The sequence below is a fragment of the Streptomyces avidinii genome, from assembly GCF_014650695.1.
In the GTDB taxonomy this organism is placed as follows: Bacteria; Actinomycetota; Actinomycetes; order Streptomycetales; family Streptomycetaceae; genus Streptomyces; species Streptomyces avidinii.
The window spans coordinates 339937-397064 of the sequence record NZ_BMVL01000005.1; the positions used below are offsets into that span (position 1 = coordinate 339937).

General features: G+C 72.1%; 50 protein-coding genes, 3 pseudogenes and 1 riboswitch (2 of these 54 only partly in view). Of the genes and pseudogenes, 27 read left to right on the top strand and 26 right to left on the bottom strand.

Features of this window, described 5'->3' with window-relative positions; all coding sequences use genetic code 11:
• The 4 genes from IE257_RS15280 to IE257_RS15295 all read right to left on the bottom strand — a co-directional run.
• Positions 1 to 788: the 5' portion of a TauD/TfdA dioxygenase family protein gene (locus IE257_RS15280; RefSeq protein ID WP_189968838.1), read on the bottom strand. Its footprint begins 127 nt before the window's first position; only the first 788 of its 915 coding nucleotides appear in the window; it begins with the start codon at positions 786 to 788; its stop codon lies beyond the left edge, outside the window.
• Positions 789 to 836: 48 nt separating this feature from the next.
• Positions 837 to 1811, bottom strand: coding sequence for a quinone oxidoreductase family protein (locus IE257_RS15285; RefSeq protein WP_189968840.1), 975 nt, complete (start codon positions 1809 to 1811; stop codon positions 837 to 839).
• Positions 1812 to 1927: 116 nt separating this feature from the next.
• On the bottom strand, positions 1928 to 2980 hold the full coding sequence (locus IE257_RS15290) for a beta-keto acid cleavage family enzyme (protein WP_189968842.1): 1053 nt from the start codon (positions 2978 to 2980) through the stop codon (positions 1928 to 1930).
• Positions 2981 to 3322: 342 nt separating this feature from the next.
• Entirely contained in the window at positions 3323 to 4345 is a 1023-nt protein-coding gene (locus IE257_RS15295) for an AraC family transcriptional regulator (RefSeq protein ID WP_189969230.1), read from the bottom strand.
• A gap of 144 nt (positions 4346 to 4489) precedes the next feature.
• Here IE257_RS15295 and IE257_RS15300 point away from each other — a divergent pair, with 144 nt between their 5' ends.
• On the top strand, positions 4490 to 6088 hold the full coding sequence (locus IE257_RS15300; RefSeq protein WP_189968844.1) for a long-chain-fatty-acid--CoA ligase: 1599 nt from the start codon (positions 4490 to 4492) through the stop codon (positions 6086 to 6088).
• On the opposite strand, the gene IE257_RS15305 is transcribed toward IE257_RS15300, so the two are convergent.
• The 3 genes from IE257_RS15305 to IE257_RS15315 are packed head-to-tail and all read right to left on the bottom strand — an operon-like array spanning position 6011 to position 11044.
• Positions 6011 to 7033, bottom strand: coding sequence for a hypothetical protein (locus IE257_RS15305; protein WP_189968846.1), 1023 nt, complete (start codon positions 7031 to 7033; stop codon positions 6011 to 6013). The two genes, IE257_RS15300 and IE257_RS15305, sit on opposite strands and share 78 nt — an antisense overlap.
• Before the next feature lie 4 nt (positions 7034 to 7037).
• Positions 7038 to 7640 carry a hypothetical protein gene (locus tag IE257_RS15310; protein WP_209468339.1) on the bottom strand — a complete coding sequence of 201 codons (603 nt, stop codon included), beginning with the start codon at positions 7638 to 7640 and terminating at the stop codon, positions 7038 to 7040.
• A gap of 2 nt (positions 7641 to 7642) precedes the next feature.
• Positions 7643 to 11044: a CHAT domain-containing protein gene (locus IE257_RS15315; RefSeq protein WP_189968850.1), complete on the bottom strand. Its 3402-nt coding sequence runs from the start codon at positions 11042 to 11044 to the stop codon at positions 7643 to 7645.
• Between the two features lie 402 nt (positions 11045 to 11446).
• On the opposite strand from IE257_RS15315, the gene IE257_RS15320 reads away from it, so the two are divergent.
• On the top strand, positions 11447 to 12178 hold the full coding sequence (locus tag IE257_RS15320; RefSeq protein WP_189968852.1) for a hypothetical protein: 732 nt from the start codon (positions 11447 to 11449) through the stop codon (positions 12176 to 12178).
• 80 nt (positions 12179 to 12258) lie between these two features.
• Here IE257_RS15320 and IE257_RS15325 read toward each other — a convergent pair whose 3' ends face one another.
• Positions 12259 to 13671: an amidohydrolase family protein gene (locus IE257_RS15325; RefSeq protein WP_229920375.1), complete on the bottom strand. Its 1413-nt coding sequence runs from the start codon at positions 13669 to 13671 to the stop codon at positions 12259 to 12261.
• Positions 13672 to 14265: 594 nt separating this feature from the next.
• On the opposite strand from IE257_RS15325, the gene IE257_RS15330 reads away from it, so the two are divergent.
• Positions 14266 to 15036, top strand: a complete 771-nt coding sequence (locus IE257_RS15330; RefSeq protein ID WP_189968853.1) for a 2OG-Fe dioxygenase family protein — start codon at positions 14266 to 14268, stop codon at positions 15034 to 15036.
• A gap of 127 nt (positions 15037 to 15163) precedes the next feature.
• Here the strand turns inward: IE257_RS15330 and IE257_RS15335 are convergent, their stop codons facing one another.
• Entirely contained in the window at positions 15164 to 15502 is a 339-nt protein-coding gene (locus IE257_RS15335) for a hypothetical protein (protein WP_189968856.1), read from the bottom strand.
• A gap of 82 nt (positions 15503 to 15584) precedes the next feature.
• Positions 15585 to 16493 carry a helix-turn-helix domain-containing protein gene (locus IE257_RS15340; protein WP_189968857.1) on the bottom strand — a complete coding sequence of 303 codons (909 nt, stop codon included), beginning with the start codon at positions 16491 to 16493 and terminating at the stop codon, positions 15585 to 15587.
• Positions 16494 to 16633: 140 nt separating this feature from the next.
• Here IE257_RS15340 and IE257_RS15345 point away from each other — a divergent pair, with 140 nt between their 5' ends.
• Positions 16634 to 17173, top strand: a complete 540-nt coding sequence (locus IE257_RS15345; RefSeq protein ID WP_189968859.1) for an SRPBCC family protein — start codon at positions 16634 to 16636, stop codon at positions 17171 to 17173.
• A gap of 100 nt (positions 17174 to 17273) precedes the next feature.
• Here the strand turns inward: IE257_RS15345 and IE257_RS15350 are convergent, their stop codons facing one another.
• On the bottom strand, positions 17274 to 18677 hold the full coding sequence (locus IE257_RS15350; RefSeq protein ID WP_189968861.1) for an FG-GAP-like repeat-containing protein: 1404 nt from the start codon (positions 18675 to 18677) through the stop codon (positions 17274 to 17276).
• Positions 18678 to 19115: 438 nt separating this feature from the next.
• A complete protein-coding gene (locus IE257_RS15355) occupies positions 19116 to 19649 on the bottom strand; it encodes a YrhB domain-containing protein (protein ID WP_189968862.1) in 534 nt (177 codons plus the stop codon).
• Between the two features lie 236 nt (positions 19650 to 19885).
• Here IE257_RS15355 and IE257_RS15360 point away from each other — a divergent pair, with 236 nt between their 5' ends.
• A complete protein-coding gene (locus IE257_RS15360; RefSeq protein ID WP_189968864.1) occupies positions 19886 to 20266 on the top strand; it encodes a hypothetical protein in 381 nt (126 codons plus the stop codon).
• A 91-nt stretch (positions 20267 to 20357) separates the two neighbouring features.
• Here IE257_RS15360 and IE257_RS15365 read toward each other — a convergent pair whose 3' ends face one another.
• Positions 20358 to 21191 carry a TetR/AcrR family transcriptional regulator gene (locus tag IE257_RS15365; protein WP_229920376.1) on the bottom strand — a complete coding sequence of 278 codons (834 nt, stop codon included), beginning with the start codon at positions 21189 to 21191 and terminating at the stop codon, positions 20358 to 20360.
• On the opposite strand from IE257_RS15365, the pseudogene IE257_RS15370 reads away from it, so the two are divergent.
• Positions 21167 to 22284, top strand: a pseudogene (locus IE257_RS15370) (cytochrome P450); the annotation flags it as partial. The gene IE257_RS15365 and the pseudogene IE257_RS15370 overlap by 25 nt on opposite strands.
• Positions 22285 to 22309: 25 nt before the next feature.
• Here the strand turns inward: IE257_RS15370 and puuE are convergent.
• Entirely contained in the window at positions 22310 to 23218 is a 909-nt protein-coding gene (gene puuE / locus IE257_RS15375; RefSeq protein WP_189968865.1) for an allantoinase PuuE, read from the bottom strand.
• A gap of 173 nt (positions 23219 to 23391) precedes the next feature.
• On the opposite strand from puuE, the gene IE257_RS15380 reads away from it, so the two are divergent.
• Entirely contained in the window at positions 23392 to 25413 is a 2022-nt protein-coding gene (locus IE257_RS15380; RefSeq protein ID WP_189968867.1) for an ATP-binding SpoIIE family protein phosphatase, read from the top strand.
• A gap of 87 nt (positions 25414 to 25500) precedes the next feature.
• On the opposite strand, the gene IE257_RS15385 is transcribed toward IE257_RS15380, so the two are convergent.
• Positions 25501 to 26097 carry a YbhB/YbcL family Raf kinase inhibitor-like protein gene (locus IE257_RS15385; protein WP_189968869.1) on the bottom strand — a complete coding sequence of 199 codons (597 nt, stop codon included), beginning with the start codon at positions 26095 to 26097 and terminating at the stop codon, positions 25501 to 25503.
• A gap of 139 nt (positions 26098 to 26236) precedes the next feature.
• On the opposite strand from IE257_RS15385, the gene IE257_RS15390 reads away from it, so the two are divergent.
• A complete protein-coding gene (locus IE257_RS15390) occupies positions 26237 to 27208 on the top strand; it encodes a helix-turn-helix transcriptional regulator (protein ID WP_229920377.1) in 972 nt (323 codons plus the stop codon).
• On the opposite strand, the gene IE257_RS15395 is transcribed toward IE257_RS15390, so the two are convergent.
• The 3 genes from IE257_RS15395 to IE257_RS15405 form a co-directional block, all read right to left on the bottom strand.
• On the bottom strand, positions 27175 to 27438 hold the full coding sequence (locus IE257_RS15395) for a hypothetical protein (protein ID WP_189968870.1): 264 nt from the start codon (positions 27436 to 27438) through the stop codon (positions 27175 to 27177). The genes IE257_RS15390 and IE257_RS15395 overlap by 34 nt on opposite strands.
• Before the next feature lie 21 nt (positions 27439 to 27459).
• On the bottom strand, positions 27460 to 27708 hold the full coding sequence (locus IE257_RS15400) for a hypothetical protein (protein ID WP_189968872.1): 249 nt from the start codon (positions 27706 to 27708) through the stop codon (positions 27460 to 27462).
• Between the two features lie 245 nt (positions 27709 to 27953).
• On the bottom strand, positions 27954 to 29348 hold the full coding sequence (locus IE257_RS15405; protein WP_189968874.1) for a helix-turn-helix domain-containing protein: 1395 nt from the start codon (positions 29346 to 29348) through the stop codon (positions 27954 to 27956).
• Between the two features lie 213 nt (positions 29349 to 29561).
• Between IE257_RS15405 and IE257_RS15410 the strand changes: the two genes are divergently transcribed.
• Positions 29562 to 30335 (top strand): DUF4232 domain-containing protein, encoded by a 774-nt coding sequence (locus IE257_RS15410; protein WP_189968875.1) that lies wholly within the window; start codon positions 29562 to 29564, stop codon positions 30333 to 30335.
• A 68-nt stretch (positions 30336 to 30403) separates the two neighbouring features.
• On the opposite strand, the pseudogene IE257_RS38255 reads toward IE257_RS15410, so the two are convergent.
• Positions 30404 to 30514, bottom strand: a pseudogene (locus IE257_RS38255) (NAD(P)H-dependent oxidoreductase); the annotation flags it as partial.
• 34 nt (positions 30515 to 30548) lie between these two features.
• Here IE257_RS38255 and IE257_RS15415 point away from each other — a divergent pair.
• A pseudogene (locus tag IE257_RS15415) lies at positions 30549 to 31133 on the top strand (MmyB family transcriptional regulator); the annotation flags it as partial.
• Between the two features lie 185 nt (positions 31134 to 31318).
• Here IE257_RS15415 and IE257_RS15420 read toward each other — a convergent pair.
• Both IE257_RS15420 and IE257_RS15425 read right to left on the bottom strand, forming a co-directional pair.
• Entirely contained in the window at positions 31319 to 32404 is a 1086-nt protein-coding gene (locus IE257_RS15420; RefSeq protein ID WP_189968877.1) for a DUF1152 domain-containing protein, read from the bottom strand.
• The gene (locus tag IE257_RS15425; RefSeq protein WP_189968879.1) at positions 32401 to 33849 is read right to left on the bottom strand and encodes a coproporphyrinogen-III oxidase family protein; all 1449 of its coding nucleotides are present in this window, start codon (positions 33847 to 33849) and stop codon (positions 32401 to 32403) included. Before IE257_RS15425 ends, IE257_RS15420 begins: the two co-directional genes overlap by 4 nt.
• Before the next feature lie 219 nt (positions 33850 to 34068).
• On the opposite strand from IE257_RS15425, the gene IE257_RS15430 reads away from it, so the two are divergent.
• From IE257_RS15430 to IE257_RS15445, 4 genes are read left to right on the top strand one after another with little or no spacing between them, the layout of a single operon-like run.
• Positions 34069 to 35322 (top strand): ATP-grasp domain-containing protein, encoded by a 1254-nt coding sequence (locus tag IE257_RS15430; protein WP_189968882.1) that lies wholly within the window; start codon positions 34069 to 34071, stop codon positions 35320 to 35322.
• A gap of 5 nt (positions 35323 to 35327) precedes the next feature.
• Positions 35328 to 36614, top strand: a complete 1287-nt coding sequence (locus IE257_RS15435) for an ATP-grasp domain-containing protein (protein ID WP_189968884.1) — start codon at positions 35328 to 35330, stop codon at positions 36612 to 36614.
• Positions 36611 to 37882: an MFS transporter gene (locus IE257_RS15440; RefSeq protein WP_189968886.1), complete on the top strand. Its 1272-nt coding sequence runs from the start codon at positions 36611 to 36613 to the stop codon at positions 37880 to 37882. Before IE257_RS15435 ends, IE257_RS15440 begins: the two co-directional genes overlap by 4 nt.
• A complete protein-coding gene (locus tag IE257_RS15445) occupies positions 37879 to 38913 on the top strand; it encodes a peptidogalycan biosysnthesis protein (RefSeq protein ID WP_189968888.1) in 1035 nt (344 codons plus the stop codon). The genes IE257_RS15440 and IE257_RS15445 overlap by 4 nt, the downstream gene beginning before the upstream one ends.
• Positions 38914 to 38957: 44 nt before the next feature.
• On the opposite strand, the gene IE257_RS15450 is transcribed toward IE257_RS15445, so the two are convergent.
• Entirely contained in the window at positions 38958 to 41357 is a 2400-nt protein-coding gene (locus tag IE257_RS15450) for an ADP-ribosyltransferase domain-containing protein (RefSeq protein ID WP_229920378.1), read from the bottom strand.
• 279 nt (positions 41358 to 41636) lie between these two features.
• On the opposite strand from IE257_RS15450, the gene IE257_RS15460 reads away from it, so the two are divergent.
• The 3 genes from IE257_RS15460 to IE257_RS15470 all read left to right on the top strand — a co-directional run bounded on the left by IE257_RS15460 (position 41637) and on the right by IE257_RS15470 (position 44601).
• Entirely contained in the window at positions 41637 to 43136 is a 1500-nt protein-coding gene (locus tag IE257_RS15460) for an MFS transporter (protein WP_189968890.1), read from the top strand.
• 115 nt (positions 43137 to 43251) lie between these two features.
• Positions 43252 to 44055 (top strand): peptidoglycan recognition protein family protein, encoded by an 804-nt coding sequence (locus IE257_RS15465; protein WP_189968892.1) that lies wholly within the window; start codon positions 43252 to 43254, stop codon positions 44053 to 44055.
• A 153-nt stretch (positions 44056 to 44208) separates the two neighbouring features.
• Positions 44209 to 44601 carry an STAS domain-containing protein gene (locus IE257_RS15470; protein WP_189968893.1) on the top strand — a complete coding sequence of 131 codons (393 nt, stop codon included), beginning with the start codon at positions 44209 to 44211 and terminating at the stop codon, positions 44599 to 44601.
• A 16-nt stretch (positions 44602 to 44617) separates the two neighbouring features.
• On the opposite strand, the gene IE257_RS15475 is transcribed toward IE257_RS15470, so the two are convergent.
• From IE257_RS15475 to IE257_RS15485, 3 genes are all read right to left on the bottom strand, one after another.
• A complete protein-coding gene (locus IE257_RS15475; protein ID WP_189968895.1) occupies positions 44618 to 45583 on the bottom strand; it encodes a helix-turn-helix transcriptional regulator in 966 nt (321 codons plus the stop codon).
• Positions 45584 to 45698: 115 nt separating this feature from the next.
• Positions 45699 to 46187: a hypothetical protein gene (locus IE257_RS15480; RefSeq protein WP_189968897.1), complete on the bottom strand. Its 489-nt coding sequence runs from the start codon at positions 46185 to 46187 to the stop codon at positions 45699 to 45701.
• Positions 46174 to 46632 carry an Ohr family peroxiredoxin gene (locus IE257_RS15485; RefSeq protein ID WP_189968899.1) on the bottom strand — a complete coding sequence of 153 codons (459 nt, stop codon included), beginning with the start codon at positions 46630 to 46632 and terminating at the stop codon, positions 46174 to 46176. The genes IE257_RS15480 and IE257_RS15485 overlap by 14 nt, the downstream gene beginning before the upstream one ends.
• 75 nt (positions 46633 to 46707) lie before the next feature.
• Positions 46708 to 46770: riboswitch (guanidine-III (ykkC-III) riboswitch) on the bottom strand.
• A 162-nt stretch (positions 46771 to 46932) separates the two neighbouring features.
• Between IE257_RS15485 and IE257_RS15490 the strand changes: the two genes are divergently transcribed.
• The 6 genes from IE257_RS15490 to IE257_RS15515 all read left to right on the top strand — a co-directional run bounded on the left by IE257_RS15490 (position 46933) and on the right by IE257_RS15515 (position 51772).
• The gene (locus tag IE257_RS15490) at positions 46933 to 47148 is read left to right on the top strand and encodes a hypothetical protein (RefSeq protein WP_132754741.1); all 216 of its coding nucleotides are present in this window, start codon (positions 46933 to 46935) and stop codon (positions 47146 to 47148) included.
• 70 nt (positions 47149 to 47218) lie between these two features.
• Positions 47219 to 47677 (top strand): hypothetical protein, encoded by a 459-nt coding sequence (locus IE257_RS38260; RefSeq protein WP_229920379.1) that lies wholly within the window; start codon positions 47219 to 47221, stop codon positions 47675 to 47677.
• A gap of 127 nt (positions 47678 to 47804) precedes the next feature.
• Complete coding sequence (locus IE257_RS15500) at positions 47805 to 49019, top strand: hypothetical protein (protein WP_189968902.1); 1215 nt, start codon at positions 47805 to 47807, stop codon at positions 49017 to 49019.
• Positions 49020 to 49101: 82 nt separating this feature from the next.
• A complete protein-coding gene (locus IE257_RS15505) occupies positions 49102 to 50460 on the top strand; it encodes a 3'-5' exonuclease (RefSeq protein WP_229920380.1) in 1359 nt (452 codons plus the stop codon).
• 110 nt (positions 50461 to 50570) lie between these two features.
• The gene (locus IE257_RS15510; protein WP_189968904.1) at positions 50571 to 51305 is read left to right on the top strand and encodes an SDR family oxidoreductase; all 735 of its coding nucleotides are present in this window, start codon (positions 50571 to 50573) and stop codon (positions 51303 to 51305) included.
• Positions 51302 to 51772 (top strand): nuclear transport factor 2 family protein, encoded by a 471-nt coding sequence (locus IE257_RS15515; protein WP_268251407.1) that lies wholly within the window; start codon positions 51302 to 51304, stop codon positions 51770 to 51772. The genes IE257_RS15510 and IE257_RS15515 overlap by 4 nt, the downstream gene beginning before the upstream one ends.
• Positions 51773 to 51917: 145 nt before the next feature.
• On the opposite strand, the gene IE257_RS15520 is transcribed toward IE257_RS15515, so the two are convergent.
• The gene (locus tag IE257_RS15520; protein WP_189968906.1) at positions 51918 to 52778 is read right to left on the bottom strand and encodes a Crp/Fnr family transcriptional regulator; all 861 of its coding nucleotides are present in this window, start codon (positions 52776 to 52778) and stop codon (positions 51918 to 51920) included.
• A gap of 442 nt (positions 52779 to 53220) precedes the next feature.
• Here IE257_RS15520 and IE257_RS15525 point away from each other — a divergent pair, with 442 nt between their 5' ends.
• The 4 genes in view from IE257_RS15525 to IE257_RS15540 are tightly spaced (at most 48 nt apart) and all read left to right on the top strand, a layout consistent with a single transcriptional unit that may run on beyond the window.
• A complete protein-coding gene (locus IE257_RS15525) occupies positions 53221 to 54474 on the top strand; it encodes an Hsp70 family protein (protein ID WP_189968908.1) in 1254 nt (417 codons plus the stop codon).
• Between the two features lie 48 nt (positions 54475 to 54522).
• A complete protein-coding gene (locus IE257_RS15530; RefSeq protein ID WP_189968910.1) occupies positions 54523 to 55419 on the top strand; it encodes a TRAFAC clade GTPase domain-containing protein in 897 nt (298 codons plus the stop codon).
• Positions 55420 to 55467: 48 nt separating this feature from the next.
• Positions 55468 to 56526: a hypothetical protein gene (locus IE257_RS15535; RefSeq protein WP_189968912.1), complete on the top strand. Its 1059-nt coding sequence runs from the start codon at positions 55468 to 55470 to the stop codon at positions 56524 to 56526.
• A 5-nt stretch (positions 56527 to 56531) separates the two neighbouring features.
• Positions 56532 to 57128, top strand: the 5' end (the start) of a protein-coding gene (locus IE257_RS15540; RefSeq protein WP_189968914.1) for a hypothetical protein. The gene runs 942 nt beyond the window's last position; only the first 597 of its 1539 coding nucleotides appear in the window; it begins with the start codon at positions 56532 to 56534; the stop codon falls past the right edge of the window.

Here is a 57128-nt window from a genome sequence, read left to right on the forward strand (position 1 = left end):
CAGCGCACCTGGTACTCGGGGACGGCGGCCTGGCTGATCAGGTAGTTCAGCAGGAGGCTCGCGCCCGGGGCGTAGTCCGGCCCGAAGCGCACGTTCCCGGGCGTGTGGTAGTTGACGAAGTGCGTGGTGAAGGCGTTGACGAAGAGGATCTGTTCGCCCGTCTCGGGGTGGGTGCGCACCACCGGGTGCTCCGCGTCGGGGAACCGTGCCCCCAGCGCGTGACGCTTCTCCTGTGGCATGGCGGCACCGAAGGTGGCCTCGATGCTGTGCCGGGCCCGCAGCCCCTGGATCTGCGTCTTGATGTGCTCCGGCAGCCGGCGGTGGGCCTCGGCCATGTTGACCCAGATCGTGTCACCGCCCACCGGGGGCGACTCGACGCAGCGCAGCACGGCGCCCATGGGCGGGTTCTCGCGCCAGGTGGCGTCGGTGTGCAGCGCGTTCTCGTAGTGTTCCGGCGCGCTGTCCAGATCCTTGTAGATCCGTACCAGGCCGGGGTGGTCGGGGTCGCTGCCGGCCACCGGGTGGTCCTCCAGCGGGCCGAAGCGCTCGGCGAAGGCGACGTGCTCGGCCCGCGTGATGTCCTGCTCCCGCAGGAACAGCACCTTGTACTGCAGGAGCAGGGCCTTGATCTCGGCGAACAGCTCGTCGTCGAGCACCGCGTCGCCGAGGTTCACTCCGGAGAGTTCGGCGCCGATGGTGCAGGTCAGCGGCTCGACCTTGATCGAGCCGCGGGAGTGGGCGCGCACCGACGCGGGTGCGCCTTCCAATGGAGCGGCAGTCTTTTCCATGGTGCTTCCTCCTGGAGGGGGTGGAGACGCGCGTGATCCGGCAGGGGCTCAGACGACGAAGACGGACGATCCCGTGGTCCGCCCCGACTCCAGCTCGCGGTGCGCCCGTACGGCGTCGTCGAGCGCGTAGCGCTGGTTGATCTCGATGGCGATGCGTCCGGAGGCGACGTGGTCGAAGAGCTCGCCCGCCAGCGCTGCCCGTTCCGCCGGGTCTGCGATGTAGTCGGCGAGAGCCGGCCGGGTGACGAACAGCGAACCGCTGAGCGCAAGTTGCATGGCGTCGATGGGCGGGACGGGCCCGGAGGCCGTACCGAAGCAGACCAGCAGACCGCGGCGCCGGAGCGAGGCCAGCGAGGCGGCGTAGGTGGACCTGCCGATGCTGTCGAAGGCGACCGGGACGCCGGCGCCGTCCGTCAGTTCGCGCACCCGCTCGGCCACGTTCTCGCGCCGGTAGTGGATGACGTGGTCGCAGCCGTGGGCGCGGGCGAGTTCGGCCTTCTCCTCGGTGGAGACGGTACCGATGACGGTCAGCCCGAGCAGTTTGGCCCACTGGCAGACGATCAGGCCGACACCACCCGCGGCTGCGGTCAGCAGGATCGTGTCACCGGCCTTCAGCGGGTGGATCCTGCGCAACAGGTAGGCGGAGGTGAGCCCGCGCATGGTCATCGCGGCGGCGGTCTCGAAGGGGATGCCGTCCGGCAGCCGGATCAGGGAGCCGGCGGGCATGACCCGTTCCGTGCTGTAGGCACCGAGCGGGCTTCCGGTGTACGTGACCCGGTCGCCCTCGGCGACATGGGTGACGCCTGCGCCCACCGCCTGGACCACCCCGGCGGCCTCGACGCCCAGCCCGGCGGGCAGCGGTGCGGGATACAGGCCGCTGCGGAAGTAGGTGTCGGCGAAGTTGAGTCCGACGGCTTCGTGCCGGATCCGTACCTCGCCCGGGCCGGGGTCGCCGACGACGACCTCTTCCCGGCGCAGGACGTCGGGACCGCCGGTCTCCTTGAAGCGAATGGCGTGAGCCATGGGCGTGCTCCGTTGTTCGTGGGAGGTGGGGAAGAGAGGAACGGGCCGCCGGGCCGGGGGGCCCGGCAGCCCCGTGGGTTCGCGCGGCCGCGCGGCGCGGTCGTCCCGTGCCGCGATCAGACGACGCGCAGCATGGGGCCGCGCTGACCGGGACGGCGGTTCGGCACCATGCCGAGACGGGCCAGCGTCTCGTCGGCCCCGGAGTAGTACTCGCCGAGCTTGTAGATCTTCTTCGCCTCGGCGCCCGTCGCGATGTCGCGGCCGAGTGCCTCGGAAATCTGCACCATCTGCTCGACCTGCTCGACGGTGGTCATGCGCTCGCCCTTGCGCCGCCACAGGTTGTCCTCGTTGCCCACGCGCACGTGCACACCGAGGGCAATGCCGATCGCGTTCATCGGCGCCACCGCGCGCATGGAACTCTCGATGGTGAGGACGGCCCCGTCCGGGACGCGACGGACGAACTCGATCAGGTCCGCCGGGTGCCGGCCCGCGAAACCTCCGCCAATGGCCACGTAGTTGAGGATCAGCGGCCCGGTGTGGACGCCGGCTCGGATGAGCCGCTCCACGGTTTCGAGCTGAGCCAGCGTGGCGAGCTGGAAGTGCGGCTGGATGCCGTTCTCCCGCAGGCGCTCCAGGTGCTCCAGGTAGAAACCGGGGCCCGCCTCGACGACCATGTCGCGGTAGGCCTTGTAGTACTCGGGCTTCGCGATCGAGGTGCCTGCCAGGTCGTCGTCGGTCATGATCTCGACGATGTTCATCTGGCTGGTGTTGATCGCGATCGTCACCTGGTCCGGCGCGGGGTCGAGGTCGGCCAGCAGGTGGCGGGTGTCGTAGCTCAGCCACTTCGCCTCGCTGCCCTCGTCCTCCGGAGCGAACGAGATCGAGCCGCCGATCTGCAGGACCATGTCCGGCACGGCCTGGCGCAGCCGGCCCAGCAGCTCGTTGAACATGGACATCCGCTTGGAGCCCTTGCCGTCGAGCTCTCGTACGTGGATGTGGAGCACGGTGGCCCCGGCGTTGTAGCAGTCGACAGCCGCCTGCACGTGCTCGTCCATCGTCAGGGGGAGGTCGTCGGCGTCCCCGGGCAGCCACTCCGGCCCGTAGGGAGCGGCCTGGATCACCAGCTTCTCCTGGTTCTCCGGGAAGAGTGAGTCGTCGTGGAAATGCACGGTCCGTCTCCTTCGTGGGATCGGTGATCACTCGCCGGAAGCATCGCCGCGTGCGATGCGAGGGGCTGGGAGGTCCGGCGAGGATGGATGCGGGTCACCGGGGGACAGCGGGCGCATGGCGGCCCTCGGCCCTCGTACGATCGACCGGTCCGGAGGAAGCGCGCATAGGGGAACCCGCTCCCGTCCGGCGGCCGACCGCGTCTCTGCGGTGGTGCCAAGGTAGGGGCGGGCAACCGGGGCCGCTTGCCCCTTGGGGACAGATAATTTGCCATTTGGGGACACCGGCCGATCCGCGCCGGGTGGGACGGGCACGGGTGCGCCGAGCCCGTCCCGCCCGCGGGGTCAGTCCTGGTCGGGGAGTTGCTGTCGGCTCCTGGCGCTGCGCCATGCCCTGGGGCTGCACCCGTACTGCTCGTGGAACCAGCGCGAGAACCCGCTCAGCGACGAGAAGCCCAGCAGGTCGGAGATCTCCGTGAGCGAGCGCCGCGGATTCGCGACGAACTGCTCCGCGAGGTGGCGACGGGTGGCGCCCAGGAGCGAGGAGAAGGTCTCCCCCGAGGAGGCGAGGTGCCGGTGGACGGTCCGCCGGTCGACGCCCAGGCTGCGGGCGACCTGCTCGATCGAGCAGCGCCCCGTCGGCAGCAGGACCTCGATCAGCTCGCGCACCCGGTCCGCGGCGGTGGTGTCCCGGGGCACCGTGATCGCCTCGAAGTACTGGTGGGCGTACTCGCGCAGCAGCGGATCGGCCATCGCGTTGGGCGCGTCGAGATCGCCCGCGTAGAAGACGATGCCGTCGAACTCGCGGTCGAACTCCACGATGGGGCCGAACGCGCGCCGGTGTGTCGAGACGTCCGCCGGTGCAGGGTGCCTGAACCATACGGAGAGCGGCTGCCACCGGGTGTGCAGGAAATCGCGCAGGATCCGGTGGTAGGCGGCGACGGCCAGCTCCGTGGCCTGCCGGGTGTCCATCGTCTCGCCGAGGCGCAGGTCGACCTTCAACGTGGCCAGCCCGTCCCCCTCGGACAGCCGGGTGTCCAGGACCTCGTTGTACATGTGCTGGTGGCGGATCAACAGCCCCAGTGCGCTGCGCACATCGGGTTCCTCACGGACGACCAGACTGATGGGGCCGAGATTGGAGAAGCGCCGGAACTCCGCCATGAGCAATCCGAAGTCCTCGTGACCCGTGGCGGCTGCGGACAGTTCCAGCACCTGGACCGCGGCAGAGCCGGAGATCCACCGGTCCTGGACCGCGAGGGCGGCGGTGTCCAGGCCCACGCGCTTCATCAGCGGCTGAGGGTCGATGCCGAGCGATCGGCACAGCTCGACGTAGCCGCTGAGGGCTGCGGTGCGGACCAGGGGCCTCATGTGCACGCTCCAAGACTGTCCCGAAAAGAAAAGTCTCATGTCACGCCAGGGCAAGCACGGCGATGAGTGGGCAACCTAGCATGGCGCCGTTCACCGGCCCGGTCCGCTCGTGGCGACCGAGACGAACACAGGGAGATTGCCGACATGACCAACCTTGCCGCGTTCCTCGTGGACTCCGCCGCGGCCCAGGGCGATCGCATCGCGGTCCGCCACGACGGCAGTACGCTGACCTACGCCCAGTTGGACGACGTGAGCGCCAGGGTCGCCGCCCTGCTGCGCGACCGCGGCGTCCAGCCCGGCGACCGCATCGCGCTGACCATGCCCAACGTGCCGCTGTTCCCGGTCGTCTACTACGGCATCCTGCGGGCCGGCGGCGTGGTCGTGCCGATGAATCCGCTCCTCAAGGCCCGTGAGGTGGCCTTCACCCTGCGTGACTGCGGGGCGCGGATCGCGCTGGTGTCCCCCCTGTTCGCGGACGAGGTCGCGAAGGCCGCCGCCGACACCGGAACCGTATGCCTGGTGACCGAGCCCTCGGCCTTCGACGACATGCTGCGGGCCCACGAACCGATGCCCGGCATCGTCGACCGCGCCGATGGCGACCCGGCCCTCATCCTCTACACCTCGGGCACGACCGGGACGCCGAAGGGAGCCGAACTGTCCCACCGGAACCTGGCCACCAACACGGCCACCACGGCCGAGACGCTGCTCCAGGTCGGACCCGACGACGTGCTCTTCGGCGGCCTGCCCCTCTTCCACGCCTTCGGACAGACCTGCGCGCTCAATACGGCCGTCGCCGCCGGCGCCACACTGACCCTGCTGCCCCGGTTCGAGCCTCGGCGAGCCCTGGAGATCATGGCCCGCGACAGGGTCACCGTGTTCCTCGGCGTGCCGACGATGTACGCGGCGCTGCTCCATGCCGAGCTCCCCGAAGGCTTCGACGCCCACGCGCTCCGCCTGGCCGTCTCGGGCGGCGCCTCGCTTCCGGTCGAGGTGCTGCACGGCTTCGAGCGGCGCTTCGGCGCGACCGTCCTCGAGGGATACGGACTCTCCGAGACCTCACCGGTCGCCGCCTTCAACCACCCCGACCGTCCGCGCAAGGCGGGCTCGATCGGACAGCCCGTCCGTGGAGTCGAGATGAAGCTCATGACCGAGGACGGCGGCGCGGTGCCGCCGGGAGAGGTCGGTGAGATCGCGATCCGCGGCGAGAACCTGATGACGGGCTACTGGAACCGCCCCGAGGCCACGGCGGAGGCGGTCCGCGACGGGTGGTTCCACAGCGGTGATCTGGCGCGTGTCGACGAGGACGGCTTCTACTTCATCGTCGACCGAAAGAAGGACCTGATCATCCGCGGTGGCTACAACGTGTACCCGCGTGAAATCGAGGAGGTGCTGTACGAGCACCCGTCCGTCGCCGAAGCGGCCGTCGTCGGCGTGCCCCACTCGTTCCACGGCGAGGAGATCGCAGCGGTGATCGCGCTCCGGCCCGGTGCCGAGGCCACGGCCGCGGAGATCCGGGAGTACGTCAAGGACCGGGTGGCGGCGTACAAGTACCCCCGGATCGTCACCTTCACGGCCGAGCTCCCCAAGGGCCCCACGGGCAAGATCCTCAAGCGCGGGATCGTGGTCCCCGGTCGACAGGACCCGGCAGGATCCGGAAGAGACGGCCTAGTACAGGCCGAGGGAAACGGCGCCCGCGACTCCGAGGGCGGTGGCCAGTGTCCAGAAGTACCCGGAGACAGGTAAGGGAATGCGGAGGGTGTGGTCGGGAACGGGAGCGGGAAGGGGCGATCCGGAGGCGGCGGGCAGTCGTACGTGGTCCCGGGGGATCCCGCGGTGCCAGAACTGGCAGAGGCGGTACCAGTAGTCCCGCTCCTCCTCGGGCGAAGAGGGCGGCTCGTCACCCAACTGGCGGATGAGGTCGTACCGGTGGAGGTCGAAGGCCACGCGCACGTGTTGTGCGTACACGGACGCGCCGGCCAGCGCGGAGCGGTAGGCGAGGTACGCGGCGAAGCAGCCGCCCCACCACAGGACGAGGAACCAGGACCACGGGCCCTGTTCCCACAGCACTTCGACGGCTCCGACGACACCGAACAGCAGGCACAGCACGGACAGACCGAGTCCGGCGTCCAGGTCGGCCCTGGCCGCCGCCAGCGTGGCGGTCATCGGGTCGGGGAGGATCTGGTAGAGGCGGGGCCAGACCACCACGGCGTCCATGGAGTAACGCACCTGCGGATACTGTTCCGCGGACCTCAGTACGTTGCCCAGCCGTGTCGGCCGGAAGTCCTCCGGCCTGGTCGGCAGGGGATACCGGCTCAAGGCGCCGTCACGGGACACGGGGGCCCGGTGGAGGGCGTCGCAGCGCCGCCGGTGCCATGCCACCCCCTGCCGCAACGCCGCTTCCGCCGCGAATCCGGTCCAGTACCCCTCGAAGAGACGGCAGATCGCCGTGCGGCAACCCGAGAGGGCGGACGCGAGCAGACCGGCTGCCAGCAGCAGGGCGAGTCCGGCCAGTGCGCGGGCGCTCCCGGACATGCCCTCCCAGGTCCGGAGGGCCTGCCCGATGTTCAGGCCCGACCCGGCCAGCACCACGGAGACGGACAGGCAGAAGCCCAGGCTGGGCAGCAGGAGATGCAACAAGAAGCGCCGGTCGAAGAGGCCCGGGGTCTGACCCAGAAAGGCACCGAGCATGTCGTCATCCTCGCGTGATCGTCAACGTGTGCGGTGGCAGACCCGGATGGGCGCACACAGGCGGCCGCTGCGGGTCGAAGAAGCCGAGGTGGTTGACGTGGCCGCATCCGGGAGCCGCGCAGGCCACGAGGGCGAAGGGCAACGAGACTTCCCCCGCAAGGACGCTGTCCGTCGCGCTCATGTCGAACGCCCCGCGCGTTTCGGCGGGCAGCAGGGCCCCGTGGTCCAGAAAGTCGTCCACGATGCTGCCCGGCAGCACCGTCACGCCGCCGGACGGATCCACCACGACCGCCCCGTGCGGGCTGAGCGCGAGCAGGGTCACGGCGGCTCCGCCGACCAGTTCGCCCAGCGTCAGACCGGCGGGGACCAGGACCGCAGGACGGGCCGGAGCGTCGGACGGACAGAGCGTTGCCGCACGGCGGTCCCGCAGCGCGGTGAGGTCGGACCGGCTCAGCAACGCGACCGGCAGCCCGTCGTGCGCCGCATCCGTCACCAGGGCGAAGCCCAGGTCTCCCAGCAGGGTCAGGGCCTCCTCGGGACCGACCGATCCGTCCACGCGCAGCACCGGCTCGACGGCCAGGGATCCCACAGGGGTGTGGGCGTTCACGGTCAACGCCAGTCTCCGATCAGTTGAAAGGGCGCCCAGTAGTAGGGGTGGTCGAAGACGCGCCGGCCGAGGTCGGGCGCGTCCTGGGCGGCACGGGCTTTCCGGCGCCGGCACACCGTGACGTGGGCAAGGAACCGGAGATAGTCCGGGTCCTCGGGTCCGGTGCGGCCCAGCACGGTCTCCAGCACTTCGAGCGCCTCATCAAATGCCCCTGCCTGTATGAGGAGTTCCGCCATGCGCCGCTGTGTGGCGCGCCGCGCCGCCTCGTGCCCGTCGGGGGTCTGGCGCAGGGTCTCCGCGAGGAAGTGCAGCGCTTCGGCCGCCGTGGTCCGTCGCAGGGACTGCTGGGCCGAGCTCAAGGCCTTGGCGCGGGGCTCACCGCCGCCGAGCGCCGCATAGAAGTGGCGCATCAGGAGCGCGGTGGAGATGTCGTCCACCCGCCAGAGACTGACCAGCGCTGAACGGGCACCGCTCTGGAGTACGGCCCAGACCAGTCCCAGACGTTCGTTTTCGAGGGACGAGTCTCCCAGCCCGCTCTCACAGGCGCTGAGGGTGACCAGGCGTGCGTCGAGTCGTAGCCCACCCAGTTCCAGAGCCGTCAATCGAGCCCCGGCCTGCGGCGCGTGCGGGTCCGGGGCCAGCTGGATCCAGGAGTCGAGGGGGGTCGTGTCGTGGAACCGGCCGTGGCACGCGAAGTGCACGATGTCGACGTCGTGGTCCTCACGGGAGAGCACGTCGAGGACGGCTCGCTTCGTCGCCCGCGAACCCACCAGAGGCTCATCGGCGGTCCGAAGCGCCTCGGCCGCGGCCCGGACCTCCGTACGGGCATGTGCCAGAGGTCGCCGGGCATCACTGTCCGCGACCAGCAGCACCGACCCCTTTCCGTTGGCGCGACGCGGAACGAGCAACCGCGTCATCACCGCGGCACTCGGAGTCACGGTCACCGGATTGCGGTCGCCGAGGGGGACGCCCCGTACCCGTACGGCGTGCAGCGGGACATGGTGCAGGATGCCCGAGGGGACGAGCCAGAGCACTTCGCCCGCCCTGCTGTGCTCGACGAGCGGGGCGACCAGCGGACGGAACACCTCCTCCCAGGAGGAACCTTCGGACTCCGCGCCCGGTTCCTGACCTGCCTCCCGGCCTTCGCTCAACGCCGACAGAACCCGCCTGAGTTCGTCGTCGGGGGGCATCTCGACGGTCACCGCCACGGGTCGGTCGCGGTCGTGCCGGGCGAGCAGAATGGTGACCCGCGTATCGACCTGCCAGTACAGGGCAAGGAGCACCTGATGGCCGGCGCCCCGCAACTCCCGCAGGAAGTCCCGTGCCTGGGGGTAGTCCAGCCAGGGGGCCCGTCCCCGCCCCGCGGCGGCGAACGCGGATGCCCCGAGCGTCTCCAACGCCTGGTACGTCTCGGCGACCCGCTGCCATCCCGCGGCACGATCCTGCGGGCAGGCCGAGTCCCGCACCCGCGCCTCGTACGCGATTTCCGCCTCCTCCATGGTGGCGAGCATCTCGGCCGGCGTGGCGCTGCCGGAGCGGGGCGAAGCCGGCGGCCGGCCGGTGGCCCTGCCGAGGAGGTAGGCGAGTTGCTGGGTGCGGACACGCTCGATGAAGGCGAAGGCATGGCCCTCCGCGTCCCGTCCGCGCGTCACCCATGAGTGAACAGGGTCCTCCTCGCGCGGAATCGGTCCCGCCCGGCGTCTTGCGAACTGCGCGACGGTGGCCGGGATTCCGCTCTGGGACGACCGATCGCCGCCGAAAGCCTCCAGCAGTACGTCGAGACAGGCGCGCGCCTCGGTGAGCGCAGCGACCCGGTCGAACGGCGCCTGCACGGCATGCTCGGAGGGACGGAAGCGGTCGCCGTACAGACCGGCCCAGTTCATCCCCGGCAGGGCCGACGGGCTCTTTCCCCACCGGTATCCCTGCAGGGTCTGCAACGCCTGGTCGAACGGTCCGTCGACCTCCCGGTGCTCCTCCCTGCCGCCGCGGTTGAGCTGGTAGGCCAGCACGTCGAACGACGCCAGGTCCCACAGGGCCTGCCGCGCCCACAAGGGATAGAGCTGCCAGTGCTCCGCGGTCATCCGGCGGATCTCCGCCGGGTACGGGGGCGTGCAGTTGATCCGCTGGAGCAGCCGAACGGTGTCCTCCTGGCGCCCGAAGGTGTGCGCGACCACGGCGGCGATCGCCACGGCCGTTCTGACGGCCGCGTGCTGGAACTTCTCCTCCCGGCCGATCGTGTCCTCCAGCGCCCGGCGCAGCACGGCCGCCGCGCGGTTGGCGTCGCACCCCATGTCGTACCGTGCTGCAGCCAGCGCCCCGTACAGCAGGGCCCAGCTGTCGGCCTTCGCGTTCTTGAAGGCGCCGGCGGCGTTTAGCGTCCTCGCATGGTCCTGCCGCCCCGACAGCTGTTCGCCGTACGCCTCGCACGCCACCAACAGGGCGCAGGCGGCGGCGTAGTGGCGGCCGCCGTCCCCCGCCCGGCGGGCCAGGGCACGTCGCTCCTCGGCCTTCCCGGCTGCGACGAGCATCGCCCTGGCCGTATCCAGAAGGACTCCGGTGGCTTCCCGAGGCGGGTCGGAGGGGTGGCTGCCCATCATGGCGAAGGAGTTGCCCCTCGCCCGTAGCCACAGCCTCAAGGTGTTGGTGACGAGGGTGTAGTCGGCCGATCCCCTGCGGCTGAGCACTGCGTCGTGCAGCCATGTGCCGGCCTGCCAGGCGCCCAGCATCGGGTCGTTGCCGAGGCGCTGGGTGACCTGCTGGGGAAGCCAGAACCATGCGCCCCAAAGCCCCGCCGGAGACCGCATGGCTCGCCGATCCACCGCGGCGAAGCCCAGTTCGACGGCCAGCAGGGGGATGAGCGCGGCGAGGAGATCGAGCTCCGGATGGAGCACGCCCGCGAGAAGGAACAGCGGGACGGGACGGAACACGATCTGGTACGGGTAGTTGACCAGGTTGGCGACGACGAGAGCCCAGCCCCGAAGCCCGGTGAACGCCCACCGGCTCCCTCCGGAGACGAGGTGAGCGGATGCCCACCGGCCGCCGATGGCCAGGGCCACCAGGAGCAGTCCGCCGACCGGGCCCGCGCCGAACACGGAGCCGGACCAGATCGCGACGAGCCGGCTGCCCAACGCGCCGTCGGCCACGAGGAAGAAGAGGGCCTGGAAGAGCAGCTCCATGAACAGCAGGTACCGCCCCAGCCTCACCGGGGCGAGGCGGTTGCGAGCCAGCAGCCATCTGCCGTAGACCAGGGCGCCCGCCGTCCACACCCAGATCCTGAGTGAGGGAGCGTGCTGCCCGCCGGTGTACACGGCCCAGACCAGGGCCGTTGTCACGGCGAGGCGGTAGCCCAGCGTCAGCAGCGCGCTCCCGGCCGTTCGGGGAATCGGCAGGACAGGTAGGGACAAGGAACCGGCCTCCGTCTCCATGCCGATCGAACGCTGCGGTGGTCGCTCCTCGGTCGCTCGGAGTTCCCTCTCCGGTTCAACGAAGCGTCCGGTGGTGGGGTACGGCGGTTTCCTGCCATGCGGCGAGCAAGGCCGACCCGGTTGTCAGGGCGGACGGCTGGGGGAGCCGTGAGGGCAGGCCGGCGCCGCTCCCGGAGTCCGGTGCGGGATCCCGGCAGCTATCATCCGTCCCGTGCAGCCAGGTCGAGGCGCTCGTTCCGCTGAACGGATGCAGTCGTCGAGCATCAGGGCAGCCGCAGGGATCACAGCGGCCCCATCCCGCGTTGAACCGTCATAGGGTGCGCTCCGCGCAGGCGGACCGCACCGCACCGCACCGCTGGCCCACGGGATGAGGAGGATCCGATGCATGCCGCCGAGGAGAACCGGCAGGAGCTGGACTCGGTCAGCGTCCTGAACGCGAAGAGGACGCTGCTCCAGCTGCTCGGCCGGGCGGGGGTCTCCGCCGACGATGCGGAGGGCCTGATCGCCCTGGTCGAGGCGGGCGCCCTGGCCGGCGCGTGCGAGGAGGTCGGCGCGCTCGGGGGGTCCGTACCCGGGGACAAGGGCGAGCCGTACGAGTCGGGATGGCTGGACGGTGCCCGTGCCGTCACCGACGAGCTCGGCGGAATCGCCGAACGGGCACTGCGGGAGACCGTCGACCCCGACGGACCGAGCGCCGCCTCGGCCGCCCGGCCGCCGGTCGGGCGGATCGAGGTGGAGCAGGCGAAGGCGGCCGTCACCCCCCTCTACCTCACCTTCACCGCCGCCTCCGACCTCGACCCCGAGGTCACCGAGGAGGTACTCCGTGCCGTCCTCGGCACGATGACCGCCCGGCAGAGGGCCCGGTACGCCGGCCGGCTGGCGGAATTCGCCGCAGCACACCGGGCCCGCCTGGAACGGTTGTACGTGGAGTACGGGCCCGGCAGCGCCACCGCCATCCACAGCCGCTACTCCCTCCTGCACTCCGCCACCAGCGTCGCCGTCCTGGAGCGGCTCGCCACGCCGACGGCCGCTCTGCGGGAGGAATGGGACGCCGCCGAGCTGCCACCCGCCTGGCTGGAGGGTCCGATGACGGCCTGGGACGCGGTCGGCTGACCCCGCGGTGCCGGCCCCGGCGCTTGTGACGGGCAGGGGGTGAGCCGGCCGGCGGAGGAGCTGAGGCCTGAGACCACCCCCTATCCGGCCGCGCGGAGTCGGGTGGCGGCCGTCTCCGCCTCCCGTACGACGCGCTCCGTGTCGACGCCGACGAGCCGGCCGTCGAACTTCAGGGGCCGTCCGTCCACGAACACGGCCTCGACGTTCTCGGGCCGCCCGTTGAAGACGGTCTGGCCGACCCAGTCGAAGCGGGGCGCGAAGTTCAGGGCGGCCGGGTCGACGACCACGACATCAGCCCGCTTTCCGGGGGTCAGGGAGCCCGTTCGGTCGCTGATCCCGAGGGCCTCGGCGCCGCCCAGCGTGGCCATCCGCAGGATGTCGTGCACCTGCGGGAAGATGGCGGCCTCCGTCGCGCGGGCGCGCTGCAGGCCGATGGCCGTCTTCATCAGCGCGTGAAAGTCCGAGCTGTCGTTGGTGCCGCCGTCCAGGCCGAGGCCGACCTTGACGCCCCGCCGCCCGAACTCGGACAGCCGCATGATGCCGGAGGCCAGCCGCATGTTGCTGAGCGGACAGTGAGCCGCACGTACGTCGTGCGCGGCGACGGCGGCGATCTCGTCGTCGGTCAGGTGGATCGCGTGGTTGATCAGGAGCCGCGGACCGAGGGCGCCGATGTCGGCGAGGACCCCGATGGGGTCGTCGGCGCGTTGCTCGGGGCGTTCCAGGACGTGGGAGTTGAGCATGACTCCGAGGTCCTGGGCGGCTTCCCAGTGCGCCTGGTTGAGGTGTTGGATTGCTCGCGCCGCGTGCGTGGCGACCTGGAAGCCACCGAGCGGAACGGGGTCGACGAGTTCCTTCTTCACCTTCGTGACCAGCGCCGGGTCGGCTTCGGAAGGGAACATCGCGTAGGCGAACCGCACTCCGGATCCGGCCAGGGCCCGTACGTAGCTCTCGATGAGGTCGTACGAGAAGATGTCCACCCAGTCCACGAGGGTGGTCACGCCCGACTGGACGGCGTCGAGGGCGGCGAGGCGTACGAAGCTGTGCAGGGCCTCGGGGGTGAGCCGGCCCCGCTGGGGGTCGGTACATCGTGTGAACCAGCCGAACAGGTCCCCGTCGGTACAGCCCCCGCGGATCACCGCCTGCCAGAGGTGGGTGTGGGTATCGACGAACCCCGGCATGACCAGCTTGCCCGAAGCGTCCACGATCCAGGTGCCGGGCGGGGGGCGCAGGCCCGTGCCGACGGAGGCGATGGTGCCGTTCCGCATCAGGACGTCGGCGTTGTCGAGGGCGCCGAGGGAGCTGCTGCCGAGGGCCGGGTCCATGGTGAGGACGAGGGAGGCACCGCGCAGCAGGACCGTCGGGCCGACCGGGACCGGTGGGCGTTCGGGGCGGGTGGTGATGCCGAGGACGAGCGGGGCGGCAGCGGCCAGGCCGAGGCCGGTGAGGATTTCGCGGCGGCCGGGGGCCTGCATCGGAGTGGGGGACGACTGCATGGCGTAGTACCTCCCGAGGGCTCAGAACGGAAGGCCGCCCGCGCAACGCCGTGGGGCAGCGTCGGGCAGGGCGGGAGATCACACGCAGCATTCCCATGGAACGGCCATTCGATAGACGTCTGCGGAAAACTTTTTCCGTTCCGGACATCTGCCGGCCATCCGCCCCCCGCGCCCCGGACCGCCGCCGGGCGTACTCATGACGACGCCGACGTACTCGCCAAGCCGGGCGGGGGAGTGCGGGCTGAGCGCGTCGGCCGACGCCCAACCCTCCCTGAACAAACCTTCCCCCACGCCGCCCCAGGACCTGCCGACCCTGCCGACCCCGTAGAAGCGCTGAGTTTGCTTCCTCCGGCGACCCGTAGGAGGCTCGCAGCCGGACTGCCGGTAGCCTCGAGCGTTCGACGAGCATGCCGCACGGGCTGTGGCTTGCATCGCAGAGCCGCGTCCTCCCCGGCGTGTGACGGGGGAGGCGTGTGCAAGGCCGGCACGGGCCGCCGGTGCCATGGCCCTGGTCGTGACCTGTTGGAGGAACATGTGGAAGAGGCTGAACCCCGGCGGCGATCGCACTCTGATGCGGGGGATCCGGGTGAGGGCATGGAGGGTCTGCGCGAGCGCGGGTTCGCCCGCTACGGCGCCGAGCAGCTCGGCATCGTCCCGGCCGGCTCCGCTGCGAAGGACCTGGCCAGGATCCGGGAGGTCTTCGCGGCTCTGCCGCCCGACCCGTACGCTCCGGGGGCGAATCGCTTCCGCCGGTACTCCCATGCCGTGTACCTGCCGTGGAAGGACGAACTGTCCTGGATTCCCGGAACCCCCGACCCCGTGCACGGTACGGTCACCGACTTCTCCCAGGGCGAGGACGACCCCCGGTACCCGCGGAAGCGACGCGTGCTCCCCGACATCCCCGAGGCGCTGCGCGGCAACGCTCTGCTGTTGCGACTGCTGCGCTGGGACATCGAGCAGGTCCTGTCGATGAAGAATCTGGGGAGCCGGCCCCTGTGGGCCGGCGTCCACCTGATCAGGCTCGGCGTCGACCGTCCCGGCCAGGACGCCGTTTCCTCCCCGAACTGCTTGCACCAGGACGGAGGCTCGGCGAGCACGTTCACTTTCGCCCACCTGATCAGCCGTACCAACGTCACCGGCGGGCAGAACGTCATCGCCACACCGGGCAGCGCGGGCCTCCAGCCCGAGGACCCGTGGGCGGACGTCCACGCCGAATTCACCCTCACCGACCCACTGGACGGCTACGCCGTCCACGACCACAGAGTCAGCCACTACGTCGGCCCGGTCCGCGCGGGCTCTGAGCCGGGGCCGGGCGAACGGTCCATCCTCATCGTCGGCCTCGCGCCGTACGTCCCCCAACTGTGACACCGGCACCACCCGCGCCCGGCGAACACGCCAGTACGTGCTGCCGTCCTCGACCAGCCACGCGGGCGGCCGGGACCTTCTCGGCCCGGTCGAGCGCGCGCACATCCGGCCGCCCTTCTCCGTGCTCTCACAGATCCGGCAGCACGTCCCCGTCACCCGGATATCGGCCGTGCTCCAGTCGGAAGACGTACGCGCGCAGGTCGTCAGCCAGTTCACCGGCCAGGTAAGCCTCGTAGTCCCGCAAGCCGCCGGCCGCCTCGCGCTCGTCCTCCTGCTCGCTCCCCTCCCACTCCACGAGCACGGTCGCGATGTACTCCTCGACCACTCCTCTGGCGTGCCACCACTGCCGCACGGCATCGGGCGTCCAGTGCAGGTCGCCGTCACAGGCGTACGCGGCCGGCAGGTCCTCGGCCGCAGCCAGCGCGAGAGCACGTACCTCATCGGGGGTCTTCGGCTGCCGATACACGAACTCGCCGTATCCCTCCAACCGGTCCAGGTGGTGCATCCCCCGGTCGGCCGCGACAGCAGCTCCTTCCTCCGCCGCCGGGTCAGTCGGCGCAGGCCCGGATTCCCGGTCGCGCCGGGTTGCGCTGCGGGGTGAGCTGGGCGAGGAGGGCCAGCGTGGTCCGCGCGGGTGAGTCGGCCTCGGTGGTGGCGACCACGATGTTCTGCCCCTGGTCACGGCCCGGGGCCCGGCCCTGACTCAGGGTCTGCTGGGTGACGGTCAGCGGACCGACCAGCGGATGCCGCATCTGGTACGTCGCGACGGCGCACGCCGTGACGCGGTGGTCGGCCCACATCGAGGCGAAGTCCGAGCTCTTCGCGCGCAGTTCACCCACCAGCGCATGGAGCGCGGGGTCGTCCGGGTGCCGGCCCGCCACCAGGCGGAGATTCCCCACCACGGCCCTGGCCTTGGCCGGCCAGTCCGCGTACAGGTCACGGGTGTGCGCGTCGAGGAACACCAGCCGGGCCATGTTGGGCCGCTCCGCCGGCCGGTCCGGGGCATCCGGGTCCAGGTGTCCGGCGAACAGCGCATGGCCCAGCCGGTTCCATGCCAGGACGTCACTGCGGCGGCCGCTCACGATCGCCGGGACGTGGGCCAGCGCCTCCAGCAGCTGGCCGGTCGCTTCCGTCACCCGCTCCGGGGCGGGCCGGCGGCTTCGTCCCGAGCCCGTGGCCGACGACCGGGCCAGGTCGTGCAGGTGCAGGCGCTCGGCCTCCTCCAGCCGCAGGGCCCGGGCGATCGCGTCCAGCACCTGCGGTGAGGCATTCAGGGACTGCCCCTGTTCCAGCCGGGTGTAGTAGGAGACGCTGACACCCGCCAGCGCGGCCAGCTCCTCGCGCCGCAGACCCGGCACCCGTCGCCGCTCCCCGTAGCCGGGTATCCCGAGATCCTCCGGTTGCAACTGGGAGCGCCGCGTCTGCAGGAACTCCCCGAGCCGCACTTTTCCGTTCATGGATCCGAGTATGGGCCGGGCCCGACCGCACAGCCTGACCCTGGTGTGGATAGGCACCAGCGGGTCTGGCTCCGCGGCGGGACCGGTGGTGATGTGGGCGTCGCCGACACGGCGCCACCCCAACCGTCCAGGAGGACGCCTTGAGCACCACCACCAGCGCACACGACCTCTTCGAGGTCCTGCACGCATCGGATTTCTCCTTCGCCCGGCGCGCCTGGGTCGATGCCGCGCCCGCCCGGGTCTACGACCTGATCAGTGACGTGTCCGCCATCGGGCGCTGGAGCCCCAACGCGAGCGACGTCACGTTCGACCAGGGCGCCGGGCCCCGGGTCGGGTCCTGGTTCAGCGGCCGCAACCACAAGGACGGCAGGGAGTGGACCACCCGCTCCCAGGTCGTACGGGCCGACCCCGGCGCCGCCTTCGCCTTCGTGGTCGGCGGCGCCGAGGACGGCATCGTGCAATGGAGCTGGACCTGCCGCCCCAGGGGACGTGGAACCGTCGTCGAGCAGTCCTGGCAACTCCTGCGTCTCGACCGTGTGCTGGGCGCGACCCGCGGCGACCTCGACGCCCTGCGCGACTACATGACGGACAGCGTCGAAACCACCCTGCTCTCCCTCGCCCAGTGGATCGCTGAAGCACCGATCGCCGAAGCACCGATTGCCGAAGCACCGGCCGGGTGAACGACCCCGCGGGTTCGGTACACCGTTTCGCCGTGGTCTTGGCCTCACCGGTCGGACACGAGCCGCCGGCCCCGGCGTCCGTCGCGTCTCTGTCCGTCGACTACCGCGGGGCGTCGATGACGGTGCCGATGGGGTCCCAGCCGTGGGGTCCGGAGGGGTCGCCTCCGGCGAAGAGGTGGATGCCGACGCTGCCGTCGGAGCCGGTCAGGAGCAGGTCGGCGTGGGTGTCCCCGTTGAAGTCGGCCAGTTGGACCCTGCCGTGGTCGGTCGTGAGGCCGGTCGCCGTCTGCCCGAGGTACTGCCAGCCACCGTGGCTGTCCCCGCCGCGGTTGAGCCAGGTGGTGACGCTGCCGTTGGGGCCGATCATCCAGTAGTCGGCCCTGCCGTCTCCGTCGTAGTCGGCCAGACGCACCCGGGTCCAGTCCGTCGTGGTGCCGGTGGCGACCTTGCCGATGTCATGCCAGCCGGTGCTGCCCGCCGTGTCGCCGCCGCGGTTGAGCCACACGTTGACCGACCCGTCGGAGTTGACGACCCAGTAGTCGGCCTTGCCGTCGCCGTCGAAGTCGGCCAGATGCACCAGGGCGCGGTTCTTCGTGGTGCCGGTGGCGACAGCGCCGAGTGGCTTCCAGCCGCCGCCCGGCTTGCCGCCCCGGTTGCGCCATACCCGCACTTCACCGCTGTCCGCGACGGTGAGGTGATCGGGGCGTCCGTCGCCGTCGAAGTCCGCCCACCGCACAGGGCCGGCGCCGCCCGCCTCCGTACCGGCCCGCGGCACGCGCGGCCGTACGGCCCAGCCGTCGTTGACGGCCTGCTCCAGGCCGCCGTGGTAGGCGAGGGCCATCTTGCGGTAGCCGGCGTCATTGGGATGCAGGTGGTCGGGCAGCTCGGCCGCGACGTCGAGGCGGGGCGGTTCGATGAAACGGAACCGCTCCCCCCGGGCGCGGCGCTCCGGTTCCTGGCCGCGGATGGCGGCGTTGACGTCGCGCGTCTGCTGCTCGAGCCCCGGGGTGTCGACGAGCAGGCCCTGGACGATGACGGTCACCCCGGGGCGGTTGGCCATGATGCGGTCGACGAGTTCGGACAGTCGCCGTGCGGCGTCAGACGGGTCCGCCTGGTGCGTGTCGAGGTCGTTGATGCCCAGGTGCAGGAGGACGACATCCGGGTCGGCAGCAGTCTGCCACCGGTCGATGTTCGAGCGGACATCATCGATGGTCCAGCCGCTGTGCCCCTCGTTGTCGGGGTCGCCGAGGCTGCCGAAGGACCCGGAGCCGACGAAGTCGGGCGTGAACCGCGACTGGCCTTCCATCAGGCGCCAAAGTTCGGAGCGGTATCCCGCCTCATCGGAGCTGCCCCAGCCGGCGGTGATCGAGTCACCGAGCGGCATGATCCTCACCAGCGGTGGGGCGGGCCGGGCGGCAGTGGCGGCGGCCGGCGGGGCGCTGGGGCCGAGTGCGGCGGCGCCCACCAGCAGGACGAGGCCGAGTGGGGCGATGCGCTTGGTCACTGGTGTCGGTCCTTCGGGAAAGGGCAGGGCAGGACAGGGTTTCCGCAGTTGTCGGCGGCGGCGGACGCCTCCGATGAGCATCGGAGACGAAGCAGCCCGCCGTCCGTCCTCAGGGCAATGGTGAGGGAAGGGACGGCGGGCCGTACAACCCGGGACCGGGCGGCACGCGTGCCGATGTCCTCGGGCGCCCTCGCCCTCGGCGCGCTCTTCACCCGGCTCTGCACCGGGGCCGAGGTGTCACCGTCGGCAGCCGCACAACTTCCACGTCCACGAGGTCCAGTTCCGCATCCTCGACATCAACGGCGCGGCCCCGCCACCGCCGTTGCGCGGGCCGAAGTTCGTGGTGGTCGACCCGGGCGGGTCGGCGGCCGCCCGAACGCCCCGCCCACATCCGCCTCGCACCGGCACCGGGGCGGCCCCCGGGTGCCGGTCGGACGGCTACGGAACCGGGCCGGCCAGTGTCTCGATCGTGCCCGGATCCCAGGGGTCGGGCGCGCGGGTGAGGCTCGCCAGCTCCTCGGGTGGTTGATTCCCGTCCCTGATGATCGTCACGTATGCCTTGGCCTCCTGCAGGCTCATCCGCGGGGCCTGTGTGCGCAGGTGCTGCATGGCGGCGGCGGTTCCGACGGAGTCCGCGATGCGGCGGACGGCCGCGGCGAGCGGGTCGGGTGCTCTGATGCCCTTGACCTGCCGGAGGTAGAGCTCTTCCCAGTCCTCGGTCCAGGCGGTGCCGGGAACGAAGTGGATGCTGCCGTCCTGCCGGTCGACCAGGTAGGGGCCGCCCAGGAGATTCGTCGGCCGGTCAGGGTTGCGGACGTACTCCGCCGAGCTCCAGTGGACGAGCCACCCGACCGACCGCTCCTCGACGTGGTGGACGGCCAGCTTCGGGATCAGCCGCGCCCATGCCCAGGTGGGCCGCTCCCGCGCCAGCAGGGACTCGACCAGCTCGACCGCTCGTTCCTTGGAGATCACGCTCCCCATCCTCCCCCGGAGGATCCGGTTGCATCGCCAGGCGGGGGCTTGACGAGACGCACCCGAAGAGATGACACTCGGAGTGCAACTTGTTTTGCAACTTTTCGTGGCATTTGTTCACTGCCCGTATCGAAAGGCGAGACATGTCTGTCCACACCGCCCGAGCGAGTGCCGGGCCGAGCCGTGTACGCGCAGGTCAGGGCGGTACCGGGCAGCGCAGGCCGTCGATCGCGCGCATGTCCGCCTACGCAGCCGCAGGCGCGGCCGTGGCCGCCGTGTGGCTCCTCGGCGGGGACATGCCCGCGTGGGAGCACGCACTGCGCGTCCTAGTGGTGGTGCTCTGCGTCAGCCTGGCCGGGCGCTTCGTCGGCCGTCGCCTCACCCGCGCCGGGAGGGCTCCGCTCGATCGTGGTCTGTTCCTCGGCCTGGTGGCGGGGAAGGTGTTCCTGGTGGCCGTGGCCCTGCTCGTCGACTGGCTTGCCGGCCTGTGGTTCTCGGAGCCGACCCTGATCACTGCCGCGTTCCTGTTCGCCGTGGTGGCCGTCGGCGGCCCCGCCCTGCACGGCCGGCTGTCGCACGGCACGCGGGCGCGGCGGGACCCGGAAGGGACGGCTTAGGCCTCGGCGATGGACGGCGCCGACGCGTGCGCTCCCGCGGGTGCGCAGGCCGGGCCGCGGGAGGCCGGCCAGGTCCACGGAAAGAGACGACCTAGCCGACGGCCTGGGGCCGGTCGGTGGCGGCGAGCAGGGCGTGCACGGCCGTCTCCATGGTGCGGGCGGCCGATTCGGCGCTCAGGCCACTGCTGCGCCAGTGGTGCCAGGCACCCCAGGTCGTCACCGCGTCCAGGCCGTGGAGCACTTCGGACCCGTGTGACACGGGCAGGCGTTCGAGTTCCTCCGCGAAGATCTCGGCCAGTCGCGCCCGCGCGAAGTCCAGTACCTCTCGGGTGACCTCGGCGACGCGGTCACCCGGTGTCTCCAGGCGCATCAGGGTCAGCTGAGCCGGAGTGATCCATTCCAGGATCCGTGCGCGCTGTTCCGTGAGGGCGGCTACCCGCGCGGCGCGCGGACCGGAGGTCGGAAGCGGCTGGATCTGCTCGATCAGCTGCTCCAGACGACGGGTGATGGCCGTCTCCACCAGCTCGGACATGTCCGCGAAGTGGTGGAACACCAGGCGTCGGGACACGCCCGCACGTTCGGCCACCCGCTCGGCGGGGAAGCTGGATTCCCCGTCGTCGAGCAGGGACAGCACGGCCTCGGCGATCTTCACCCGGGACTGGCGGCCGCGTTCGGCGCGGCCGTCCGTGGCGCGCTCCTCGGTCCGTGGCTGTCGAGCCGACTGGTTCACGGCGCCCCTCCCCACCTCGCTGGTGTCATTGTCGCAAACGAGCCGGCGGGTGGCCGTGTCGGCGCGGACGGAGCCCGAGATCGCGGCGGGCAGAGGCGGCCGACGCATGACGTCGAGCGCGTCGTGGGCGTCGTCGGCGTCGCGGGCGCCGGGCTGCAGCGACAGTCGGTGTGGGGAGCCTGCTGCACGACCCACGCATCAGCTCCGACCCGCGCAACCTGACGCTGTCGTCGAGCGACGACCCGCTGGGGCAGGACGAAGGAGACGGCTCGGCCCTGCCGCCGGTCTTCATCAGGCTCGATCCGCCGGACCACGACCGGCTGCGCCGCATCACGAACCGGCCCTTCGGTCCGCCGCACTCCCCGCACAGGGTCCACGACATGCGCGGCGAGCTCGACGGCATCGTCACCGGCCTCATCGACGGCATCGCCGCCGGGACTCCCTGGAACGGATCAACCTGGTCGACCAGTTCTCCTACCCCTTCCCCGTGACGGTGATCTGCCGGCTGCTGGGCGTGCCGCAGGAGGACGAGCCCCGCTTCCACGGCTGGGCCGACACCCTCGCCGCCAGCCCGGACCCCGATCCGGATGCCGACCCCGCCGAGAAGCCCAAGGCCGCGGCCGACGCGCAGATGGAGCTCGGCATGTACCTGGCCGGGCTGATCGAGGAGCGCCGCAAGAACCCGGGCGAGGACATGCTGTCCCGGCTGGCGGCCCTCAGTGAGGAACCGGACGGGGCGATGAGCACGCGGGAGGTCGTCAGCACGGCGGCGCTGCTGCTGATCGCGGGGCACGAGACCACCGTCAACCTGATCACGAACGGCATGCTGACCCTGCTGCGTCACCCGGACGTCCTCCAACGGCTTCGTGAGGACCCGCAGTTGTCCGTACCGATCGTCGAGGAGCTGCTGCGCTACGAGCCGCCCGTGCAGCTGCTGCCCCGGCGCAGCACGCTCGACGACATCGAGGTGGCCGGGGTGCACATTCCCAAGGGCGCCACGGTTTCGCTGATCCTGGCGTCCGGCAACCGCGACCCGAAGCGGTTCGAGGATCCGGACCGCTTCGACCCGGACCGCAAGGACATCCAGCACCTCGGCCTCGGCAGCGGCATCCACAGCTGCTTCGGCGCCCCACTGGCCCGGCAGGAGGCCCAGCTGGCGCTGAGCGAACTGGCCCGCCGGCTGGAGAACCCGCGACTGCTGGAGGACCCGCCTCCGTACCGCCGGAACGCGGTCCTGCGCGGCCCCCGCCACCTGCCGATCGCCTGCGACGCAATCCGTGCGTCCTGACGGCCGGGGCAGCAGCGGGGAGGGTTCAGCGCAGTGGCGGGTGCGTCGCGAGCCAGTGACGCGCGATCCGTTCGCGGGTGGTGACCCACGCCCCGCCGCGCTGCGCGACGTGCCGCAAGAAGCCGTCGAGGGCGCGGATGCGGCCGGGCCGGCCGATGATCCGCCCGTGCATGCCGATGCTCATCATGCGCGGGCGGTCGGCTCCCTCGGCGTGGAGGGTGTCGAAGGCGTCGACGAGGTAGGAGAGCATGTCGTCGGCGGTCGTGAACCCGTGGACCAGCAGGAACTTGAAGTCGTTCGCGTCGAGGCTGTAGGGCAGCACGAGGTGCGGCCGGCCGGCGGCCTCGACGTAGAACGGCAGGTCGTCGGAGTAGTCGTCGGAGTCGTAGAGGAAGCCGCCGTGCTCGGCGACCAGGCGCCGCGTGTGGGGGCTCGTCCGACCGGTGTACCAGCCCACGGGCCGGCGGCCGACGAGCCGCTCGATCGTGGAGACCGAGCGCGCGATGTCGGCGCGCTCGGTCTCCACGGACACGTGGCGGTAGTCGATCCAGCGCCAGCCGTGGCCGGCCACCTCCCAGCCGGCGGCGGCCATGGCCCGTGCGGCGTCCGGGTTGCGTTCGAGCGCCTGGGCCACGGCGTACACGGTGACCGGCGCATTGTGGGCGGCGAGCGTGCGGTGGATGCGCCAGAAGCCCGCGCGCGAGCCGTAGGCGAACATGGCCTCCACGTTCAGGTCCCGGCCCCCCACGACGGGCGGGGCGCCGATCAGCTCGTGAAGGAAGCCCTCGGAGGTGGCGTCACCGTCGAGAACGTTCTGCTCGCCGCCCTCCTCGTAGTTGAGGACGAGGCTGACGGCGACACGGGCACCGCCGGGCCAGGCGGCAAGCGGCGGCTCGGCGCCGTAACCGACGAGATCGCGCTGATGCTCATGCACGGGCGGCACCTTACTCCGTGGAGCGGCCGAGGACGGTCCGACGGCGGGCGCGCCCGGCGAGGGCGTGCTGCGGGTCGCCGGGTTCCCGCTCGGGGTCGATACTGAAGGTCACGGTGCGTGGAGGCGACATGCGTGAACCGGAGCATCGCGGCCCGAGGCCGGCCTCGGTGCCCGTGAACGAAACCCCTGCGGTCGTACTGGACGACGCAGGCGTGGTCGTCGCCATATCGGAACGGGCCGCGCTGCTGCTGGAATGCTCGCCGGGACAGATCTGTGCTCCCTTGCTGGATCTGCCGGCGCGTGCCGCTGCGGAGGCACCGACGGTCGTGCTCCCCGTGACCACTCCCGGTGGCGCTCATGCAGGTCAAGAGGCCCAGGTCCCACAGGTCTGCACAGTGGTCCGGCTCGCGGCGCGCACGTCCGGCGCTTCCGATGCCGCCCCGCACTGGCTCGTCCTGCTCACCCCGGTGGAGACCGCGACGGCGACCGCCGGGCCCGACTCGGAACGGCGCAGGACGGGGCTGGCCCACGCCGCCGCCGCCAGCATCGGGGTCTCCCTGGACGTGACGGACATGGCTCAGGTCCTCGTGAACCTGCTGGTACCCGATTTCGCCGACCTGGCGACGGTGGACCTCGCCGAACCGGTGCTGGTGGGCGACGAGCCCCCGCACCTGCACGCCAGTGACGATGTCCGCCTGCGCCGGGCCGCCTCCGCGCAGAGCCCGGGGATTTCCGCAGAGGACCTCCTGCCGGTCGGAGAGGCACTCCCTCCCGTACCGGACACGGAGGTGATGCGTCCGCTCATGGCGGGACGGCCGGTGCTGGTGTCCGACGTCGCCGAACTCCGGGCGGAGCTCGGAGTGGACCCCGAGACCCTGCGGCTGTTCGTCCCGACCGGGGCCCACTCCTCCGTGGCGGTGCCGCTCTACGCCCGGGGGCTGATCCTCGGCTGCGTCACGGTCTGGCGCAGCCAGCTGCCCTCCGCGTACGACGAGGCGGACGCCGCCCTCCTGCAGGACGTCGCCTCCAGGGCCGCCCTCGGCGTGGACAACGCCCGCCGCTACACGAAGGAACACCGGTCGGCCCTGGCCCTGCAACGAAGCCTGCTGCCGCACTCCGTCGTGAACACGGCGGCCGCGGACACCGCGGGTGTCTACCAGCCGGCCGGGGGCGGCGTCGGGGTCGGCGGGGACTGGTTCGACGTGATTCCCCTGCCGTCGCTGCGCGTGGCGTTCGTCGTCGGGGACGTCGTCGGCCATGGACTCGAGGCCACTGCGGCGATGGCACGACTGCGGACCGCGGTGCAGACCCTGGCAGACCTCGATCTGGATCCCGGTGAGCTGCTCACGCATCTGGACGACCTGGTGCTCGGATTCTCCAGCGAGCACATGGCCGGCGCCTCCCGTGCGGAGCCCGCTGTGCTCGGAGCGACGTGCCTGTACGCCGTCTACGATCCCGTGACGAAACAGTGCGCCGCCGCCACCGCGGGACATCCGCCGCCGGCCCTGCTGCCCCCCGGGGAGGAGCCGTACTTCCTGGGCATGACGCCGGGACCGCCCCTCGGCGTCGGCGGAATGCCGTTCGAGGTCACCGAGTTCGGCGTACAGCCCGGCAGCACGCTGGCGCTCTACACGGACGGACTCGTGGAGCGCCGCGGCGGCGACATCGACCAAGGGATGGAAAGGCTGCGGAGATCGCTCGCCGGAGCGGCCGGGCCGAACCGGCCGCTCGGCGAGATCAGCCAGACCCTTTGCGACGAGGTGCTGCCCCACGAGGCCGCCGACGACGTGGCCCTGCTGCTCGCCCGCACCCGTGCGCTCACATCGGACCAGGTCGCCGAATGGGAACTCGAACCCGATCTGTCCCTCGTCGCGCACGCCCGTGAGCTGGTCCTGGGCCGGCTGTCCGACTGGCAGTTGGAGGACATGGGCTTCGTGACGGAGCTCGTCGCCAGCGAGCTCGTCACGAACGCGATCCGATACGCGGGCGGACCGGTGGGGCTCAGGCTGATCCGCGACCGGCTGCTCGTCTGCGAGGTGTCCGACACCAGCAGCACCCAGCCGCGCCTGCGCCGCGCACGGGACACGGACGAAGGCGGGCGCGGCCTCTTCCTCGTGGCCCAGCTCACCGACCGCTGGGGCAGCCGGTTCACCAGCACCGGGAAGACCATCTGGACGGAGCAGGCGATCGGCTGACGAGCGGCTGCGCCCACCGCTGCTTCGGACGGGGCGCCGGGTGGGCGCGTACCGCTGGGCGCGTACGGGCGGGCGCGGACGGGCGGGTCAGCGGCGGACCGTGCCGGTGATCCGCGCGTACCCGATGATGTGGCGGGACATCATGAACGCGACAATGGTCGGCGGCGTGGACGCGGGCAGACCGAGCGCGGGCACGTCGAGCGCGTACACCGTGATCTCGTAGTGGTGGGTGAGGTCGCCGACCGGAGGGCATGGCCCCAGGTAGCCCGTGTTTCCTGAGTCGTTGGTCCCGGTGACCGCGCCGGCCGGCAGCCGGATGTCCATGCCGGTGTCCCCGACGGGGATGTCCCAGACGAGCCAGTGCCAGAATCCGGCTCCGGTGGGCGCGTCGGGGTCGAACATGGTGATCGCGTAGCTGCGGGTGGCCTGCGGAGCGCCGCTCCACGACAGCCGGGGCTGCCGGTTGTCGCCGGTGCAGCCGAAGGCGTCGGCCCAGGTGTCGGCGGGGAGCGCCGCGCCGTCGCGCACGTCGGGGCTGGTCACCGTGAAGCGTTCGGCGGAGTCGGGCGCACCCCTGCGGACCTTGGTGTATCCGTAGTCCGCGGGGTCGATGGGGGGAGCGGTGGGTTCGGCTGCCTCGGGCACGGTCACGGCCGTACCGGTGGTGAGCGGGGACTTCTTCATCGGATCCTCCTGAAGGTCGGTGGTGAACCGATGGTCCCGAGCGCGCGGACGGGCGGGAAGGCCCTCCGGATGCTGGTACCCGCCGTACCACCGTCCGGTGTGGACAGGGCGCCGCGATGTGGGGCGATGATGGGGCGTGGTGCATATACGAACAGGGCGCAACGAGGAGCTGGCGCAGTTCCTGCGGGCCATGCGGGAGCGGCTGCGGCCGGACGACGTGGGACTGGCGGACCAGGGACGTCGCCGCACACCGGGTCTGCGGCGGCAGGAGGTCGCCCAGCTGGCTGCCGTCAGCGTCGAGTGGTACATCCGGCTGGAGCAGGGGCGGGCGAGCGCGCCCGGCACCGCGGTGCTCGACGGCCTCGCCCGGGCGCTGCGGCTGTCGCCCGCCGAACGCCGGCACCTGCACGTGATCGCCCGGGGCGAGGCGCCCGTGCCCCGCCCCGAGTGCCTGCCGGTGAGCGAGTCGCTGCGGGTCCTGATGGACGGAATGCCGCTCCTGCCCGCCTACCTCGTCGACTTCAGGTTCGACGTCCTGGCCCACAACAGCGCCGCGGCCGCGCTCTTCGGCGAGGACTTCGGCTCCGGCCTCGCGGACAACACGGCCCGGATGCTGTTCCTGTCGCCCCGCATGCGGGAGATGCAGCTGGACTGGGCCCGGGTGGCCCGCGAGACGGTGGGCAACCTGCGCGCCACGCTCGCGCGCCACCCCGACGAACCGCGGCTGCTGGAAGTGATCGGGGAACTGCGCTCGACCGTCACGGAGTTCGCCCTCTGGTGGGACGATCACACGGTGAGGGAGCGTGCTCACGGCACCAAGCGGATCAGCCATCCTTCGGTCGGCGAGCTGACCGTCCACTACGACACACTGGCCACCCTGGACGGGGCCGGGCAGTCCCTGATCGTCCTCACCCCGGCGGACGCGGCGGCCGAGGCATGCCTGCGCGCGCTGATGGCCGATCGCGCCGGCACCCTCGGCGGCCCCGGCCTGCACGCGCTGCCCGCTGCCCAGACCCGGCACCCCGAGGTGCCCGGTGGTAGCGCGCAGCCCGGTCCGGCTCCCCGCCGCCGCTTGCGTCAGCCGTCGCGTTCGTCGGCACCGGCCACGTAGGCGACGAGCGCGCCGGCGAGCACGGCCCAGGCCACGGCGACGGGCCCGGCCGTGGCCCGGGCGAGGAGGCCGAGCAGCAGCGCGGTGAGGGCTCCGGCGGCGAGGGCCCGGGGGTCCGTGAGGAACTTCCAGTGCCTGCGTCCGCTGCCGGGCCGGCGGATCTCGGCGATCGCCGTCCTGATGACGAGGGCCGCCACCACGATGGCGATGCTGAGCAGGGTGATCGCCATGGTGCCGTACCTCCGATGCGGTCAGTCGTGCCGGGTGGCGGCTTGTTCTGCCCCGTTGCGCCGGTGGATGCGCGCGAGGCCGCCACCGAGGCCGGCGGGCGGCGCGTACAGAGTCGTCGGTACCGTCGTGCCGCACACCGCGGCGATGACCGGCAGCGCGGCGCCGCCGCGCAGCCGGCCGACGGTCGCGGTGCGGAGGGCGGTGGCGATGGCCCGGCGTTGCGGCCACGGCATGAGGCCGAAGGCGATGCGTGATCGCTGGCTGCTCATGATGGTGGGCCTTCCAGGGTGTCGACCGGAAAGGCGGGTACGGCCCCGGACGCCGACCGGACTTCCCTCACACCCTAGGGGAGATACAGGCATCCTGCCAGAGGGCTGCTCACCTGCGAGAACGCATACGAGCGGGCGTGCCGGATCGGAGCGGACCAGCACCCTGACGAACCGCGACGGTCGGCCGGAAACGTACACGGGCACCCGGTGGACGTGGCCGCCGCCGGGATCGGCCGAAAGGCCCGTCAGCGTGTCGTGCCCGCCTTGACCCACCCCTCCCCGCCGAGCGGGAATTCGTAGCCGGGCCTTCCGTTGCGGCCGCTGGTGCGGAACGGCTTGCCGTTGTGGTCGATGGTCAGGGTGCCGCGGCGGGAACCGCTCGACCAGGACAACTCCAGGTACCAGCTGACGTCGTACGCCGAGGCGTCGGCCTTGATGTAGAAGACTTCCGGCTCGGACTCGCTGACCTTGAAGGGGAAGTTCGGCTGCCCCGCCTCGGGCACGACGGCCGGACGGGCGGCGTCGAGGGCCACGGTGAAGGACCGGGTCGGCACACCGGCACCGCAGCCGACACCCGGGTAGCCCATGGCGTAGTCGTTCCAGCCGAGGGGCGCACGCTTGCCGGCCATACGGACGGTCAGGCCGTCCAGGACCACCGTCTCCTTGCCGGAGCCCTGAAGGCTCAGCGTGACGTACTGCTCGCCGGCGGATACGGCTCCGGACGCCGCCACCCACGCGGGCGCGTCCCGCTCCACGGGCGGCGGGCCCACCTGGGCCGGGGGCCTGTCGATCAGGTAGTGCTGGCCGCAGGGCGACTCCCAGGTGTACGGCTGGATGGTCACCTTCACCGGCGTGCCGGACGCGGCGAGGTCGCCGCGCCCGGCAGGGAGCGGCCCCGTGGCGGTCGCGCCGGTGCCGCCCCCGCCGCCCTCGGCGCCGTCACCGGCCCGAGGGGCACCGGGCGGGGATGCCGGGGGCGAGGTGCCGGTCGCTGCGGTCGGCGCCGGGGGAGCCGCCTTGCCGTCCCCGCCTTCCGCGGGTTCCGCTTCTCCGCCCGGGAGGGATGCGGCGGCGGCGGGACCGTTCCGGACGTCGGCGTCCCGTCCCGGCAGGTTCGCGGTGAGCACGACCGCTCCGGCCACGACGGCCACGGCGATCCCGGCGAGGACGGCCCTGGGGCTCCGGCGGCGCTGCTTCGGTGCGGCCGGACCGGAGGTGACGTGCAGCTGCTCGGCCGGAAGGGGCTCGGGCAGTGCCTCCGCGGCTGCCGAGGGCCCTGCAGCGGCACCGGGCTCGGGCTCCTCGGGCGACGGCCGGGGCACCTCGGCCAGGCCCGTGCCGGCCGGCGCCTTGCCGCCCGGACCCGGACCCGGACCGCCGCCCTTGCGCGGCCGGTTCGCGTCCGCCAGCACCCAGTGCCGGTGCAGTTCGACGAGTTCCTCGGGCGATGCCCTGCAGAGGCGGGCGAACCGTTCGAGGGGGGCGTAGTCCGTCGGGACGACGTCGCCCCTGCAGTACCGGTGGAGCGTCGAGGTGCTCATGTGGAGTCGCTTGGCGAGCGTTCCGTAGCTGTGCCCGGACCTGTCCTTCAACTCCCGCAGCTGCCGGGCGAACCCGGCCTCGGCAGTGTCCTCCGACACCGATTCCTCCCACCCCGTGTCCCGTCCCACGTCCCAGGAACGGGTTGTCTTCGCAGTTCAGAGCCCATGTCGGCGTCCCGGATTCCCTGGCTGCCCCTCGGGCGTGGCGGCTGGGACGGATCACCGCACAGGCTGAGGCCATCCAAGCACACCGCTTCCGGCGGCCCGGTCCGACCGGCCGTCGAAGGCAGGCCGTATGAAAGGGAATCAGTCATGATCGCCTCCCGCAGCACCTCCACTCCTACCGGCACCCGTACGTTCCGCCCCCGCGCCGTCCGACGGCTCGCGACCGCCTCCGCAGTCGCCCTTGCCGCGCTCGCCCTCACCGCGTGTCAGGACGGCACGGGCATCAGGGACGAGGGCGCCGCAGCCGTCACGGGCTCCGCCGCGGCCACACCCCCGACGGCGGACGGCGCGACCGGCACCCAGGGCACGACGGGAGGTCAGCAGGGGACGACGGCCACCCCGGCCCCGGGATCCGCGTCGACCACCGGCGGCGGGAAGAACGGCACCGACCCGGCCAAGGAGAAGGGCTCCGCGGAGCCGCCCGCCGCGGGCGAGCGCGTCCTGTGCAACGGCTCGAACACCGCCGTCACCGTCCAGCCGGTCTCCCGTCCCCTCAACCACATGCTGATCACGGTGAAGAACACCGGCTCCAAGGTCTGCGACCTGACCTACCACCCGGTGCTCCGCTTCGACGAGATGCAGTGGGCGCCCGCCGCGCGCCAGGAGACCCGGCCCCAGGCCGTGGTCTCCCTCGCACCCGGCGAGTCGGGCTACGCGGCGGCCATCCTCGCGGCGGCCGACGGCAGCGGTGAGGGCGGGACGACCGGGCACCGGCTCACGATCGCCTTCCAGGGCCGGACGCCCAACAGCGGTGGCGGCGCATCCGCCATCCCGCCACTGCCGACTCAAGGTGTCCACTACGACAGCTCGTTGACGGTCACCTACTGGCAGCAGGACATCGAGGACGCCCTCGGCTCATGAGCCGAGGGCCCCGACGACGGCCGGGGCCGGCACGTTCATGCCGCCGGTGGAGGCCGGCCGCAGGGGAGTCAGCCGCGCAGGTGCGGCCCGAAACCTGTGCGGCCCGCGGGCTCCAGCCCCTCCTTCCGGTGCAGCGAGGGGATTTCGTAGTCACCGAAGTTCTGCCGCCGGAACGTGATCTCGGGCAAGGGGGTCCCCGCGGCGGGAGGCCGGGGGAGGGTCCGGCCGGAGGTGCTGCGCGTCCTCGACCTGTTCGCCGGCGTGCCCGCGCTGATCATGGACCACCGTCTGGACGTGCTCGCCGGGAACAGCCTCGCCGGGCTCCTCTACGGTCGGCCCCTGCCGGGCCTGAACACCGCTCGGCACATCTTCCTGGAGGAGGCGGAGCGCGGCCTCTACGCGGGCTGGGAGACATGCACCCTCGACGTGGTCGGGCACCTGCGTCTGGCCGCGGGGAAGTACCCCGAGGACCCCCGCCTGGCCTCGCTCATAGGCGAGTTGGCGATGGGCAGCGAGCGCTTCCGCCGCCTCTGGGCCGGCGCGGACGTGCGTGCCCGCACCCATGGACGCAAGGCGTACCGGCACCCGCTGGTCGGACTGCTGGAACTGCACCAGGAGAACTTCGCGCTGCCCGACGAACCGGGCATGGAGCTGCTGGTGCTGTCCGCGGCCCCGGGCAGCCCCGCCGAAGACGGTCTGCGTCTGCTCGCGGGCCTGGGCGCGGACAGCGGTGCCGAGCGGGTGCCGCTGCGCCCCGCGGCCACACCGCCCCCGGCCCCCACCGGCACCTCGCTGTGATGCTCGGCGCCGTCCTGCCCGGACAGCGCCAGGACCGGGCGGGCCGCCGTCCGAGCCTCCTCCGCCGTCCGAGCCCCTCCGCAGTCCGAGCCCCCTTCGCCGGCCGGGGCCGGGCAGCCCCGGCCGGCGCGTGGGGGACGTTCGGCCATGCCCTCGGGGATCCGGGCCGAGTCTCCTCGGCCGGGTCAGGTGAGCCGGAGGAGGGGGGTGTCCGTGGTGAGGGCGGCTCGGAGGGCGGGAATGTCCGTCCAGGTGAGGCCGAGGGCGCGGGCGGCGTGGCGGAGGGTGACGTGGTCGGCCCCGTCGGCCGTTTCGCGGAGGGTCTTCATCGCCACGTCCCGGTCGAGGAAGGCGATTCCCCCGGCGGGCGGCTCCTGCCGGGGCGTTCGGGTGCGCTCGCTCGCCAGCCCGGGAATGCCGGTGAGCCGGTGGGAGAGGTCGGCGGCCGCAGCCAGGGTTGCCGGTTGCTCGTCGACGAGGGCCCGGGCGACCGGATTGTGGCCGATGGCCTCCGGGAGCGGCAGAGCGTACAGCCGTGGGGAGACCTCCGTGAGGCGGATGACGTTGTTGACGGCGCGGACGGTGCCGCGGGCGCCGTGGATGGCGGCGGCCCACAGTGCGGATGCCTCGGAGGGGTGCCAGGCCAGCGCGCGGGCGGCGGCTGCCGCTGCGACCCGGTCGGGGACGAGGGGGTGGCTTCCGGCGAGGCGTTCCAGGAGGGGCTGCTCACCGATCTCTCCGTCGAGGCCGGGCCCCGCGATGTGGACGGTGGTGGGGATGCCGGTCAGGTGGCATGCGGCGAGGGTGAGGGCGTCCCCGAACGGGCTGCACAGGTCGGGCTCGTTGCCGTGGGTCAGGATGTCGCCGCCGATGTCGACGATGTGGATCCGGCCGCCGGCGGCTTCGGCCATGGCTCCGATCTGCCGTGACAGGGCGGAGAGTCCCCGGGCGGGGTCGAGGAGCAGCAGCCGGGCGGGCAGGTCCCCGGCGAGGGCGGGCATGGTGGATCCGGCCGGCGGGCGGGCGCGGGTGGCCGGCGCGAAGGCTGCGAAGCCGCCGGCCCCGATGCCGCCGCCTTCGTGGACCAGTCCGCCGAAGTCCCTTTCCCCGAGGGGGCCGGCGGTCGGGTCGACCTCGGGGCGCTCCCACGCGTAGGTGGCGATCAGCGGCACATCGGCCGAGTTCGCCGGGTCCGCCGTGAGGGTGCGGGCGGCGATGAGGGTCCCGACGGGGTCTCCTCCTCCGCCCGCCGCGATGTACAGATCGCTCACGCGGCTCCCTCGCGCTCGCGCAGGTCGACGCCGGTGATCCGTACCGGCGTCGCCCCCATGTTCTTGCGGGCGCGCTCGTTCGCCGCGTGGAGGTTCTCGTAGTACTCGCGGTCGAGGTCCTTGACGGACCCGGAGTAGAACATCCAGGACAGCACGTCGCGGTACTTGAAGCCCTTGGGGGTCAGCTGGACGCGCCGGCCGAGGCGGTGGACGAGCCCGTTGGACTCGGCCGCTTCGAGGACGGGTTCGAACTCGGCGGCGTGCTTCTGGTAGCCGAAGCGGTCGAGCTCCGTGAGGTCGAGGTCGAACGTGTCGAGGACGAGGCGCTTGCGGACGATCTCCTCGCCGGTCAGCTCGAAGCCGGTGACGGGCGCGAGCTCGTGGTTCCTGGCCCTCTTGATGTAATCGGCGACCTCGGCCGTCGAGGGCTTCACGCTGCCGCACATGTAGTCGAGCACGCTGGTGTACGAGCGGGCGCCGACGCCGAGGCCGAGCAGGGGCACGCCGTGGAACGTGAGCACCTTCTGGACGTAGCCGCCGCGACCGGGCTTCTTGTAGCGGACGGAGCCCTCCTGGACGTAGCCGTGGTCGAGGAAGACCTGGCGGGCGTAGTCGTAGCGCTCGTACAGCTCGGGCTGCCACATGTACTGGTAGGCGCCGGTCTTGGAGAACCAGGCGTCCGGCCGCACCGTGAGGAAGTAGGTGCTGATGGTGGTCGGCCGGAGCGCGGCCAGCTCGTCCACGCTCTGCCTCCAGGTCTCGGGGGTCTGCCCCGCGAAGCCCATGATCAGGTCGGTGGACAGGTCCGGCAGGCCGAGTTCGTGGGCGGTGCGGACGGCGCGGCGGATGACGTCCTCGTCCTCGCCGCCGCGGCCGGCTTCGCGGATCTCGCGGGGGACGAGGGACTGGATGCCGACGTTGGCGCGGGTGAGGCCCATGTCGATGAGGGCCTTGAACTCGTCGGGCGCTTCGGCGATCGACGACGGGGTGGCTTCCACGGCGACCTCCTCGGCCGTGGAGCGCCAGTTGGGGTAGATCTCGCCGATGGTGGTGAAGATCTGCTCGAAGTGGCGGGGCTTGAGCAGGGCAGGAGTGCCGCCGCCGATGTAGATGGTGCGTAAACGCCGGGCCTGGATGATCTCCGCGTGATCGCGGATCTGGGTACAGAGGGCGTCGGTGTACGCGTCGTAGACGTCCTCGTCGGTGCTGATGATCGTATAGAGGTTGCAGAAGCCGCATTTGCGGTCGCAGAAGGGCACGTGCAGGTAGAGATTGAGCTCGGGGACCTGGTAGTTGGCCAGATCCGCCGCCCACACCTCCGGGATGCTCCACTTGCCCTCCGGGAGGGGCCGGTACGTGGAGCGGGGCGGGTACGAGTACTGATAGGGCGGAATGACGCCCTGGTCGATGTGGTCGGCGAGCTGCCGGTGCAGGCTGCTGGTCACGGTGTTGCCTTCCCCTACGGGTTTGCGGGCGCGGGTTTGCCCAGCCTGGCGATCCGATCACGGGACACCTGTCCGATTCCATCGGGTGGGCGCACCAAATACCTTGTGCCTACTGGCCAGTTCGTTGGCACATGCTCCAAAGCCCCATGCTGTGAGGCGAGTTGTTTTCGTCGATCAGGCCCATAGCCGTCACGCCCGTACCGCGGCTTTGCTGGAGGAATGAAGAACGGGGCGGGTCCGCGCGGGCCGGGAGTGCTGGTGATCGAGCCGATGGGGAATGCGGGGCGCTTCCTCGTCGAGGCGGCCGACCGGCTGGGAGTGCGTCTGTACGCAGCCACCCGCAAGGACATCCACGACGACTACCCGGACCGGCTGCGGGCCGCCCTCGCAGGGGTGTGCGCGACCGACCTGACCGACACCCCGAGGGCCCTGGAGGACATGGACGCCTTCTGCCGGCAGCACGCCATCACCGCGGTCGCCCCCTGCTTCGAGCTGTTCACCCCGCTCGCCGCGCTGCTCGCCGAACGGATCGGCCTGCCCGGCAACGATCCCGGGCTCGCGCGGGCGGCCCGGAACAAGATCCTGATGGGTGAGGCCTTCGCGGTCGCCGGGATCCCCGCCCCCCGCTGGGCGGTCGCGCACGATGCCGGCGAGGCGCACCGAGTGGTGCAGGCGCACGGACTGGGATGGCCGCTGGTGGTGAAGCCCGCGGAGCAGGGCGGCTCGTGGGGCGTGTCCGTCGTCGACGGCCCGGACCGGCTCGCCGACGCGGTCGGCGCGGCCCAGCAGTACACCCGTGCCCAGCCGCACGGTCTGGAGCTCGACACGCGGGCCCTGCTGCAGGAGTACATCCCAGGGGCGGAGTACTCCTGCGACACCGTGGTCGCGGGCGGGGTGGCGTACCCCCTGCCCGTCGTCGCGAAGGACACCACCGAGGGCCGGTACCGCATCGAGACCGGGCACACCTGCCCCTCCGGCCTGCCCGATCCGCTGGTCAGGAAGGTGCAGCACACCGCGGCGCGGGCGGCGCTCGCCGTCGGCGTCCGCAACGGGATCGCGCATACGGAGATGAAGATCCCGCCGGGCGCGGAGACCCCGTACGTGATCGAGACCGGTGCCCGCCTGCCGGGGGACAACCTGTGCGAGATCGTCGAGGCCGCGACGGGAGTGAGCGAAGCCGTGGCCCAACTCCAGGCCGTGCTCGGCCTGGTGCCCGACACCGTTCCTTCCCGTACGGACGCGGCGTCGATCCGGTTCCTGCTACCGGAGCACGGCGGTGTGCTGCGGGAGGTGGTCATCCCGGACCTGCCCGGTACGCACAGCGAGGTGCACCTGCGTCCCGGCGCCGTGGTGCCGGAGCCGGCGGATTCGGCCTGCCGGATCGGGCACGTGGTGGCCCGTGCGGAAACGGCTGAGCAGGCGCGCGGGCTGGCCGACCGGGCGGCCGCCCGGTCCCGAGCGGAAGTGGGCTGACGCAGGTGCAGAAGATCGCGTTCTTACGGTCGGTACGCATCCAGCGCGCCGACCCCTACATCCAGCAGGCCGTACGCGGGCTCGCCGCCGACGGGATCGAGGCCGGGCTGTTCCACACCAGCGGCACCGCCGGTGACGAGGACTTCCCCGGCCACCGGCAGCGACTCGACCGGGGGGTGACGCCCCGGGAGCTCGCCGACGCGGTCGCCGCATGGGGGGCGGATGCGGCGGTGTCGATCTCGCTGCCGTGCGAGAACGCGCTGCGCGACGCCGCGGCCAAGGCCCTCCTGGACGCCGCGGGCATCCCGACGGTCATGACTCCGCTCGCGGCGACGATGCTGCTGGTGGACAAGTGGGAGACCAAGCAGCTCTGCAAGCAGGCCGGGCTGCTGGTGCCCGACGGGTTCCGTGTCGACTCCGATCTGCTGGCGGGACGGGGTCTTCCGGTGCCCGGCTACCGGGATGCACTGCGCGTGCAGGCAGACCGGATCGGCTACCCGCTGATGTCGAAGCCCGTATGGGACTCGACCAGCATGGGCATCCGCACCCTGCGCTCACCCGCCGACCTCGACGCCTTCCTCGCACCGGGCCCGGAGTCGGCGTCGGTGTCGGTGCCGGCAGTGGTGTCGACAGTGGTGGAACAGGTCGTCGAAGGCGACCTGTGCAGCGTGGACATCGTGGGGCTACCCGGCTCCTACCAGGTCCTTCCCCTGTGCTGGACCGGACGCGCCGGAGCGGAGCCGGTGTTCACCTTCGCCGATCTGCGCTGGTGCGGCCCACGCCCGGAAGCGGACGCCGCGTTCGCCGAAGTGGCCCGTACCCTGGTGGACTTCTGCGCAACCATGGGAGTGCACGGGTCGGTGAACGTCGACATGATCTACACCGGCGGCCGGTTCGTGATCCTGGAGATCAACCCGCGCATCGGCGGCGCCACCACCCTCTCGTGCGCCGCGTCCGGCACCAACACCTTCACCTCGCTCGCCCGCATGGCCCGCGGCCTCCCCCTCACCGGAGGCACGGCACAACGGACCGGCTGGGCGATCGAATTCCTTGCCGGGGAAGGCAGGGAAGGCCTCCCACCGGCGGTGGTGACCGAACTGCGCCGACGCGTCCGGGTGGCCACCGCGCACGAGCTGGTCATCGACGGCGCCTCCCACGGCGACATCGTCGTGATCACCCTCGCCGAGGGCGAGGAGGACCGGACCGTGAAGGCCCTGACGGAGCTGCACGAGGCGACCGGCTTCCCCGCGGCCGATGTCCTGGGCAAGATCAGCTCCCTGCTGAACCGGTGAGCGCGGCCACCCACACCCGCCGCCCGCGTCTCGCGGCGGACCGCCTCGGCCTGCTCGGACTGCGCGGGCACGGCCTCTTCATCACCGGCAACCTGATCGACTCCGTCGGCAACGGCATGCTCCTGCCGCTGGGACTGTTCTACTTCACCGATGTCCAGGGCCTGCCACTGGCACAGGTGGGCGCGACGATGACGGTGGGTCAGGCCCTCGCCCTGCCCGTCACGTTCCTCGCCGGACGCCTCATGGACCGTGTCGGGCCGAAACGCGTCGTGGTGTGGGCGAACGTCCTCTCCGCCGTCGGCTTCGCCCTGTTCCTGCTCGCCCGCGAGCCGTGGCACATCGCCGGTGTGTACGTGCTCGTACAGGCCGGAATCAACATGTACTTCACCGCGCAGCGGACCCTGATCACCCACGTCACCCGGGCCGACGAACGCCGCTCCTGGTTCGCGTTCACCGGCTCGCTGCGCAACGTCGGGCTCGCCGCCGGGTCCGCCGCCGCGGCGGGCGCCCTGGCCGTGTTCGGGAACGGCTCGCTGCGCTGGATGATCGCGGTCGATGCCGCCACCTACCTCCTGGCCGCCGCCTGCTTCGCCGCCCTGACCACCAGCCCGCCGGAACCGGACGGTACGCCGCCGAGTGCCCTCGTGACCCGGGCCGACAACACCCGCCGCTACCTCCTGCTCGTGGCCGTCAACATCCCGTACGTCCTCGCGCAGGCCGTGCTCGCCGTCCTCGTCGCCGTCTACACCACCCGCACCCTGGGGCTCCCCGCCTCGGCGGCCAGCACGCTGTTCGTCATCAACACCGTCATCGTCTCCGCATGTTCGACAGCCGTCACCGCACACGTGGCGCCCAAGGTGCCCCGCCGCGCCGTCGCCGCCGGATACCTGATCATGACCGCGGGGATGGGGGCGTTCGCCCTGCCCTCGCTGCCGGGACTGCCCGGGCCGCCCGGTGTCGCTTCCACCGCCTGGGCGGCCCTCATCGTGGCGATCGCCCTGTTCAGCGTGGCGGAGATCCTCCTCGGCCCGGCGCTCAGCGAACTCTCCGTGAGCCTCACTCCCCAGGCGGCCGGGGGCTTCACACAGGGCCTGTACCAGTTCTCGTGGGCCGTCGGCATGGTCGCCGCCCCCGCCCTGTTCACCCTGCTGCTGGAGGCCGGCCCCCTCCTGCCCTGGGGCGTCGAAGCCGCCGTCTGTCTGATCGCCGTACTCGCCGCGCCCGCACTCAAAGCCCCCAATCGCCACCGCCGGAGGAACCCCCGTTGATCACGAGCATCGTCGAGTCCGTCCACGAGGTCCCCGCCGCCGAGTGGGAGCACCTCGCCCGGCCGGCGGGCCTCTACCTCTCCCACCGGTGGCTCGCCGGCGAGGAGGAAGACCCCACCGCCACCTGTGCGTACGCGCTCGTGCGGGACCTCGAAGGCACCCTGCTCGCCGCCGCCCCCCTCTACCTGGTGCGGGACGAACCGAACGACAGCTACCGGCCCGAAACCGTATTGCCCCCGCACCTGCGGCCGCGGGTGATCGCCGGCGCGCGGCGCGGCTACCACAACACCGCGCTCACGGCCCCCGGCCTCGGCCCCGGCCTGCAGGACGCCTGCCTCACCCACCTCCGGGGCGCCGTACGCGGCTTCGCCGACCACCACGGCACGACGCACTGGTGGCCCTACCTCACCGCCCCGGCCGCCACCCGGCTCGCCCCCCTCTACCCGGACAACCCCGCACTCCACCTGGAGGACGACGCCGTCATCCCCCTCCCCGGCACGGGCATCGACGACTACATCTCCTCCCTGCCCTCACAGCGCCGTGTCGGAGTACGCCGTGAACGCCGCGACTTCGCCGCGGCCGCCCTCGACGTACGCCGGCAGCTACTCGCGGACTGCTTCGAGGACGCCGGAGTACTCCTCGCCGGACACCAGCAGGACCACGGCCACGACCGGGACGGCATCGACGCGATGACCGGTCTGCTCAAACGGCAGGCCACGGCGATGGGCAGCGAAGCGCGCGTGGTGGCCGCCTACGACGGACACCGGATGATCGGCTTCTGCCTCTACTACCACTACGGGACCACGACGTGGATCCGCGCCGTCGCCCTCGACCGCCGGCACCCGGCCCCGCACCTGTACTTCAACCTCATGTACTACCTGCCCATCGAGGACGCCTACGCCCACGGCACGACCGCCCTGCACGCGGGCATGACGACCATCGAGGCCAAGCGCCGACGCGGCGCGGAGGTGTCCGGCCTGTACGCCCTGGTCGACGGGCACCCCGCGGGGCCGTCACCCCGGAGGGGGTGACGGCCCGTACGCGGCATACGTGCGGCCTGACGGTGGCGGGCGGGTCAGGACACCACGGGAGCGGCGTCCGCTTCCGTCAGCCTGACCGTGCACAGCCCGCCGCGCTCGCTCTTCACGTCCGTCACCTTGAGCTGGGTGCCCGGCGCGAGGATGTACTCCTCCTCCCCGGTGAAGGCGGAGAACCTCTTGATCCCGACCGCGTGGGCGGGCGTCACCTCGAAGAGCGTCCGCTTGCCGCGGCTGCCCAGGAAGGACCGGGCCACGCTCAGCTCGGAGGTGCACGAGGACACGCCCCACCAGGTCACCGTCCGGCCCACGGGGTACTGCGCCCGCAGGTCCAGCGACACACCGCGCCACAGCGGCTTCGTGTGGGCGGGCAGTCCGGAGACCGCCGAGAACAGCAGGCGCAGGTACGGCAGGTACGGCGTGACCCTGGTGCGGTCCGGGGAGCGCAGGACCGCGTTGATCTCGCGGTAGAACGCGGACTCGCAGGTGTAGAGGTGGAGCGCGGCGATCGCGTCGGCGGACAGGCCGCCGGACGTCTCGTCCGCCCGCCGCTTGCCGAAGTCCCGTGAGCGGTCGATGTGTCCGGCGAGCCCGGACAGCGTCGCGGAGACCGGTGCGACGGCGTCCTGGAAGTCCATCAGCGGGGTATCGAACACACCGGTGATCGCGGGGAGGACCAGGCCCTCGTCCTTGACGCTGGTGAGCCGCTCCAGGTACAGCTGGTGCAGGTTCATGGTCGACTCGATGAAGGCGCCCATCCGCGCCGCGACACCCGCGTCCGCACCACCGGTACCGCCGGCATCACCCGCATCACCCGCATCGGCCGCACCGGCCGCCACCTCGTTCCACCCCTTGCTCGGCAGCCAGTCGATCCCGTCGGCACCCAGCGATGCCAGGGCCTCGTTCACCATGGCGAAGTGGTCGCCCTCGCAGAAGATGTCGCCCTGCGCCGCCGGGTTCGCGTGGTCGATGTGCCGGACCTCGACGTCCGGGTACTTCTCCTGGAGCCGCACGACGACCTTCTTGAGGTTGCGGGCGTGCGCCCCCCACCAGGCGAACACGACCCCGCGGTCCTCCTCGGCGGCGTCCTGCTTGGCCTTGAGGATCTCCTCGACGATCCGCTCGGCGACGGGCCGCCAGAACGCCGTGTGCCGGTCGGCACCCATCGCTCCGTCGCCACTGGCGGTGAGCGAGGCGTTCAGCAGCAGGACGCCCTGCGTGAGCATCGCCTGGAACCACTCCGGCGGCTGGACCGTCTCCCGCTCCTTCAACAGCGCGCGGACATCGGCGATCGGAGTCTTCTTGGCTATGCCGTACTTCCACATCGCCGCCGCCTTGATGATGCAGCGGATGCTGACGACCCTGCCGAACTGACTGTCCTTCCAGTCGTTGAAGGTGTTGTCGAACATGGCGATGCCGGTCGCGCTCTCCGGACGCGGGTACGGATTCTGACCGAAGACGACCACCTTCCACTGGTGCGGTGCGTGGGGCTTGAGCGCCTGGAAGGTCAGCTCACGGACCGGGACGACCTCGGGGCTGCGGCCCTTCCCGATGAAGCGGGCGGCGTCCGGCTGCGCCTCGATGACGGGCTTCAGGAGCGGGAGCCAGGGCTCACCGCCGCCGTCGAAGAGCTCGGCGAGGGCCAGGGCGTCGTTCGCGTCGGTCACGGGGGAGGACCCTTCGGTGGGCGTGGGCGTGGGCGTGGGCGTGGGCGAGGTCGTGGCAGGGCTCTGGCCGGCAGGGTCGCCGTCCGGAACCGGGGCGGGAACAGGGGCAGGGGTCTTCGGGGGCACGATGCGTATGCGCTCCTCGACCGGGCGCTTCTCGATGCCTGCCAGCTGCGCGACGATGGTGGCGCGCAGCTCGTCGTCGTCCTCGAACCAGTGGTCGTGGAAGAGCGTGTAGCCGGTCCACATCAGGTTGGCGCACACCCTGGCCGGCACCCGGCCGGTCTGCGCTCCCATCCCGACCAGTGCCACGGAGCGGATGCTGCCCGGCGCCTTCCGGTTCTGCCGGTGGACCGCCTGGAACGCGGCGGCGCACGCCAGGGCCACATTCAGCGTGGCGCTCACGTTCTGCGAGGACTGCACCATGGTCGGCGTCGATATCAGGAACCGGGGCACGGCCGCCCCCGACGGCACGCAGACGGCGCTGCCCACCGGCATGGCCCCGGCGAACCGATCGCGAATCGCCCGCTGCACACGCAGCTGGATGCCGGATCCGAGGTACCGCTTGATGACGGCGTCGGCCCCACCGTCCATCCGGCCCCGGGAGTTCGTCGGGGTGACCCAGGCATCGACGTCCTGATCGAGGATCGAGCCCCGGCGGATCTCGATGCCGGGGGTGTCCGCGAACGCGGCTCGCCACGCCTCCACCACACGCTCGTTGACGTCTGTCAGCACCACTCTGAGCGCAGGCAGAGCACTGCTCTCGATCATCGTCCACTCCTGTCGGAAAACGGCTCGTTCAACACCTCGAACCTAACCGCCACCACTGACAGTTGTGCCGCCGGCCGAGGACGCGCGTGTACGGGTCGCGGCAGGTGTGTCGCGGGCGGTGCGGCCGCGGGCTGCGGCAAGCCGGGAGCCTGCCGTCGGCCGGGTCGTGCGGTGCATGGGCCCGTACGGGCAGCCGTCCTCGGCCGGGGCCGCATGGCCGGTCGGTTCGCGGGCACCCGGCAGGACGGGGGACGATCGAGCAGGAGGGAACAGGAAGCGATGGCATCCGCCGCCTCAGCACCGGAGGACTCCGTGCCGGCCGGCACGGGCACGGTCACCACAGCCGTGCCCGCCCGTCTCGACCGTCTGCCGTGGTCCCGGTGGCACTGGATGATCGTGATCGGCCTCGGCACCGTCTGGATCCTCGACGGGCTCGAGGTCACCATCGTCGGCAATGTCGCCGGCCGGCTCGCCGAGGAAGGCAGCGGCCTCGACATCACCGCCGCCCAGGTCACCGGTGTCGCGGCCGCCCTCTACGTGGCGGGTGCGTGCTCCGGGGCGTTGTTCTTCGGCTGGCTGACGGACCGTTACGGCCGCAAGAAGCTCTTCATGGTGACCCTGGCCGTCTACCTGGGCGCGACCGCGATGACCGCGCTGTCGTTCGAGTCCTGGTGGTTCTTCCTCTTCCGCTTCCTCACCGGGTTCGGCATCGGCGGCGAGTACGCGGCCATCAACTCGGCGATCGACGAACTGATCCCGTCCCTGTACCGGGGCCGGGTCGACCTCATCATCAACGGCAGCTACTGGCTGGGAGCGATCGGCGGCGCCCTGCTGTCCGTGGTGATGCTCGACACCGACATCTTCCCCCAGAACCTCGGCTGGCGGCTCAGCTTCGCCCTCGGGGTCGTCCTCGGCCTGGTCATCCTGCTCGTACGCCGGCACGTTCCCGAGAGTCCACGCTGGCAGTTCATCCACGGCAGGGCGGAGGACGCCGAGGAGCTGGTGTCGTCCGTCGAGCAGCAGATCGAGGAGGAGAAGGGCGAGCGCCTCCCGCCGCCCGCCGGTGAGATCACCATCCACCAGCGCAAGAGCATCGGCTTCGGCCTGATCGCCAGGACGGTCTTCGGCCGCTACCCGCGGCGCGCGATCCTCGGCCTGTCGCTCTTCATCGGGCAGGCGTTCCTCTACAACGCCATCACCTTCGGATTCGGCACCATCCTCACCACGTTCTTCGACGTGCCGACGGGACAGACCGGCTACTACTTCGCCGTGATCGCCGCCGGCAACTTCCTCGGCCCCCTGCTGCTCGGGAAGCTGTTCGACACGGTCGGGCGCCGGATCATGATCTCCTCCACCTACCTGCTCTCGGGTGTGCTCCTGTTCGGTACGGCCTGGCTGTTCGACCGGGGTTCGCTCACGGCGACGACGATGACGGTCTGCTGGTGCGTGGTGCTGTTCTTCGCATCGGCGGGAGCCTCCAGCGCGTACCTGACCGTCTCGGAGGTGTTCCCCATGGAGACCCGCGCCATGGCCATCGCCTTCTTCTACGCCCTCGGCACCGCGGCGGGCGGCATCAGCGGCCCGCTGATCTTCGCCGACCTGACCGAGTCGGGTGTGGTCGGCGACACGGCGCTCGCCTTCCGGATCGGCGCCGCGCTGATGTGCGCCGCCGGTCTCGTGGCGGCATTCCTGGCGGTCAAGGCCGAACGGCGCTCGTTGGAGGAGATCGCCGAGCCCCTGTCGGTGGCGAAGCCGGCCCCGTCCTCCGGCTCCGGCTGACCGCAGTTCTCGATCCGTCAGCCCCGGGGCGGGCGGGGCCGGTCGGGGACAGTCCGGGGGGTGCGCGGTGTGTCTGCGCGGCCGGTGGAGCCGCGGTCCCCTTCAATGGCGCGGCATGACCTTCTCCGCACTGCACCAGCCGTCGGCGCGCGCCGCCGCGGCCCCCCGCACCCGCCGGTCGATCCTCACGGGCGCCTTCGCCCTGGCCGCCGGCGCGGCACTGCCGCTCGCCGCGGCGGGGCGGGCGTACTCCGCTGCCGCACCGGACATCATCGGCTGCACCGCCTGGGGTGCGCGGGCGGCGTCCGAACCCGTCGTCGTCCTGGCCAACGGCCCGGAGCGGATCATCGTCCACCACACGGCCACGGCGAACGTGACGGACTACTCCAAGCAGCGCGCCTTCGCCCTCGCCCGCGCGATCCAGACGTACCACATGGACGCGCAGGGCTGGATCGACACGGGGCAGCATTTCACCGTCAGCCGCGGGGCGTTCGTACTGGAGGGACGCCACAGCAGTCTGGCGGAGCTGCGCACCGGTGCCCGCCAGGTGCGGGCGGCGCACTGCGTCGGCCAGAACACGGTGTCGATCGGCATCGAGAACGAGGGAACCTACACTTCGCAGGTCCCGCCGGCGGCGCAGTACGCGGCGCTGGCCGATCTGTGCGCCCACATCTGCGACCAGTACGGCCTGCCCGCGTCGGAGATCTACGGCCACCGCGACTTCAACGCCACCTCCTGTCCCGGTGACCGCCTCTACGCCCTGCTCCCGACACTCCGCAAGGATGTCGCCGCCCGCCTCGGCACGCCTGTGGCCGACCCGGCGGAGGCCGCCGATCCCATCGGGGACCTCGTCCGCCAGGCGACCGGCCGGCCGGCCTCCACGTACGCGGAATACCTCCCGGCGGGCCTGCTGCCCTGACGGTCGGCCCCTTCCGGGCCGGGGCGCCTTGTCCGTCAAACGAACACCTGCGGTTCTTCGTTTCCGCGGCTGTGCGCCGCCTCGGGCCCGGATAACGTCGGGCCCGGGTGGTCGCCGAGGGAGGTCCACCCGTGGATCTACGGGAGGTCCGAGATGAATCCGCCGGCCGGCCGCGGTCCGCACAGCGTCACGGTCGTCACACGCATCGACCGCACCGTGGTCACCGTCACCGGTGACCTCGACCTCGACCGTGTCGACGCGTTGAACAGCGTGCTCCTGGGAGCGTGCTCCGATCCCGGCGCTCCGGAGCGGGTGGTCGTGGATCTCACGCGGCTCGCGTTCTGCGATTCCGCCGGCCTCAACGCCCTGCTGCGCGCACGCCTGTTGTGCGAGTCGAACGGGCGCACCCTGATCCTCGCCGACCCCGGCCCGCAGTTCTTGCGTCTGCTGTCCATCACGGGCGCCGACCTGCTGTTCAACCTCAGTGGCCCCGAGAGCGGCGAGACGGGCGAGAGGGGCCACGGGACGACCCGCACGGCGCCCTGACCGCGGCCCGATCGGGTCAGCGGGGTCCGCCGGTTCTGAGGGTGACGGAGGGCGCCACGCCGTACGCCTGACGGTAGGCGGCGGCGAAGCGGCCCTGATGGGCGAAGCCCCACCGGCCGGCGACGGCGGCGACGGTCGTGGTGCCGGACGGCTCGGCGGCGCGGAGTTCGGCGTGGGCGCGGTCCAGCCGGACGCGGCGGAGGTGGCCGAGCGGCGTGGTGCCGGCGTGGCGGGTGAAGGCGTACTGGACCGCGCGCGGCGTGACCGGGACGGAAGCGGCGATGTCGGCGAGCGTGATGTCCCGGTGGGCATTGGCCTCGATGAACGAGACGGCGCGGCGCAGGGTGTCGCTGTGCGCGTCGCGCGTGTCCCGAGGGGTGGCCCTGTCCGTCCGGGCGTTGTTCGGCAGGGTCTTGAGCACCGTGGCTGCCAGGTGCTGGACGGCGGTGGACACCAGCAGTCCGCCTTCGTCGTCGTCGCAAGCGGCGGATTCGTCGAGGACGTGGTCGCGGAGATAGGCGACGGCGGCGCCGAGCCGCCTGTTCTCGGCCGGACCGACCGGCCGGGCCCCGGTGATCCGCACGTCCTTGTCCCCCGGGAGGGAGGCGACCCGGTTCAGCAGGTGGGGGTCGAACATCGTGATCGTGCACCGGGCTGCGCGGACCTGCCCCTCGTACGGCCGGTCGTGAGGTGCGAGGAGGAACGTCTGGCCGGGACCGAAGATCTCCTCGCGGCCGCCCGTGGTGTCCACGATGCTGCCGCTGTGCATCGTGACCAGGCACACCTTGCCCAGGCAGCCCGCGTCGTAGCCCATCGTGTAGCCGAACGACAGACGGTCCACGCTGAGCCCGCCGACCGCTGTACGGGAGATCCGCGCCCGGGTGTCGGAGGGACGTCCGCCGATCTGCATGGGGGTGTAGGCCGCGGACAGGAAGGCCTCGGTGGCTGCGAGGTCCCCGCTGTCGAAGAAGAGCTGCGTCACCCGGGGGCCTCCCCTTACCGCTTACCGCTTTGTTCGGCGTGGCTGCCGACACCGTCCGCTTCTCAGTATGCCGTGGCCCGCGAGGGAGGGTCGGGCAAGATCCGAAAGAGACGACCTACAGCCGCCAGTACGTACCGGTGCGGGAATCGACGTGCACCACGTGGCGGCCGACGCGCACCACGTGGTGGTCCGGGCCCGACCAGGAGCCGCAGGCGTCGTCGCCGGCGGCGGGCAGCGGGGTCCAGACCTCCAGGAAGGTGGAGCCGTCCGGGTTGGTGCCCCGCTCGACGAGGTTCGCACCGTCCCACCGGAAGGTGCCGGCGTCCTCACCGGGCTCGCCCGTGAGGTGGTGGAAGTGCACCCGGGAGCCGTCGAAGGACGTCGTACCGGCGAAGCCCCGGCTGTCGGCGTAGTACGACCCGGCCTGCAGCCACACCACTTCGCGGTCCTCGACGAGGGGGCCGCCGTTGCGGCTGATGCCGCGCCGCAGCCAGGCGCCGTGCTCGGGCACCGGGACGCCGGGGCCGTCCGGCAGGTCCCCGACGTGCCCGACGTGCCCGACGTGCCCGACGGGTTCGGCCGGGCCCGACTCAGACGAGGTCATCGGTGGCGGCCCCGTCCACGTCCACGGCCAGGAGCGTCAGCGGTACGTTGCCGCGTACGGCCTGCGAGTACGGGCAGACCGCGTCGGCCCGGTGCAGCAGGGGCTGGAGGTCGGCCGCCCGCCAGCCGGGCAGGCCGACGGTGAGCGTCACCGCGAGGCCGTAGCCCGCGGGCGTGTCCGTGGTGCCGAGCTGCACCTCGCAGGCCACGCGTGCGGCGGAGGCGTCCGCCCCGAACTCGGCGGCGACCTCCGCGAGGGCGGAGGTGAAGCAGGCGGCGAAACCGGCCGCGAACAGCTGCTCGGGGTTGGTGGTACCGGGCACCTTCTTGCGCGGCGGGGCGAGGCGGACGTCCAGACGTCCGTCGTCCGTGCGGACGGATCCGGTGCGGCCCCCGGCGGCGTGCGCGGTCGTCCGGTACAGGCTGCGGGTGAGTGGCACGGTCATCGTGTTCGGCCCATCTTGCTCGACGAGGACGCTGCCCGGGTGCGGACAGCGGTCGGCGCTGCTCGTGCAGCACCTCGCGCGTCGTCGTGCGTAACCGGGTACGGCGCATCTCGTCCGGGGCCCAGGACCGGCCGCCGGACAATCTAGCAACGCGGGCCGTCGCCCGGGGCGTGCCCCGCGGTGAAGTTCCTCACCCGGTGCCGGTCCGGCTGCCGGCACGGGCCGTGCCGGGCGGCAGGGCAGGGGTGGGCGGGTGCGTCGCGGCCACGGGCCGCTTCCTACACTCGGCCCGTGGACGCGATGAGATGTACCTACTGCGGTGGCGTCGGCCTGGAGCCGGGTTTCGTCGAGGACGCCGGGGAGGGGGCCCGGGGGTACGCACGCTGGATCGCCGGGCCGCTGGAACGCGGCCTGTTCGGCGGTGCCAGGCGGCTGGGCAGGCCCCGGCGGCGCATCGAGGCGTACCGCTGCCCGCACTGCGCCCACCTGGAGCTCTTCGCGACCGAATCCGTCTGACGGCCGGCCGCCGGGCCGCGGTGGTCCCGCCCCGGCTCGGCCCGGCCGGCCCCGGATCCCGGCCTACGACGTGACCAACCGCGAGATGCTGGAGGGCGCCCGCGGTCTCGCGGAGAACCCCGAGACCGGGCGCCCCGAGGACTTCGCCGCGCGGGTCCTCGACATCGTCGCGGCGCAGGGACCCACACCGCTGCGGATCCCGGTCGGCGACGACGCGTACGGCTACCTGGACCTGGCCGAGCAGGCCTCCCGCGAGGAGTTGGCCGCTGCCCGGATCCTCACGCAGGGCCCGCCCCGCCGCCGGCCTGACGGTCACCGCGCGTGGTGCTGGACGCCCCGCTGTCCCGGTACCCGTGCCGACCGGGGAGCGCCCGAGCGGCGGTGGTCGGCACGCTGTCGGCGGCCCGGGAAGGGGTTGCGCCGTACGTTGGCGCTGGGGGCCGCGATCAGCAGGCCGACAATTACCAGGACCGCGACGAGGATGAGCACGGTAACGAGGTTCATGTTCCTGCCTTCCGTCGGTAATTGACTGCCTGTTACTACATCTTGTTACCGAAAACCGGGCCGGTAAACACAGAGGGTTACTGAATGCGCAGCCGTAGTTCATGAGCAATATTCGGCGGAGGCGGTCCGGCGCCACCGGGTAGCATCCCGGGATGCCGAAGACGATCAAGATGCTGAGCCCGGAGGCCGGGCGGACCGACACCGCGGGGCTGCGTGGGTGCGACGCGGACGCCCTCGTGAAGTGCGTGGCCGACACGGCGCAGCCGTGGTGGCGCCGTCGAGCCTGCGTCGAGGCGCTGGACGGACGGGTGCCGGAGCGGCGCGTGGCCGACTTGATCGTGCGTGTCCAGGACACCGGTGATGTGAGCGAAGTGCGCATCGCGCTGCTGAAACTGCTCGCGGACCGCCCTGAGCTGCTGCCCTGGCTGCGGCACGAGGACCGGCAGCAGGACAGCTCGTACGGCATGGCCGAGGCGGTCCTGGGGGCCCGTGGCGCGCTGGGAGACCTTACGGCGGCGGGCGCCCTGGCGGCGCTCGCCTTCAGCCCGTGGCGCCACCGGCGGGAGATCGGCGAGACGGCGCTCGACCGACTGGCCGCCCGGTACGGGGCCGAGGCGGTGCTGGCCGGACTCGACGAGAGCCGCCCCGAGGACCGCTCCACCGGCGTCCGTCTGCGCCACCACGCAGGCGAGGACGTCACCGCCGCACTCGCGGACCCCGACCGCACCGTCGCGTACCGCGCCCAGGAGTTCCTGGCCGACCCCGAACGGCTGCGCGGCTACCTCGACGGGGCGCCGACCGAGGAGGCGAAGCTGTGGGCCGTGTACGCGCTGTACCGGATGACAGATGACGTCGCGGAGACCCGGCGGCTGTACGCGGAGTCGGGCCGGCCCCGCGTCGAGGTGGACGGGCTGGACGAGGAGTTGCGTGCGGCGATCGTCCACGAGTACGGGCAGTGGTGCCAGGAGGGCAGCGATCCGCGGTGGCGGATCGAGGCCCTGTGCGCGGAGCCGCCGTCGCCTTCCGACCCGGCCGAGCGGCTGCTGCGGGCCACGGCCGCGCTCACCGCCGCGGGCCTCGCGCCCGAGCCGCCGGTCTCCTGCGGGGAGGCCAACCAGCAGGGGGACGGTACGTACGACGTGATCGGCTACGGCGCGGGCGACGGCGAGGTGCGGATCAGCACGCTCGGACGGTTCGCCGCCGACTGGAACGAGGATCCGGACGTGCGCCGCGCCCTCGAATCGGCCGGGTTCCGCTGGATCGACGAAGCCGTCGGCTCGATCCGGGTTGCCGGCCTGGAGGTGTACTACTTCGGCGCCCGCGCCCCGTTGGACGTCCGCACCCTGCTGTTCTACTGGCAGGACTGAACCTCCTTCGCGGCGGCAGGCGCCCTGCCGCAACGGTTGCGTTCCGCTCTACGATCGCCACTCCGCGTACGAGGGGGCTGGTATGGGGGCAGGCGGGGCATCGTCGCAGCGGGCGCAGGACGCGCGGCGGCAGGAGCGGTTACTCCGGGAGCAGTGGCAGGCCGGCCGCCGGCAGGCCCTGCGGTGGGAGGCGGTCGGCGAGGGCGAACAGCGGGTCCTCGCGCAGCTGTTGGTACTGACCGCGCGCGGCTGGCGGTTGCTCGTCCACCGCCAATGGTCCCGGACGCGGACCGCCGACGCGGACATGCTGCTGGTGGGGACCGGCGGTGTCTTCGTCATCCACGTCACGGCCGACGGCGAGCCGGGGGAGGGACGGGCGGCCGGGCTGCTCGCCGCCACCAGGGCTGCCGAGAGCGCGGTGGCGTCCCTGGGAATGTCACCGGTGGCGGTCCAGCCGCTCATGGTGTTCGCCGGGCAGCGCCGCGACGCGAGCCTCGGCCGGATACGGCTCCTGGGCGAACACGAGATCGGCCCCGTGCTCCTGTCGCAGCGGCACAGGCTGCGGGCGGAGTCGGTCCGGGCGATCGCCGATCATCTGGAGCGGGTGTTCCCGCACTATCGGGGGTCCGCGGTCGACCAGGAGCTGCCGCCGCCGCCCGAGAGCCGGAGACAGAGCTCCCCGGACGGGCTGTTCGACCTGGAAGGGCTGCGCGGTGCGGCCCTGGAGGGGGCCCTCCGGGTGCGTCTCCTGCACGCGCTCGTCGGCGATGTGCCCAACGGTCTGCTGCTCGTCGGCGACGGCCAGCAGACGGTGTACCCGGGTGGCTTCCGCCTCACCGATGCGGGCATCGACATCCGCGGCGACCGCGGGCAGGTGCTGCGCACCAACTACCGCAACAGCAAGCAGATCCTGGACGCAGCCCTCACCGTCGTGGCCGACGACGCCTTCGAGGACCTCGACGGCGAGCGCACCCCCGGCCGCCGCGACGTCGACCTCACCTACCACGACGGGGACGTCGTACGCGTCACCCGGCCCACGGTGGACGCCCACGACGGGGAACTCCTGGACGCCCTGCGTGCCCTGCCCGACGGCGCGCTCGCCGACACCGCCCTGCTGTGCCCCTCCCTGCGCGCCGTCGGCCACTACCAGCGGTTGCTCACCCAGGCGGGGCTCCCGGTGTGCCAGTTGGAGCACTACGACGGCCGTGCGGTCGACGCGGTGAAGCTGGGCACCTATCGCAGGGCCAAGGGCCTGGAGTTCAAGAACGTCTTCCTGCCCCGGCACGACGCGGTGATCGCGACCGGGACGCCGGCCGGGACGGCGGGTGGTACGCAGACGCCGCAGACGGCCCGGGAGCGTGAGGAACTCCTGCGCAGCAGGCTCTTCGTGGCGATGACCCGGGCCCGTGACCTGCTCTGGCTCGGCAGCGTCCCTTCCTAGCGGGCGGGCAGGCGCGTTGCCAGGGTGCACCGCGTCCTGGTTGGCCGGACGCGCGGTGCCCAGACTCGGTCGGGCGGAGTCATCCGCTTCGAACGAGGAGCAGAGCAGGTATGAGGAACGAAGCCAAGGTCGTGGCCATCACCGGAGCCAGCAGCGGGATCGGGGAGGAGACGGCCCGGCGGCTCGCTGCCGACGGCCACCGGTTGTTGCTGGGCGCGCGGCGCACCGATCGGCTCGATGCGCTGGGCCGGGAGATCAGCGAGGCAGGTGGTACCGCGGTCTTCCGGCGGTTGGACGTCACCGACGCCGCCGATGTACGCGCCTTCGTGGCCGCCGCCCGGGAGCACTACGGCCGCTTGGACGTGCTGATCAACAACGCCGGCGTGATGCCGCTCTCGCCGCTGGGCGCGCTGAAGGTCGACGAGTGGGACCGGATGATCGACGTGAACGTACGGGGCGTGCTGCACGGGATCGCCGCCGCCCTGCCCGTGATGCGCGCCCAGGGCGGCGGACACGTCGTGAACGTGGCCTCCGTCGGCGCGTACGAGGTGTCGCCCACCGCGGCCGTCTACTGCGCCACCAAGTACGCCGTCCGCGCGATCACCGAAGGGCTGCGCCAGGAGTCGGACGGCTCCGTCCGGGTCACTCTGGTCTCTCCGGGCGTGACCGAGTCCGAATTGGCCGAAGGGATCTCCGATCCTGTCGCCAGGGAGGCCATGAAGGCGTACCGGGCCGTGGCGCTGCCGGCGTCCGCCATCGCAGGGGCCATTGCCTATGCCGTGGCCCAGCCGGCCGGGGTCGACGTCAACGAGATCGTCGTCCGTCCTGCTGCGAGTGCGCAGTGAGCGCCGGGACGCACGAGGACCTGCTGCGCCGCCTGCGGGTCCTGGAGGACAAGGAAGCGCTGCGGCGGCTCATGATCCGCGGTTGGCGGGCGCTGGACCGCAAGGACTGGCGGACCTGGATCGAGTGCTGGGCCGAGGACGCGGTGCTGGACTTCGGGCCGTGGGGAGAGATACAGGGGAGGGAGGCGGTCCGGGCGAAGGTGGAGCAGGCGGAGGCGCACTTCCCGAGCATTCAGCACCACATTCTGAACATGGACTTCCAGGTGGAGGGTGACCGGGCGACGGGCATCGGGTACATGTGGTTCGTCGCCGTGACCGGGAGTGGGCAGACCTCTTCTCCCTACTCCATGGGCGGTCCGTACGACTGGGAGTTCCGCCGCGGTTCCGAGGGCGGCTGGCTCCTCGTCCGCCAGAGGCTGGGCGTCTGGTGGACCGACGGGGAGGAGAGGCCGGCGGGCCTCGGCTAGCCCCCCCGCCCTCGCCGACGGGAAGTCCGTCGGCGAGGGCGGGGAGTCGGAGAGTCAGGGCGTTGCCGGGCGGGCGCTGCGGGCGTCGCCGAAGTCCCACAGGCAGACCACGGAACTGAGAAGGCGGGAAGGCGGGATGAAGGGATCAGCCCGTCCTGGGCAGGGTGGCGTCCTCGCCGGGCGGCGCCGCCGGAGCGGGCGTCGGGCCCTGCGCGGTCAGGGATGCGCTGTAGGGGCCGGTGGCAGGCTCGGCGCGGGTCGGGCGCGGTTCCAGCGGCGGCCGCTTGGGCCGGGGCGGCCGGGGTCCGCGCGGGGCGGGGATGCCCGGCAGCAGGCCCTCGTCCGCGGCCGGCCAGCCGCTCTGCCCGGCGATGGCCCGCAGGATGCCAGCCTCGCGGACGATGACACCACGGTACTTGGTGGCCACCGCGCCGGCGGCGCGCAGACTGCGCAGGGCGCGCTGCACGCTGGCGTCGGAGATCCCGGCGAGGGCGGCGAGGTCCGCGTGGCTCAGCGGTACGTCGATCCGCAGTCCCTCCGGGACGGTGCGCGCGTAGCTGCGTACCAGGTTGTCCAGGGTGCGGGCGAGGCGGACCGTGGCGGTCCCGCTGCTGGAGTCGATGCGATGGCGCGTGGCCCCGCGGAGCTTGCCCGCCACCGACCGCTGCACGACTTCCGCCGCGGTCGGGCTCTCCCGTAAGAAGGAGCGGAAGGCGGCGGCGGTCAGGATCCGGGTGACGGTGGGTCGGACCGCGACCACCGTGGCGGACCGCGGCTGGCCGTCCAGCGCGGAGATCTCGCCGACGAGTTCGCCGTGCACGCGCAGGGCCAGCAGCACGGTGGCGCCGTCCTCGGCGCCGCCGAAGACCTTCACGCAGCCCGAGGCGATCAGCAGGGCCGTCGTCTCGGGGCCTCCTTCCCGTATGAGGACCTCCCCGACGCCGTACGAGACGACCCGGCCGAGGCCGATCAGCGTCTCGCGGTCGTCGGCCGCCAGATTGGCCATGAGTGTGCCCTGCGGCCAACGACTCACTGCCGTCGTGTGGTTCCTGGAACTGGACTGGGTGTGCGTGCGCATGGGAGCCCCCCTCGGCTTTCACGCCCGCTCGTGCACGGGGCGGTGCCAGTGCGAGGAACTTAGCGCACGCGGAAGTTGTCCGGGGATGAGATGGACAGACCGGATCAGGCGACGAAACGGGCGGGTGGAGCGAGACATTCCCCATCTGCACCACAGGCTGCGGCCCGCCCCAACTTGCCTACTGACCAGTCATGTTGTGATGACCTCGGCATTTCCGAACGGCCGGGACCCGCGCGGCCCCGGGGCGGGCGGCGCGTGCACCCGCATTCCCTCACCTGACCGGTTCCTGACGGCCGCCCCGCGCCACGATGGGGCTCCCGGCGAGGACGCGCCGGGCCAGGGAGCGGGACGACGTCACCCAGGGGGAGTCGTGGCCAACGGCAGGAGCACCGCCCGTGCGGGGCGAGGGGAGCGGGAGTGGTCGCTCGCCGTCGACTTCGGCACCTGTTTCACGACGGCAGCCATGTTGGGGGACGAGGATGCCGCGGGTGCCGTCGGACCCCGCTCCCTGGAAATCGAGAACAGCCGTTGCCTGCCGGCCCTGGTCTGCCTGGACGACAGCGGCGCCCTGCTGACCGGCCGGGCCGCTCAGCAGCGCGCGGTGCACCATCCCGACCAGGCGGAACGCGCCCCCAAGCGGGCTCTGGCCCGGCAGCCGGCGGTGCTGCTGGGCGGCCGCTCCCTCCCCGCCGCGGAACTGGCCGCCGCGGTCCTGCGTCGCGTGTACGCCGAGGCCCGCGCCGCGCACGAGGGCCGCGCGCCCGCCCGTACCGTCCTCACCCACCCCGCCCGCTGGGGCACGGCCGAACGCGGCAGGCTCGCCGAGGCCGCCGCCCTCGCAGGCATCGCCGACCCCGGCTTCCTGCCCGAACCGGTGGCGGCGGCGCTGCACCACGGCCAGGTCCACGCGGTGCCCGAGGGCGGCGCCGTGGCCGTCTACGACCTCGGCGGCGGCACCTTCGACACCGCGGTGCTGCGCCGCACCGCCGAGGGGTTCGTCGCCGTCGCCATCGGCGGTGACCCCTACCTCGGCGGCGAGGACCTCGACGAGTGCCTGCGCGACCTCCTCGCCGAACGGGCCGCCGACCGCGACCCCGACCCCTGGCACGCCCTCTGGGACGACCCCGGGCCGCCCGCCGCGGCCCGGCGCGCAGCGCTCGGCAGGGAGTTGACGGCCGCGCGGGAAGCCCTCTCGCAGACCGGCTCGGTGGACCTCGCCGTGCCCGGCTACCCGCAGCCCTTCCTGATCCGGGCGCACGAGTACCGCGCCGCCGCCGAGCCCCTGCTCACCCGTAGCTACGAGCTGCTGGCGGCCACCATCGCGGACGCCGGGCTCGACGCGGCGGACGTGCACGAGATCGTCCTGACCGGCGGGGCCAGCCGCACCCCGCGGGTGTCCGACCTGATCGCCGAGCGGACCGGGCGGCTGCCGCTGCTCACCGCCGACCCCAAGTCCGCCGTCGTCCTCGGCGCCCTGGCCGTCCTGCCGCCGACGCGGCCGCCCGGATCCCCGGAGGCGGCGCAGCCACCGGATACGGACGGTGCGGCGGCCCCGGGCGGGCGCGTCCGGCGCTATCTGAACCCGGACGGGGACCTGGGATTCCGCTTCACCCCGCACCGCTGACACCCGCAGCCCTGTCACCTGCTGTCCCCACGACGCCGAGGGAGCCCGATGGACATCGTCATGCTGGGCCACAGCGCCGCAGGCAAGACCACCTACGTCTCACTCATGTACGCCGCGATGCGCGACGGCATCCAGGGCTTCAGCCTGCGCACGGACGACCTGCACGTCCACGGCGCGCTGACCTCCGCCGCCGAGTCCGTGCTGCGCGGCCGCTACCCCGGCATGAGCAGCAGGCGCCAGGTCTTCGAGTTCGTGCTGCAGTACCAGGGCCGCGACGTGCTGCCCTTCCGCTGGCGCGACTACCGCGGTGGTGCCCTGACGGAACGCCAGGCCGACAGCCAGCAGGCCGGGCAGCTCCAGCAGGACCTCGTCGCGGCCCAGGGCATCGTCGTGTTCGTCGACGCCCACCAGCTCCTGCATGACAGCGCGTCCCACCGCTACACGCGCCGGATGACCGTCCTGGTCCAGCGGGCGCTGGAGGCCCGCGGCGACCAGCTCACCCCGCTCGTCCTCGCGTTCACCAAGAGCGACCTGCTCGACCTGGGGCGGCCGGGACTGATGGAGCGGCTCGTCGAGCCCTTCGACGCCCTGATCGCAGGAGTTGCCCGGACCCAGCACCTGCGCGGCGCCGTGGCACTGGTGGCCTGCGGGCCCGAACCGGTCAACGTGGCCGTCCCGGTGCTGTGGAGCCTGCACTACGGGATCGTCGGCCGGGGGCTGGCGCTGCACTCCTCCTTCGAGGACTCCCTCGCCTCCGCGCGGCGCGCGGCCGCCAACGACACCGCCTGGGACCGGATCTCCAGCTGGTGGAAGGAGGAGAGCTCCTGGGCCGAGATCAGCGCCCGTCACGAACGCGCCGCACAGGCCGAGTACGAGCAACTGGAACCCCTCTTCGAACCGGCCGAACGCCTCGCCGGCCTGCTGGAGGGCGTCCCCTGCTTCTGAGCCCGCTGCCGCGAAACCCCGCGCCACCGAAACGGGAGAACTCCACGCATGAGCGACCACCGGATCACCCTGACCATGCTGGGTGCCCCAGGCTCCGGCAAGACCACCTACCTGCACGGCATGTACGCCACGCTCTCGATGGGCCTGCGCGGCTACTTCATGTACGCCACCGACCCGGACACCGACCTCGACCTCGCCGAGGCCTGGGAGAAGCTGTGCGCGGACGGCAGACTGCCGGCGCCGAACAACGAGGACCCGATCGACTACGAGTTCGTCCTGCGGCACGGTGTGACCTCGCTGGTCGACTTCGACTGCCAGGACTTCCGCGGCGGGGCGGCCACCGAGCGCGGCGGCGACGGCGCCCCCGCCGACATCCCCGCCCTGGCCGAACGCCTGGAGCGCTCCGACAGCATCTTCCTCGTCCTGGACGGGCAGCACGTGGGCCGCTGGGTCGCCGACGACACCCCGGCCCACCTCAACCCCGCCGCCGACCCGATGAAGATCGCCCGGTTCTCCCGGGCCATCTCCAACCTCTGCGACCGGCGGCGGCAGCGGGGCGAGCCCTCGCCCTCGATCGTCGTGCTGGTCACCAAGGCCGACCTGCTGGGGGCGATCTCCGGACTGCCCACCCACGAGGCACTGGAGAAGACCGCGCGCAACCTCTCCAAGCTGGTCAAGGTAATCGACGCCGAAGGCGTCACGGCGATGCTCTGCCCCGTCCAGCTCGGCAGCTTCGGCGGCGCCTCGCCCGTCACGGTGGACCCGGCGCTCGTGGACCCGCAGAACCTGCACCACCCCATGATCTTCGCCCTGCTGCACTACCTCGACGAGGGCATCGTCCGCCACGGCGAGGAGCACGTGCGCGCCGTCGAGCGGCAGCTCGACGAACAGGGGCAGGAACTGGCCGGACTGCGCAGCGGCGGCAGGATCCGCAACTACTTCAAGAAGGGCGAGATCAACCGGATGGACGCCGAGATCGCCGCGGGACGCGAACTGCACGGTGAGGCGCAGGCGAGGGTCACAGCCGCCCGCGTCCGGGCCGAGCAACTCGTCGAGGAACTGCGGTACATGCCCATCTACCGCTCCGGCAAGCTCCAGATCGGCTGACGGCGATGGCCACGGAGCACACCGGACGGCACGCCCGCCCCGGCCCGCGGCCGGGCGGCGGCTGGTCGGCCGTCGTCTACGGCCGTACGTACCGGATCGACCGCTGGTGGCGCGCGCTGCCCGACGGGGCGACACCCGGGGGACCGCTCGGCCGTGCGGTCCTCGCCGTGGTCGCCGGCGGTACGCGGCTCGACGTCGCGCCCCGCTTCGTCCTGCAGCGGGGCCTGCACGGCGTGCTGGTCGGCGGCGCCTGCCAGGTGCCGCTGCTGGGCCCGGACATGGCGCACGACGAGCACGGAAGGCCGCTGTACGGGTTCGTCGGCTGGCACCATCCGGACCGGGCGGCCGCCCACGGCCTGCCGGGCCTCGGCGAACTGGAGGCCTCCTTCCTGCACTGGGCGGGCCCCACCTACCGGGCCTGGGCCGCCCCGGCCTGGGACGTCGCCCTCGCAGCGGACGCGGAGACGCTCACCAGCACCGCGGCGGCCGCTCCCTGGGCGGTGCGCGAGCGGCCGGCGGACCCCGCCGCGGCGCGCTACTGGCCGGAGGCCCACCCCGCGGACGTCCACCTGCTGCCGGCGGGGCAGGCGCACGGCCTGTGG

Bases quoted from the DNA above. Each gene is read 5' to 3' on its own strand.
- IE257_RS15305 (WP_189968846.1), bottom strand. From the start codon at position 7,033: ATGCTCGGTGCCTTTCTGGGTCAGACCCCGGGCCTCTTCGACCGGCGC.
- IE257_RS15340 (WP_189968857.1), bottom strand. From the start codon at position 16,493: ATGAACGGAAAAGTGCGGCTCGGGGAGTTCCTGCAGACGCGGCGCTCC.
- IE257_RS15530 (WP_189968910.1), top strand. From the start codon at position 54,523: ATGGACATCGTCATGCTGGGCCACAGCGCCGCAGGCAAGACCACCTAC.
- IE257_RS15285 (WP_189968840.1), bottom strand. From the start codon at position 1,811: ATGGCTCACGCCATTCGCTTCAAGGAGACCGGCGGTCCCGACGTCCTG.
- IE257_RS15465 (WP_189968892.1), top strand. From the start codon at position 43,252: ATGACCTTCTCCGCACTGCACCAGCCGTCGGCGCGCGCCGCCGCGGCC.
- IE257_RS15410 (WP_189968875.1), top strand. From the start codon at position 29,562: ATGATCGCCTCCCGCAGCACCTCCACTCCTACCGGCACCCGTACGTTC.
- IE257_RS15485 (WP_189968899.1), bottom strand. From the start codon at position 46,632: ATGACCGTGCCACTCACCCGCAGCCTGTACCGGACGACCGCGCACGCC.
- IE257_RS15385 (WP_189968869.1), bottom strand. From the start codon at position 26,097: ATGAAGAAGTCCCCGCTCACCACCGGTACGGCCGTGACCGTGCCCGAG.
- IE257_RS15505 (WP_229920380.1), top strand. From the start codon at position 49,102: ATGGGGGCAGGCGGGGCATCGTCGCAGCGGGCGCAGGACGCGCGGCGG.
- IE257_RS15395 (WP_189968870.1), bottom strand. From the start codon at position 27,438: ATGGCGATCACCCTGCTCAGCATCGCCATCGTGGTGGCGGCCCTCGTC.
- IE257_RS15450 (WP_229920378.1), bottom strand. From the start codon at position 41,357: ATGATCGAGAGCAGTGCTCTGCCTGCGCTCAGAGTGGTGCTGACAGAC.
- IE257_RS15400 (WP_189968872.1), bottom strand. From the start codon at position 27,708: ATGAGCAGCCAGCGATCACGCATCGCCTTCGGCCTCATGCCGTGGCCG.
- IE257_RS15470 (WP_189968893.1), top strand. From the start codon at position 44,209: ATGAATCCGCCGGCCGGCCGCGGTCCGCACAGCGTCACGGTCGTCACA.
- IE257_RS15320 (WP_189968852.1), top strand. From the start codon at position 11,447: ATGCATGCCGCCGAGGAGAACCGGCAGGAGCTGGACTCGGTCAGCGTC.
- IE257_RS15500 (WP_189968902.1), top strand. From the start codon at position 47,805: ATGCCGAAGACGATCAAGATGCTGAGCCCGGAGGCCGGGCGGACCGAC.
- IE257_RS15490 (WP_132754741.1), top strand. From the start codon at position 46,933: ATGAGATGTACCTACTGCGGTGGCGTCGGCCTGGAGCCGGGTTTCGTC.
- IE257_RS15325 (WP_229920375.1), bottom strand. From the start codon at position 13,671: ATGCAGTCGTCCCCCACTCCGATGCAGGCCCCCGGCCGCCGCGAAATC.
- IE257_RS15460 (WP_189968890.1), top strand. From the start codon at position 41,637: ATGGCATCCGCCGCCTCAGCACCGGAGGACTCCGTGCCGGCCGGCACG.
- IE257_RS15295 (WP_189969230.1), bottom strand. From the start codon at position 4,345: ATGAGGCCCCTGGTCCGCACCGCAGCCCTCAGCGGCTACGTCGAGCTG.
- IE257_RS15360 (WP_189968864.1), top strand. From the start codon at position 19,886: ATGTCCGCCTACGCAGCCGCAGGCGCGGCCGTGGCCGCCGTGTGGCTC.
- IE257_RS15480 (WP_189968897.1), bottom strand. From the start codon at position 46,187: ATGACCTCGTCTGAGTCGGGCCCGGCCGAACCCGTCGGGCACGTCGGG.
- IE257_RS15300 (WP_189968844.1), top strand. From the start codon at position 4,490: ATGACCAACCTTGCCGCGTTCCTCGTGGACTCCGCCGCGGCCCAGGGC.
- IE257_RS15510 (WP_189968904.1), top strand. From the start codon at position 50,571: ATGAGGAACGAAGCCAAGGTCGTGGCCATCACCGGAGCCAGCAGCGGG.
- IE257_RS15535 (WP_189968912.1), top strand. From the start codon at position 55,468: ATGAGCGACCACCGGATCACCCTGACCATGCTGGGTGCCCCAGGCTCC.
- IE257_RS15430 (WP_189968882.1), top strand. From the start codon at position 34,069: ATGAAGAACGGGGCGGGTCCGCGCGGGCCGGGAGTGCTGGTGATCGAG.
- IE257_RS15330 (WP_189968853.1), top strand. From the start codon at position 14,266: ATGGAGGGTCTGCGCGAGCGCGGGTTCGCCCGCTACGGCGCCGAGCAG.
- IE257_RS15520 (WP_189968906.1), bottom strand. From the start codon at position 52,778: ATGGCCAATCTGGCGGCCGACGACCGCGAGACGCTGATCGGCCTCGGC.